Annotated in this window: 47 protein-coding genes, 2 tRNA genes and 1 pseudogene (2 of these 50 running past the window's edge); 29 read left to right on the forward strand and 21 right to left on the reverse strand. The window is 51.3% G+C overall.

Features of this window, described 5'->3' with window-relative positions; genetic code table 11:
• The 8 genes from rsxB to gstA all read left to right on the forward strand — a co-directional run.
• Window positions 1–428, forward strand: partial view of an electron transport complex subunit RsxB gene (gene rsxB, locus P2W74_RS12625; RefSeq protein ID WP_276291849.1) — the 3' portion only. The gene continues 151 nt to the left of window position 1, outside the view; the window shows 428 of its 579 coding nt (coding positions 152–579); its start codon lies off the left edge, out of view; its stop codon occupies window positions 426–428.
• Window positions 421–2,628: an electron transport complex subunit RsxC gene (gene rsxC, locus P2W74_RS12630; RefSeq protein WP_276291850.1), complete on the forward strand. Its 2,208-nt coding sequence runs from the start codon at window positions 421–423 to the stop codon at window positions 2,626–2,628. Before rsxB ends, rsxC begins: the two co-directional genes overlap by 8 nt.
• On the forward strand, window positions 2,629–3,687 hold the full coding sequence (gene rsxD, locus P2W74_RS12635) for an electron transport complex subunit RsxD (RefSeq protein WP_276291851.1): 1,059 nt from the start codon (window positions 2,629–2,631) through the stop codon (window positions 3,685–3,687).
• Window positions 3,688–3,690: 3 nt separating this feature from the next.
• Window positions 3,691–4,311 (forward strand): electron transport complex subunit RsxG, encoded by a 621-nt coding sequence (gene rsxG, locus P2W74_RS12640; RefSeq protein WP_276291852.1) that lies wholly within the window; start codon window positions 3,691–3,693, stop codon window positions 4,309–4,311.
• Between the two features lie 3 nt (window positions 4,312–4,314).
• Window positions 4,315–5,010 (forward strand): electron transport complex subunit RsxE, encoded by a 696-nt coding sequence (rsxE, locus tag P2W74_RS12645; protein WP_276291853.1) that lies wholly within the window; start codon window positions 4,315–4,317, stop codon window positions 5,008–5,010.
• Window positions 5,007–5,642: an endonuclease III gene (nth, locus tag P2W74_RS12650; RefSeq protein ID WP_192612114.1), complete on the forward strand. Its 636-nt coding sequence runs from the start codon at window positions 5,007–5,009 to the stop codon at window positions 5,640–5,642. Before rsxE ends, nth begins: the two co-directional genes overlap by 4 nt.
• A gap of 612 nt (window positions 5,643–6,254) precedes the next feature.
• On the forward strand, window positions 6,255–7,760 hold the full coding sequence (dtpA, locus tag P2W74_RS12655) for a dipeptide/tripeptide permease DtpA (RefSeq protein ID WP_276291854.1): 1,506 nt from the start codon (window positions 6,255–6,257) through the stop codon (window positions 7,758–7,760).
• Window positions 7,761–7,865: 105 nt separating this feature from the next.
• Window positions 7,866–8,471 carry a glutathione transferase GstA gene (gene gstA, locus P2W74_RS12660; protein WP_276291855.1) on the forward strand — a complete coding sequence of 202 codons (606 nt, stop codon included), beginning with the start codon at window positions 7,866–7,868 and terminating at the stop codon, window positions 8,469–8,471.
• Window positions 8,472–8,563: 92 nt separating this feature from the next.
• Here the strand turns inward: gstA and pdxY are convergent, their stop codons facing one another.
• From pdxY to anmK, 5 genes are all read right to left on the reverse strand, one after another.
• Window positions 8,564–9,424 carry a pyridoxal kinase PdxY gene (gene pdxY / locus P2W74_RS12665; protein WP_276291856.1) on the reverse strand — a complete coding sequence of 287 codons (861 nt, stop codon included), beginning with the start codon at window positions 9,422–9,424 and terminating at the stop codon, window positions 8,564–8,566.
• Window positions 9,425–9,483: 59 nt separating this feature from the next.
• Window positions 9,484–10,758 carry a tyrosine--tRNA ligase gene (gene tyrS / locus P2W74_RS12670; protein WP_276291857.1) on the reverse strand — a complete coding sequence of 425 codons (1,275 nt, stop codon included), beginning with the start codon at window positions 10,756–10,758 and terminating at the stop codon, window positions 9,484–9,486.
• Between the two features lie 126 nt (window positions 10,759–10,884).
• A complete protein-coding gene (pdxH, locus tag P2W74_RS12675; RefSeq protein WP_276291858.1) occupies window positions 10,885–11,541 on the reverse strand; it encodes a pyridoxamine 5'-phosphate oxidase in 657 nt (218 codons plus the stop codon).
• A 58-nt stretch (window positions 11,542–11,599) separates the two neighbouring features.
• Window positions 11,600–11,923 carry a C-type lysozyme inhibitor gene (mliC, locus tag P2W74_RS12680; protein ID WP_276291859.1) on the reverse strand — a complete coding sequence of 108 codons (324 nt, stop codon included), beginning with the start codon at window positions 11,921–11,923 and terminating at the stop codon, window positions 11,600–11,602.
• A gap of 92 nt (window positions 11,924–12,015) precedes the next feature.
• Window positions 12,016–13,137 (reverse strand): anhydro-N-acetylmuramic acid kinase, encoded by a 1,122-nt coding sequence (gene anmK / locus P2W74_RS12685; protein ID WP_276291860.1) that lies wholly within the window; start codon window positions 13,135–13,137, stop codon window positions 12,016–12,018.
• Between the two features lie 278 nt (window positions 13,138–13,415).
• On the opposite strand from anmK, the gene slyB reads away from it, so the two are divergent.
• Window positions 13,416–13,883 carry an outer membrane lipoprotein SlyB gene (gene slyB, locus P2W74_RS12690; protein ID WP_162380421.1) on the forward strand — a complete coding sequence of 156 codons (468 nt, stop codon included), beginning with the start codon at window positions 13,416–13,418 and terminating at the stop codon, window positions 13,881–13,883.
• A gap of 88 nt (window positions 13,884–13,971) precedes the next feature.
• Here the strand turns inward: slyB and slyA are convergent, their stop codons facing one another.
• Complete coding sequence (gene slyA / locus P2W74_RS12695) at window positions 13,972–14,412, reverse strand: transcriptional regulator SlyA (protein WP_276291861.1); 441 nt, start codon at window positions 14,410–14,412, stop codon at window positions 13,972–13,974.
• Window positions 14,413–14,606: 194 nt separating this feature from the next.
• Here slyA and P2W74_RS12700 point away from each other — a divergent pair, with 194 nt between their 5' ends.
• The 3 genes and pseudogenes from P2W74_RS12700 (at window position 14,607) to P2W74_RS12710 (ending at window position 17,749) form a co-directional block, all read left to right on the forward strand.
• Window positions 14,607–14,843: a DUF1656 domain-containing protein gene (locus P2W74_RS12700; RefSeq protein ID WP_276291862.1), complete on the forward strand. Its 237-nt coding sequence runs from the start codon at window positions 14,607–14,609 to the stop codon at window positions 14,841–14,843.
• Window positions 14,844–14,845: 2 nt separating this feature from the next.
• Window positions 14,846–15,709 (forward strand): efflux RND transporter periplasmic adaptor subunit, encoded by an 864-nt coding sequence (locus P2W74_RS12705; protein WP_276291863.1) that lies wholly within the window; start codon window positions 14,846–14,848, stop codon window positions 15,707–15,709.
• Window positions 15,709–17,749, forward strand: a pseudogene (locus P2W74_RS12710) (FUSC family protein). Before P2W74_RS12705 ends, P2W74_RS12710 begins: the two are co-directional and overlap by 1 nt.
• Here the strand turns inward: P2W74_RS12710 and sodC are convergent.
• The 3 genes from sodC to P2W74_RS12725 form a co-directional block, all read right to left on the reverse strand.
• A complete protein-coding gene (gene sodC, locus P2W74_RS12715) occupies window positions 17,725–18,246 on the reverse strand; it encodes a superoxide dismutase [Cu-Zn] SodC (protein ID WP_276291864.1) in 522 nt (173 codons plus the stop codon). The pseudogene P2W74_RS12710 and the gene sodC sit on opposite strands and share 25 nt — an antisense overlap.
• 75 nt (window positions 18,247–18,321) lie before the next feature.
• Complete coding sequence (locus P2W74_RS12720) at window positions 18,322–19,218, reverse strand: aldo/keto reductase (protein ID WP_276291865.1); 897 nt, start codon at window positions 19,216–19,218, stop codon at window positions 18,322–18,324.
• A gap of 48 nt (window positions 19,219–19,266) precedes the next feature.
• Window positions 19,267–19,506 carry a DUF1289 domain-containing protein gene (locus tag P2W74_RS12725; RefSeq protein ID WP_276291866.1) on the reverse strand — a complete coding sequence of 80 codons (240 nt, stop codon included), beginning with the start codon at window positions 19,504–19,506 and terminating at the stop codon, window positions 19,267–19,269.
• A 153-nt stretch (window positions 19,507–19,659) separates the two neighbouring features.
• On the opposite strand from P2W74_RS12725, the gene P2W74_RS12730 reads away from it, so the two are divergent.
• From P2W74_RS12730 to gloA, 3 genes are all read left to right on the forward strand, one after another.
• Entirely contained in the window at window positions 19,660–20,259 is a 600-nt protein-coding gene (locus P2W74_RS12730) for a TetR/AcrR family transcriptional regulator (protein WP_276291867.1), read from the forward strand.
• Between the two features lie 57 nt (window positions 20,260–20,316).
• The gene (gene nemA, locus P2W74_RS12735; RefSeq protein WP_276291868.1) at window positions 20,317–21,414 is read left to right on the forward strand and encodes an alkene reductase; all 1,098 of its coding nucleotides are present in this window, start codon (window positions 20,317–20,319) and stop codon (window positions 21,412–21,414) included.
• A gap of 97 nt (window positions 21,415–21,511) precedes the next feature.
• Entirely contained in the window at window positions 21,512–21,919 is a 408-nt protein-coding gene (gloA, locus tag P2W74_RS12740; RefSeq protein WP_276291869.1) for a lactoylglutathione lyase, read from the forward strand.
• 55 nt (window positions 21,920–21,974) lie between these two features.
• On the opposite strand, the gene P2W74_RS12745 is transcribed toward gloA, so the two are convergent.
• From P2W74_RS12745 to P2W74_RS12760, 4 genes are read right to left on the reverse strand one after another with little or no spacing between them, the layout of a single operon-like run.
• On the reverse strand, window positions 21,975–23,078 hold the full coding sequence (locus P2W74_RS12745) for a fimbrial protein (RefSeq protein ID WP_276291870.1): 1,104 nt from the start codon (window positions 23,076–23,078) through the stop codon (window positions 21,975–21,977).
• A gap of 31 nt (window positions 23,079–23,109) precedes the next feature.
• Window positions 23,110–25,638: a fimbria/pilus outer membrane usher protein gene (locus tag P2W74_RS12750; RefSeq protein ID WP_276291871.1), complete on the reverse strand. Its 2,529-nt coding sequence runs from the start codon at window positions 25,636–25,638 to the stop codon at window positions 23,110–23,112.
• Between the two features lie 22 nt (window positions 25,639–25,660).
• On the reverse strand, window positions 25,661–26,383 hold the full coding sequence (locus tag P2W74_RS12755; RefSeq protein ID WP_276291872.1) for a fimbrial biogenesis chaperone: 723 nt from the start codon (window positions 26,381–26,383) through the stop codon (window positions 25,661–25,663).
• Between the two features lie 50 nt (window positions 26,384–26,433).
• Window positions 26,434–26,991 carry a fimbrial protein gene (locus tag P2W74_RS12760; protein ID WP_276291873.1) on the reverse strand — a complete coding sequence of 186 codons (558 nt, stop codon included), beginning with the start codon at window positions 26,989–26,991 and terminating at the stop codon, window positions 26,434–26,436.
• A 738-nt stretch (window positions 26,992–27,729) separates the two neighbouring features.
• Here P2W74_RS12760 and rnt point away from each other — a divergent pair.
• On the forward strand, window positions 27,730–28,377 hold the full coding sequence (gene rnt, locus P2W74_RS12765; RefSeq protein ID WP_276291874.1) for a ribonuclease T: 648 nt from the start codon (window positions 27,730–27,732) through the stop codon (window positions 28,375–28,377).
• Window positions 28,378–28,449: 72 nt separating this feature from the next.
• Here the strand turns inward: rnt and grxD are convergent, their stop codons facing one another.
• On the reverse strand, window positions 28,450–28,797 hold the full coding sequence (grxD, locus tag P2W74_RS12770; protein ID WP_003832760.1) for a monothiol glutaredoxin 4: 348 nt from the start codon (window positions 28,795–28,797) through the stop codon (window positions 28,450–28,452).
• Window positions 28,798–29,135: 338 nt separating this feature from the next.
• On the opposite strand from grxD, the gene P2W74_RS12775 reads away from it, so the two are divergent.
• Window positions 29,136–29,966: a C40 family peptidase gene (locus P2W74_RS12775; protein ID WP_276291875.1), complete on the forward strand. Its 831-nt coding sequence runs from the start codon at window positions 29,136–29,138 to the stop codon at window positions 29,964–29,966.
• Between the two features lie 127 nt (window positions 29,967–30,093).
• Window positions 30,094–30,675: a superoxide dismutase [Fe] gene (gene sodB / locus P2W74_RS12780; protein ID WP_203357957.1), complete on the forward strand. Its 582-nt coding sequence runs from the start codon at window positions 30,094–30,096 to the stop codon at window positions 30,673–30,675.
• A 53-nt stretch (window positions 30,676–30,728) separates the two neighbouring features.
• On the opposite strand, the gene P2W74_RS12785 is transcribed toward sodB, so the two are convergent.
• Both P2W74_RS12785 and cydH read right to left on the reverse strand, forming a co-directional pair.
• On the reverse strand, window positions 30,729–31,895 hold the full coding sequence (locus tag P2W74_RS12785) for an MFS transporter (RefSeq protein WP_276291876.1): 1,167 nt from the start codon (window positions 31,893–31,895) through the stop codon (window positions 30,729–30,731).
• A 166-nt stretch (window positions 31,896–32,061) separates the two neighbouring features.
• Window positions 32,062–32,151, reverse strand: a complete 90-nt coding sequence (gene cydH, locus P2W74_RS12790; RefSeq protein WP_000102276.1) for a cytochrome bd-I oxidase subunit CydH — start codon at window positions 32,149–32,151, stop codon at window positions 32,062–32,064.
• Between the two features lie 296 nt (window positions 32,152–32,447).
• Here cydH and purR point away from each other — a divergent pair, with 296 nt between their 5' ends.
• Window positions 32,448–33,473, forward strand: coding sequence for an HTH-type transcriptional repressor PurR (gene purR / locus P2W74_RS12795; protein ID WP_276291877.1), 1,026 nt, complete (start codon window positions 32,448–32,450; stop codon window positions 33,471–33,473).
• Here purR and punR read toward each other — a convergent pair.
• On the reverse strand, window positions 33,470–34,402 hold the full coding sequence (gene punR / locus P2W74_RS12800) for a DNA-binding transcriptional activator PunR (RefSeq protein ID WP_276291878.1): 933 nt from the start codon (window positions 34,400–34,402) through the stop codon (window positions 33,470–33,472). The two genes, purR and punR, sit on opposite strands and share 4 nt — an antisense overlap.
• Window positions 34,403–34,514: 112 nt before the next feature.
• Between punR and punC the strand changes: the two genes are divergently transcribed.
• The gene (gene punC / locus P2W74_RS12805; protein ID WP_276291879.1) at window positions 34,515–35,720 is read left to right on the forward strand and encodes a purine nucleoside transporter PunC; all 1,206 of its coding nucleotides are present in this window, start codon (window positions 34,515–34,517) and stop codon (window positions 35,718–35,720) included.
• A 293-nt stretch (window positions 35,721–36,013) separates the two neighbouring features.
• A complete protein-coding gene (cfa, locus tag P2W74_RS12810) occupies window positions 36,014–37,162 on the forward strand; it encodes a cyclopropane fatty acyl phospholipid synthase (RefSeq protein WP_276291880.1) in 1,149 nt (382 codons plus the stop codon).
• 41 nt (window positions 37,163–37,203) lie between these two features.
• Here cfa and P2W74_RS12815 read toward each other — a convergent pair whose 3' ends face one another.
• Window positions 37,204–37,845 (reverse strand): riboflavin synthase subunit alpha, encoded by a 642-nt coding sequence (locus P2W74_RS12815; protein ID WP_276291881.1) that lies wholly within the window; start codon window positions 37,843–37,845, stop codon window positions 37,204–37,206.
• A gap of 217 nt (window positions 37,846–38,062) precedes the next feature.
• Here P2W74_RS12815 and mdtK point away from each other — a divergent pair, with 217 nt between their 5' ends.
• The 3 genes from mdtK to P2W74_RS12830 all read left to right on the forward strand — a co-directional run bounded on the left by mdtK (window position 38,063) and on the right by P2W74_RS12830 (window position 42,636).
• Window positions 38,063–39,436, forward strand: a complete 1,374-nt coding sequence (mdtK, locus tag P2W74_RS12820; protein WP_276291882.1) for an MdtK family multidrug efflux MATE transporter — start codon at window positions 38,063–38,065, stop codon at window positions 39,434–39,436.
• A gap of 439 nt (window positions 39,437–39,875) precedes the next feature.
• Window positions 39,876–41,018 carry a porin OmpC gene (ompC, locus tag P2W74_RS12825; RefSeq protein WP_276291883.1) on the forward strand — a complete coding sequence of 381 codons (1,143 nt, stop codon included), beginning with the start codon at window positions 39,876–39,878 and terminating at the stop codon, window positions 41,016–41,018.
• Between the two features lie 274 nt (window positions 41,019–41,292).
• A complete protein-coding gene (locus tag P2W74_RS12830) occupies window positions 41,293–42,636 on the forward strand; it encodes an L-cystine transporter (RefSeq protein WP_276291884.1) in 1,344 nt (447 codons plus the stop codon).
• A 117-nt stretch (window positions 42,637–42,753) separates the two neighbouring features.
• On the opposite strand, the gene P2W74_RS12835 is transcribed toward P2W74_RS12830, so the two are convergent.
• Together P2W74_RS12835 and P2W74_RS12840 are read right to left on the reverse strand one after the other, a co-directional pair.
• The gene (locus tag P2W74_RS12835; protein WP_276291885.1) at window positions 42,754–43,680 is read right to left on the reverse strand and encodes an urea transporter; all 927 of its coding nucleotides are present in this window, start codon (window positions 43,678–43,680) and stop codon (window positions 42,754–42,756) included.
• A gap of 68 nt (window positions 43,681–43,748) precedes the next feature.
• Entirely contained in the window at window positions 43,749–46,997 is a 3,249-nt protein-coding gene (locus P2W74_RS12840) for an autotransporter outer membrane beta-barrel domain-containing protein (RefSeq protein WP_276291886.1), read from the reverse strand.
• An 814-nt stretch (window positions 46,998–47,811) separates the two neighbouring features.
• Between P2W74_RS12840 and P2W74_RS12845 the strand changes: the two genes are divergently transcribed.
• The 3 genes from P2W74_RS12845 to P2W74_RS12855 all read left to right on the forward strand — a co-directional run bounded on the left by P2W74_RS12845 (window position 47,812) and on the right by P2W74_RS12855 (window position 56,915).
• Window positions 47,812–47,888, forward strand: a tRNA-Val gene (locus tag P2W74_RS12845).
• A 4-nt stretch (window positions 47,889–47,892) separates the two neighbouring features.
• Window positions 47,893–47,969 (forward strand) — tRNA-Val (locus P2W74_RS12850).
• A gap of 366 nt (window positions 47,970–48,335) precedes the next feature.
• Window positions 48,336–56,915 carry a GH36-type glycosyl hydrolase domain-containing protein gene (locus P2W74_RS12855; protein ID WP_276291887.1) on the forward strand — a complete coding sequence of 2,860 codons (8,580 nt, stop codon included), beginning with the start codon at window positions 48,336–48,338 and terminating at the stop codon, window positions 56,913–56,915.
• 19 nt (window positions 56,916–56,934) lie between these two features.
• On the opposite strand, the gene P2W74_RS12860 is transcribed toward P2W74_RS12855, so the two are convergent.
• The gene (locus P2W74_RS12860) at window positions 56,935–57,168 is read right to left on the reverse strand and encodes a hypothetical protein (RefSeq protein ID WP_007374831.1); all 234 of its coding nucleotides are present in this window, start codon (window positions 57,166–57,168) and stop codon (window positions 56,935–56,937) included.
• Between the two features lie 147 nt (window positions 57,169–57,315).
• Here P2W74_RS12860 and P2W74_RS23615 point away from each other — a divergent pair, with 147 nt between their 5' ends.
• Together P2W74_RS23615 and P2W74_RS12870 are read left to right on the forward strand one after the other, a co-directional pair.
• Complete coding sequence (locus P2W74_RS23615) at window positions 57,316–57,492, forward strand: YnfU family zinc-binding protein (RefSeq protein ID WP_276291888.1); 177 nt, start codon at window positions 57,316–57,318, stop codon at window positions 57,490–57,492.
• An 80-nt stretch (window positions 57,493–57,572) separates the two neighbouring features.
• A protein-coding gene (locus tag P2W74_RS12870; protein ID WP_276291889.1) for a hypothetical protein crosses the window boundary here: on the forward strand, window positions 57,573–57,671 show its 5' portion. It continues 171 nt past the right edge of the window; only the first 99 of its 270 coding nucleotides appear in the window; its start codon is at window positions 57,573–57,575; its stop codon lies beyond the right edge, outside the window.

Here is a 57,671-nt window from a genome sequence, read left to right on the forward strand (position 1 = left end):
AATGCGGCTATCCTGGCTGCCGCCCTTACGCAGAGGCCATTGGCGTCGAGGGTGAAAAAATAAACCGTTGCGCCCCTGGCGGGGAAGTCGTCATGCTCAAAATTGCGGAATTACTGAATGTGGATCCGCAACCCATTGACGGTGATGAACAGGACCTCACTCCGGTCCGTATGCTGGCGGTCATTGATGAAAACAACTGCATCGGTTGCACAAAATGTATTCAGTCCTGCCCGGTAGACGCAATTGTGGGCGCCACCCGCGCCATGCACACGGTCATGAACGATCTCTGCACCGGCTGCAATCTGTGTGTCGACCCTTGCCCGACCCAGTGCATCGAGTTACGTCCGGTGGCTGAAACACCTGATAGTTGGAAGTGGGATTTGAACACCATTCCCGTTCGTATCATTCCCGTGGAACAACATGCTTAAGTTATTCTCTGCCTTTAGAAAAGATAAGATCTGGGATTTTGACGGCGGCATTCATCCACCGGAAATGAAAACCCAGTCAAACGGTACGCCCCTGCGCCAGGTTCCGCTGGCGCAGCGTTTCGTTATTCCTTTAAAACAGCACATTGGCGCCGAAGGTGAACTGTGCGTCAGCGTAGGCGATCGCGTGTTACGTGGACAACCGTTGACCCGCGGACGCGGGAAAATGCTTCCGGTTCATGCGCCAACCTCCGGCACCGTCGTTGCCATTGCCCCCCATTCCACCGCGCATCCTTCCGCCCTGGCAGAACTCAGCGTCATTATTGATGCTGATGGCGAAGATTGCTGGATTGAACGCGAGGGCTGGGCGGATTACCGTACCCGGAGTCATGAAGAACTGATCACGCGTATTCATCAGTACGGCGTTGCTGGACTCGGCGGCGCGGGATTCCCTACCGGCGTGAAGTTACAGGGCGGCGGCGACAAGATCGAAACGCTGATCATCAATGCGGCGGAATGCGAACCCTATATTACGGCAGATGATCGCCTGATGCAGGACTGCGCCGCCCAGGTGGTGGAAGGTATCCGCATTCTCGCGCACATTCTGCAACCGCAAGAGATTTTGATCGGCATTGAAGACAATAAACCGCAGGCCATTTCCATGTTGCGGGCGGTACTGGCTGGCGCGCACGACATTTCGCTGCGTGTCATCCCGACGAAATATCCTTCCGGCGGCGCAAAACAGCTCACACAAATTTTGACCGGTAAGCAGGTTCCGCATGGAGGCCGTTCCTCCGATATCGGCGTGTTGATGCAAAACGTCGGCACCGCGTATGCCGTCAAACGTGCGGTTATTGATGGTGAACCGATCACCGAGCGCGTCGTGACGTTAACTGGCGAGGCGGTGAGTCGCCCTGGCAACGTCTGGGCGAGACTGGGTACCCCGGTTCGCCACCTCCTCGACGATGCCGGTTTTTGCCCTTCCGCCGATCAGATGGTGATTATGGGGGGACCGCTCATGGGCTTCACCCTGCCGTGGCTGGATGTACCGGTCGTGAAGATCACCAACTGCCTCCTTGCGCCAACGGCGGCTGAAATGGGCGAACCGCAGGAAGAAAAAGGCTGCATCCGTTGTAGCGCCTGTGCCGATGCGTGTCCGGCCGATCTGCTGCCTCAGCAGTTGTACTGGTTTAGCAAAGGCCAGCAGCACGACAAAGCGACGGCGCACAATCTGGCGGACTGCATTGAATGCGGTGCCTGCGCCTGGGTATGCCCAAGCAATATCCCGTTGGTACAGTACTTCCGGCAGGAAAAAGCAGAAATATACGCCATCAGTCAGGAAGAAAAGCGCGCCGCTGAAGCAAAAGCACGCTTCGAAGCCCGACAGGCACGACTTGAGCGTGAGAAAGCCGCGCGTCTTGAGCGACACAAAAGCGCCGCTGTGCAGCCTGCGGCGAAAGATCATGATGCGATTGCCGCCGCGCTGGCTCGCGTCAAAGAAAAACAGGCACAAGCAATGCAACCGGTGGTTATCCAGGCGGGGGCAAAACCAGACAATAGCGCCGTAATTGCGGCGCGCGAAGCACGCAAAGCGCAGGCCCGGGCAAAACAGGCAGAGAACGGCAACATCGAAGAGAGCCGTACCGATGCCGATCCGCGCAAAGCCGCCATCGAAGCAGCGATTGCCCGCGCCAAAGCACGCAAGCAGGAACAACAGGCAGTCAGTGAACCTGCCGAACCCGTGGATCCACGCAAAGCCGCCGTCGAAGCGGCCATTGCCCGTGCCAAAGCACGTAAACTGGAACAGCAGGCAGTCAGTGAACCTGCCGAACCCGTGGACCCGCGCAAAGCCGCTGTCGAAGCGGCCATTGCCCGTGCCAAAGCACGTAAGCTGGAACAGCAGGCAGCCAGTGAACCTGCCGAACCCGTGGACCCACGCAAAGCCGCCGTCGAAGCGGCCATTGCCCGCGCTAAAGCACGTAAGCTGGAACAGCAGGCGCCCAGTGAGCCTGCCGACCCCGTGGACCCGCGCAAAGCCGCCGTCGAAGCGGCCATTGCCCGCGCTAAAGCACGTAAGCTGGAACAACAGGCAGTCAGTGATCCTGCCGAGCCCGTGGACCCACGCAAAGCCGCCATCGCAGCAGCGATTGCCCGCGCTCAGGCAAAAAAAGCCGCACAGCAGCAGGTTGTTAACGAGGAATAAATGGTATTCAGAATCGCAAGCTCCCCTTATACCCATAACCAGCGGCAGACATCGCGAATCATGCTGCTGGTGCTCATCGCCGCGTTGCCGGGGATTGCCGCTCAGCTGTGGTTTTTCGGTTGGGGTACGTCGTTCCAGATAATCCTGGCCTCGGCCAGCGCGCTGATTGCCGAAGCCGTCGTGCTCCAGTTACGTAAACAGCCAGTGGTCACCATTTTAAAAGACAACTCCGCCCTGCTTACGGGTTTACTGTTAGCGGTGAGTATTCCGCCGCTCGCCCCCTGGTGGATGGTCGTGTTGGGTACCGTGTTTGCCGTCATTATCGCCAAGCAGCTTTACGGCGGCCTTGGGCAAAATCCGTTTAACCCGGCGATGATTGGCTATGTGGTCCTGCTGATCTCGTTTCCGGTACAGATGACCAGTTGGTTACCTCCGCACGAAATCGCGGCGTCTGCCCCAGGTTTATCAGATGCTATACAGGTGATTTTCACCGGACATACCGCCACTGGCGGTGATATGAACACACTGCGGATGGGCATTGATGGCATCAGCCAGGCAACGCCGCTGGATACCTTTAAGACATCGCTGCATGCGGGTCGCTCGGTTGAGCAGATCATGCAATACCCCATCTACAGCGGGATGTTGGCAGGTGCGGGCTGGCAATGGGTGAACCTGGCCTGGCTGGCTGGCGGCGTATGGCTGCTGTGGACGAAGGCTATCAAATGGCACATTCCCGTCAGCTTCTTGCTGACGCTTGCCCTGTGCGCTTCGTTAGGCTGGCTTTTTTCACCTCAGTCACTGGCATCGCCGCAGTTACATCTGCTTTCTGGCGCGACCATGCTGGGCGCATTCTTTATATTGACCGATCCTGTGACAGCCTCAACGACGAATCGTGGCCGGTTGATTTTTGGCGCACTGGCAGGCTTGTTAGTTTGGCTTATCCGCAGTTTTGGCGGTTATCCCGATGGTGTGGCCTTTGCCGTTCTGCTGGCGAACATCACCGTTCCCCTGATCGACTATTACACCCGGCCTCGCGTGTACGGTCATCGAAAAGGATAAACCATGCTGAAAACAATTCGTAAACACGGCATCACGCTGGCGCTGTTTGCGGCGGGTTCGACAGGACTGACCGCCGCCATCAATATGATGACAAAAACGACAATTGATGAGCAGGCAGCATTGCAGCAAAAAGTGTTGTTTGATCAGGTCATTCCGGCAGACCGCTACAATAATAATCTGCAGAATAGCTGCTTTGTTGTTAACAGCCCGGCATTAGGAAAAGGCGCACATCGCGTTTATATTGCCCGTATGGACGATACGCCTGTTGCGGCTATCCTTGAGGCAACGGCTCCGGATGGATACTCCGGCGCGATTCAACTGCTGGTGGGTGCCGATTTCAACGGTACGGTCCTCGGCACACGAGTGACAGAGCACCATGAAACGCCGGGCCTGGGCGACAAAATAGAATTGCGTCTCTCCGACTGGGTAACCCACTTTGCGGGCAAGAGCATCGGCGGAGAAAATGACGCGCACTGGGCCGTAAAAAAAGATGGCGGCGACTTTGACCAGTTCACCGGCGCGACAATTACACCGCGAGCAGTTGTTAATGCAGTGAAACGCGCAGGTCTGTATGCGCAAACGCTTCCTGCGCAACTCCCCCAACTCACCGCCTGTGGAGAATAAACCATGAGCGAAATTAAAGACGTCATTGTTCAGGGCCTCTGGAAAAATAACTCCGCCCTCGTGCAGTTACTCGGTATGTGCCCTCTGCTGGCCGTCACCTCAACCGCCACCAACGCGCTCGGTTTAGGTCTTGCCACGACGCTCGTACTGACGCTGACCAACCTGACGATTTCGGCACTACGTCGCTGGACGCCAGCAGAGATCCGCATCCCTATCTACGTGATGATCATCGCTTCCGTGGTCAGCGCAGTACAAATGCTCATCAATGCTTATGCGTTTGGCCTGTACCAGTCGTTGGGGATTTTTATTCCGCTGATTGTCACGAACTGCATTGTGGTAGGACGTGCAGAGGCGTTTGCCGCCAGAAAAGGCCCGGCGCTCTCAGCGCTTGACGGTTTTTCTATCGGGATGGGTGCCACCTGCGCGATGTTCGTGCTCGGATCGCTGCGCGAGATCATCGGCAACGGGACGTTGTTTGACGGTGCGGACGGTCTGCTTGGCAGTTGGGCAAAAGTGTTGCGGGTAGAAATTTTCCATACCGACTCACCTTTCCTGTTGGCAATGTTGCCGCCGGGAGCCTTTATCGGTCTGGGACTCATGCTGGCTGTGAAATACCTTATTGATGAGAAGATGAAAAAGCGTCGTGCCGAAGCCGTTGCAGCAGATGCCCCGGCAGGCGAAACAGGGAATGTCTCATGAACAAAACAAAACGTCTGGAAATCCTGACGCGTCTTCGCGACAACAATCCGCACCCCACCACAGAGCTCAATTTTACGTCGCCGTTCGAACTACTTATCGCCGTTTTGCTCTCAGCACAGGCCACGGACGTGAGCGTGAACAAAGCGACGGCGAAGCTCTACCCCGTCGCCAACACCCCAGCGGCGATGCTGGAGCTCGGCGTAGAGGGCGTTAAGTCCTATATCAAGACGATTGGCCTGTTCAACAGCAAAGCCGAGAATGTCATCAAAACCTGTCGGATACTGCTTGAGCAGCATAATGGCGAAGTTCCTGAAGACCGCGCTGCGCTGGAAGCGTTGCCCGGCGTGGGACGTAAAACCGCCAATGTGGTACTCAATACCGCCTTTGGCTGGCCGACCATTGCCGTCGACACGCATATTTTCCGCGTCTGCAACCGAACCCAGTTTGCGCCGGGCAAGAATGTTGAGCAGGTTGAAGAAAAGCTGCTCAAAGTGGTTCCGGCGGAATTTAAAGTCGATTGCCACCACTGGTTAATTCTTCACGGACGCTATACCTGTATCGCCCGCAAACCCCGTTGCGGTTCCTGCATTATCGAAGATCTCTGTGAATTTAAAGAGAAAGTCGATATTTGAGCTAAACGGAGGATGCCCTTCCTCCGTACATTCATAACGTTTTGTTACACCCTTAACACGCCGCTATTTACCGACAATGATACCAGGCCAGTGCGCCTTTCCAATGGAATATTCTGGCCATTAAACACCCCACCAGGTTAATCGTTTTTTTAATAGCGGAAATTTCTATTCATACGTGACCAGGATCACCTTGATAACTCAATGTGAATTTTTTTGTTGTTTTTCGTTAATGTCGCAATCAGATGACCTGACACCCTCTTTTCACTACAAAACATTACACTGGCTATTTTTCAGATAATGGCCTATTTCACTGCCTGAAAGCTTATATAGCAGAACATATCGCCATCACAGGGATTTTCGCCCCTTTCTGTAGAGTAAAAAACTGCCTTTCTTCAATAGAAAAAATTTAACGCTACATAACATTTCGTGCGACCGATGATTCCACCAGATAAGTTAAATGTAACAGATCATTACAAACCCCTTGTCTGACAGGGCAAGATAGTGAACATTACTTGCCGTTTCCCCTCCCACTATAACAATCGGACGGATGAACTTGACTCATCACGTACCTGAACTCCCCCGTTAATATGGGATGTAAAAAAAGAGGTAAAAGTGTCTACTGCAAACAATAAACCAACTGAAAGCGTAAGTTTGAACGCATTCAAACAGCCTAAAGCGTTCTATCTCATTTTCTCTATCGAGTTGTGGGAACGTTTTGGTTATTACGGCCTGCAAGGAATTATGGCCGTATACCTGGTAAAACAACTGGGTATGTCAGAAGCTGATTCCATCACCCTTTTCTCCTCCTTTAGCGCCCTGGTTTATGGACTGGTCGCCATTGGTGGTTGGTTAGGTGATAAAGTATTGGGCACCAAGCGCGTCATTATGTTGGGTGCTGTCGTATTGGCTATTGGTTATGCTCTGGTAGCCTGGTCTGGTCACGATGCTGGTATCGTTTATATGGGTATGGCGGCCATTGCGGTCGGTAACGGCCTGTTCAAAGCGAACCCGTCTTCTCTGCTTTCTACCTGCTATGCGAAAGATGACCCGCGTCTGGACGGTGCATTCACCATGTACTATATGTCCGTCAACATCGGCTCATTCTTCTCCATGCTGGCAACACCATGGCTGGCTGCGCGCTACGGCTGGAGCACGGCCTTTGCACTGAGCGTTGTCGGGATGCTGATCACGGTCGTTAACTTCGCATTCTGCCAGCGTTGGGTTAAACAGTACGGTTCCAAACCTGACTTTGAGCCAATCAACTTCCGTAATCTGCTGCTGACCATTCTGGGTGTTATCGTGCTGATCGCGATTGCAACCTGGCTGCTGCACAACCAGCAGGTCGCACGTATGGCACTGGGCGTTGTTGCACTGGGTATCGTCTTTATCTTCGGTAAAGAAGCTTTCGCCATGCAAGGCGCTGCTCGTCGTAAAATGATTGTTGCCTTCATTCTGATGCTCGAAGCCATCATCTTCTTCGTTCTGTACAGCCAGATGCCGACGTCGCTGAACTTCTTTGCTATTCGTAACGTTGAACACTCTATTTTGGGTATCGCGTTTGAACCAGAGCAGTATCAGGCACTGAACCCGTTCTGGATCATTATCGGTAGCCCGATTCTTGCCGCTATCTACAACAAGATGGGCGATACCCTGCCGATGCCGACCAAGTTTGCTATCGGTATGGTGCTGTGTTCCGGTGCGTTCCTGGTCCTGCCAGTAGGCGCGAAATTCGCTAACGAAGCAGGTATCGTATCCGTTAACTGGCTGATCATTTGCTACGGCTTGCAGAGCATCGGTGAGCTGATGATTTCGGGTCTGGGTCTGGCAATGGTCGCACAGCTGGTTCCACAGCGTCTGATGGGCTTCATCATGGGCAGCTGGTTCCTGACGACGGCGGGCGCAAACATCATTGGTGGCTATGTTGCTAACATGATGGCGGTGCCGGAAAACGTGACTGACCCGCTGATGTCTCTGGAAGTCTATGGTCGTGTATTCCTGCAGATTGGTATTGCTACTGCGGTTATCGCTGTTCTGATGCTGCTGACAGCACCAAAACTGAATCGCATGACTCTGGACGACGATGTCCGCAAAAAAGCCACCAAGGCCGCAACCGCGTAATTTTCAGGGAAACTGATTTTAAGGCCGCTAACGTTATGTTAGCGGCTTTTTTTTTAGCCGCCGTAGCACTACCATTGGTTAAACCTCAGCAAAAAGGAGTTACCGATGAAATTGTTCTACAAACCGGGTGCCTGCTCTCTTGCTTCCCACATCACCCTTCGCGAGAGCGGTAAAGATTTCACGCTTGATAGCGTCGATCTGATTAAAAAACGGCTGGAAAATGGCGATGATTATTTCGCGGTGAATCCGAAAGGACAGGTTCCTGCACTTCTGTTGGACGACGGTACTCTGCTGACTGAAGGGGTCGCCATCATGCAATACCTTGCCGATACCGTCCCCGACCGCCAGCTACTGGCGCCCACCAGCAGTATTGCTCGCTACAGAACGCTGGAATGGCTCAACTACATTGCGACAGAGCTGCATAAAGGCTTTACTCCGCTGTTCCGCCCGGATACCCCGGAAGAGTACAAACCGACAGTTCGCGCCCTTCTGGAGAAAAAGCTGCACTACGTGAATGATGTACTCAAAGATGACCAGTGGATTTGCGGACAGCGTTTCACCATTGCGGATGCTTATCTGTTCACGGTGCTGCGCTGGGCACGAGCCGTTAAGCTGAATATGGAAGGGTTAACGCATATTGACGCCTATATGGCGCGGGTCGCGGAACGTCCAACCGTCAAGGCGGCGCTTAAAGCAGAAGGGTTGAATTAACTCTTGTTATCGCCGGGTGGCGCTACGCTTACCCGGCCTACAATACGGACTGACCGATGGCCCGATAAGCGATAGCGTCATCGGGCATTAAATCAGAGCTGCGTTGCGCTAAAGTAGTGTTCCGGTTTCGCAATACGATCCTGTGCCGCAACGACCTGTAACTCATACTCCTGCATACTCTTCGTGGCGATCATGATTTCATAGACCGCCGCCGTAACATGCTCAAGCGCTTCCTGTAGGGTTGCGCCCTGCAACAGTTTGACTAACAGCAAGCCGCTGGTCACATCACCGACACCCACTGGCTGGCGAACGCCGAAATCCACTAATGGACGACTGATATGCCACGCTTCATGGCGGGTCACCAGGAGCATTTCAAAGCGATCCGCACTGTAGCCTGCGCGCGCCAGATGTTTCACCAGCACGGTCTTCGGCCCCATCGCAATCAACTCCCGGGCGGCCAGCACGGCTTCTTCGACATTATGTACGGCATGTTCACAGAGAATTTCCAGCTCAACCAGATTCGGCGCAATAATGTCACTGGCTGGAAGCGCATGACGAACATGGAATTCCGCCACGCCAGGGGCGACGATACACCCTTTTTCAGGATGCCCCATGACCGGATCGCAGAAATACTTCGCCTGAGGATTTGCCGCTTTAACCTGGCGAACAATCCCCAGAATATGCTCACCCTGCTCTGCTGAGCCAAGATAGCCGCTGAGAACTGCATCGCACTTCTGCAACTGATCAATCTCAGCGATGCCCTGCACAATTTCAGTTAAATGGCTGGGCGGCATAACGCAACCGGCCCATTTACCGTATTGGGTGTGATTCGAAAATTGAACGGTGTTGAGTGGCCAGACATTCGCGCCAAGACGGCGCATCGGAAATTCTGCTGCACTGTTACCCGCGTGGCCAAAAACGACGTGAGACTGGATGGCGAGGATATTCTTCATTTTTTTACCTGAACATTAAAAATAAGGGAGTGATTTCTCACTCCCTGTTACTTAATGCGTTACTTCCAGCAAATCAGACAGTAGTTCTTTTTGCCACGGCGCAATAAGGTATAGCGACCAAACAAACGATCCGCATCGGTGAAGAAGTATTCAGGATCAGACTGTTTTTCGCCGTTGATGGTGACAGCATTCGAGGCAATCGTTTTACGCGCCTGACCGCGAGACGGTTGCAGTTCAGAATCCACCAACGCCTGCATCAGATCGGCGCCTTTCTCCATCTCGACCATCGGTACGCCATCCTGCGCCAGCTGTTCGAAGTCGGCTTCGCTCAGCGCACTCAGCGTGCCGTTAAACAGACTTTCGGTGATGCGTTTTGCGGCCACCAGACCTTCTTCACCATGAACCAGACGCGTTACCTGCTCGGCCAGAACATACTGAGCGCGTGGCGCCTTACCGCTGTTTTTGTCTTCTTCTTCGAGGGCATTGATCTCTTCAATGTCCATAAAGGTGAAGAACTTCAGGAAGCGATACACGTCAGCATCTGCGGTGTTGATCCAGAACTGGTAGAACTTGTACGGGCTGGTTTTCTTCGGATCCAGCCAGACCGCGCCGCCTTCGGTTTTACCGAATTTGGTGCCGTCAGCTTTGGTGATCAGCGGAACCGTCAGACCAAAGACCTGATTCTGGTGCAGACGACGTGTCAGATCGATACCGGAAGTGATGTTACCCCACTGATCGGAACCGCCAATCTGCAAAGAAACGCCGTGCAGTTTGTTCAGGCAGGCAAAGTCATAACCCTGCAGCAGGTTATAGGAGAACTCGGTAAAGGAGATGCCCTGATCGTCACGGTTCAGACGCTGCTTAACCGCTTCTTTGTTGATCATCTGATTAACGGAGAAGTGTTTGCCGATATCACGCAGGAAAGTCAGCACGTTCATGCCGCCAAACCAGTCGTAGTTGTTCGCAGCAATTGCAGCGTTGTCGCCACAATCGAAATCGAGGAACGGTGCAACCTGTTTGCGGATTTTATCCACCCACTCCTGAACCGTATCTTCGGTGTTCAGTTTACGCTCAGCGGCTTTGAAGCTCGGGTCGCCAATCAGACCGGTCGCGCCACCTACCAGTGCGACAGGTTTGTGGCCTGCCTGCTGGAAGCGTTTCAGGCATAACAATGGAACGAGATGCCCCAAATGCAAGCTGTCAGCGGTAGGATCGAAGCCGCAATAGAGCGCGATCGGGCCTTGCGCCAGTCGCTCTGCTAACGCTTCCTCGTCCGTTACCTGGGCTACCAGCCCCCGCTCTTGCAATTGTTTAATCAAGTTACTGCTTGCCATCAAAATCTCCATGTATAAAACGACTGCACCTTTGCCGGTACACGACTTTTCGCCTGATGCGAAAGAAACATAGAATAAAGCGCCGGAATCAGGAGTACCAGCGCTTAAAACAAGAAATTTGCATCTTTAAGGGGCAAGCCTGTCGATTTTCCACCCGTTGTTTTCGCGTTGGTACAAAAAGCGGTCATGCAGACGGTGTTCGCCCCCCTGCCAGAATTCCATTTGCTCAATGTTGACGCGGAATCCGCCCCAGAAGCTGGGCAGCGGCACTTCACCCTGCTGGAATTTCTGCTTCAGTTCAAGGAACTTGCTTTCGAGGATGCCACGCGCGGAGATACGGCTCGACTGTTTCGAAACCCAGGCGCCAATCTGGCTGTCACGCGGGCGACTGTGAAAATACTTCACCACCTCAAGCGTGGAAAGGCGTTCCGCTTTACCAATCACCATTACCTGACGTTCCAGCATGTGCCACGGGAACAACAGACTGATGCGCGGATTGTTTTCGAGTTGATGCGCCTTACGGCTACCGAGGTTGGTATAAAACACCATCCCCTTTTCGTCGTAATGCTTGAGGAGCACAATACGTTGGTAAGGTTGACCATTTTCATCAACGGTCGCCACCACCATCGCCGTCGGATCTGCAAGTCTGGCTTCGCATGCCTGACCCAGCCAGCGCTCAAAAAGGGGTAATGGTTCGGCGGGAAGATCGTGGCGACGCAGGCCACCTTTGGTGTATTCACGGCGCAAATGCGCGATTTGCTGCAATTCGTCGTTATCAGACATGATGTTCGCTACGGATTGTCAGTGGGTGGCGCTATTGTGCGCCGCCCTGCTGAAAATCTCAACGCTTCGGGTTTTGTAACTGGCAGTTATTTAGCACAATTCTGTCGCGTTTGTAGATCGTGGCACTGTCACCTTTTGACCAGAAGACATAAATGCCATCCGTGTAGCGCGCACCTGATGCAGACACGCCCTGCTTGAGGGTTTGCTGTTGATTATCGTAGATAAAGCTCACTTCTTGTCGTGTTTTGTTCAATTTGACGGTGAGCGGTTTTTCATCACACTGGTATTCCAGCGTATCTGTTTGCATACGCTCAACAAATTGATTGTAAACACTACAACCGGTGAGCAGCATGGGCAGACAAACAAGTAAGAGTTTTTTCATAGACGTATCCTGACGACTTTCCTGGTCCCGGAGGGTAATACACCCTCCCTAACATCCTAAGTGTAACGGCAGACCGTCGAAGAAAAATTCAGTTAACTCTGAGATCGTGGGTTCGCAGGGAAAATAGCGCCCAGCACGCTCGGTTCTGAGGCCCCCGTCACTGAAGGCAGGTTTCCCGGTAACCCAGCGAGCGTTCTCCAGGCAAGCCAGGCAAAGGCAAGCGCTTCCATATCATCACCGCTGATCCCGGCGTCATCCGTACTGGTCACTTCCGTTCCAGGCAACAACCCTGCCAGACGCGCCATCAGCAACGGGTTACGGCTGCCGCCGCCGCAGACCATTAACCGCTCGCAGCCGCCGCTCAGCAACACTTGCTCTGAAATCGTCACCGCCGTCAGTTCCGTCAGCGTCGCCTGCACATCGCGAGGATGAAGGCCCGGAAATAATGAGAGATGCCGTTCTATCCAGCCGTAGTTGAAATACTCACGCCCGGTACTCTTCGGCGCTGGCAGCGAAAAATAAGGGTCGCTCAGCATATTCTGCAGCAATGGGAGGATAACATTGCCCTCGCTCGCCCACTGCGCGTCTTTGTCATAGGGTTTACCACACTGCCGCCAGATCCACGCATCCATGAGCATATTCCCCGGCCCCGTGTCATAGCCGCGCACCGGTTGTTCGGGGATCAGCAGCGACAAATTGGCAATCCCCCCAATGTTCAGCACCATGCGTCGTTCAGTGGGATGCGCCAGCAGCGCCTGATGAAACGCCGGAACCAATGGCGCGCCCTGGCCGCCCAGCGCAATGTCACGACGGCGAAAATCGCCCACCACCGTTATCCCGGTGCGCGCCACGATCTGGTTGTTATCGCCAATTTGCAAGGTATGCGGCGCAATCCCGACAGGCTCATGCCACACCGTCTGCCCATGGCAGCCGATGGCAATAACGTCCTGAGGCTTCAGATTTTGCTGTGAGAGCATCGCGTTGACTGCATCGGCAAAGAGTTGCCCGAGCTGTGTATCCAACTGACCAAATTGGGAAAGCGTGAGTTGCTGCCCCTGGCAAATATCCAGTATGGCCTGTTTCAGATGAACAGGAATCGGCCAGGTCAGACTCGCCTGTTGCGCCACCATATTTTCGTCAATTGCCGCCAGCACAACATCGACACCGTCAAGACTGGTCCCGGACATAACACCAATAAAACGGCCCGATTTCATATGTTTTCCTTTTTGGCATGGATTTCACTTATCACACTCAACCATAAAATATCGGTCAATGCCACGCTTCACTGCCGAAATTTAACCGCGCTTTCAGCGCGATGAATCTGTATTCTGATAAATATCGCGAATGATTCGTTTATACTTGGTTAACCCAATTCTGATTATGATTTTCACAATGTTCCAGCAGAACATGTGACCTTAGGCTCACAAATGCCATATAATTTGACCATGAGGGATGCTTAAGTAGCGTTTCGTGGTGAACAGGAGATTTATAAATGATTAAACGTGTGCTGATCGTTTCAATGATGGGGTTATCTTTGGCAGGCTGTACGAACACCGATAGCCTTTCCGGGGATGTCTATACCGCGTCTGAAGCAAAACAAGTTCAGAATGTCACGTACGGGACTATTGTGAATGCTCGTCCGGTTCAAATTCAGGGTGGCGATGATTCGAATGTCATCGGCGCTATCGGCGGTGCGGTATTGGGTGGTTTCATCGGTAACACCGTCGGCGGCGGTACCGGACGTTCTCTGGCAACCGCGGCGGGTGCAGTAGCCGGTGGCGTTGCAGGTCAGAGCGTACAGGGTGCGATTAACAAAACTCAGGGTGTGGAGCTGGAAATCCGTAAAGATGACGGCAACACCATCATGGTTGTTCAGAAACAAGGCAGCACCACGTTCTCTGCAGGTCAGCGCGTTGTACTGGCCAGCAACGGCAGCCAGGTTACCGTGTCTCCGCGCTAACCGAATCTCTAGTCTGAATATCGCTGATGTCGCCTGAAGTAAGACGAGTATGTGTGGCCTGATCTGGCCACACATATGTCTTGCGGCGTTAACCCTGCGATTGCAACTCGATAATATTGTGCTCAAGTTTGGCAATCAGCTTAATTAAAACGTCAATTTCCTGCGCTGAAATCCCTTCCAGAATCTCGCCACGCGTCTTATTAATCACGGCTTCCATCTCGGTGATAAGAGGCGCTGCTTTTTCCGTTAGCTTTATCCGTTTAGCGCGACGATCGCTTGCGCACGTCTGTCGCGAAATTAACCCTTTCTCTTCGAGCTGATCCAACGTACGAACCAGCGAAGGCTGCTCAATGCCGATCGCTTTTGCCAGTTGTATTTGCGACTGCTCCGGCGGCAGTTGGTGTATGTTGTGCAGCGTTACCCAGTGTGTCTGCGTCAACTCCAGAGGTTTCAGGCGATGGTCAATCAGAGCACGCCAAATGCGCACCAACCGTGCCAGATCAGAACCTAGTGGCGATTCCAATTTCATCTCCTTATAATTAGCTTGCTAAGTTATTATACTGATTTTAGAATAGTGTGCAGCATTTATATTCTCAAAACAAATGTATTGCTAAATTTGCTTACGGGTAGACATTTTTTCAGACATTATGCGAGAAAGAGGTGCGTTGCCCCGGTTTGTGCTAACCCTAAAGCCACGCTTTCTAACGCAAAGGAATATTGCTTGTGACATTCATGTTCAACGCAACAGGATTGCCCGTACAAGATCTGGTGTTCGGCGCATCAATTTATTTTCCTCCACTATTCAAAGCGTTCGCGCTGGCATTTGTCATCTGGTTGATGATTCATCGCCTGTTGCGCGACTGGATTTACTCAGGTGAAATCTGGCATCCCCTGCTGATGGATCTCTCTATCTTTACACTTTGCGTCTGCCTGAGCCTTATCTTACTGACTGTGTGGTGATTATGTCGCTGAAAACTATTAAATATTTTTCAACAATTGGGGTTGCCGTTATCGCCGTGCTGGCCGGCTGGTGGCTGTGGAATTATTACATGCAGTCGCCGTGGACGCGCGATGGCAAAGTCCGGGCAGAACAAGTAAGTGTGACGCCTCAGGTCTCCGGAAGCATTATTCAACTCAACGTTAAAGATAATCAGTTCGTCAATGCAGGCGATCTCCTCTTTACCATCGACAAGACCCCTTTCCATATTGCTGAACTTAACGCACAGGCACAGTTGGCGAAAGCGCAGTCCGACCTGGCAAAAGCCAATAATGAGGCAAATCGCCGTCGGCATTTATCACAAAACTATATCTCCGCCGAGGATATGGACACAGCGAATCTGAACGTTAAAGCTATGCAGGCCAGTGTTGAAGTCGCCAGAGCGACCCTGAAACAAGCGCAGTGGCAGCTAACCCAGACGGAAGTCAAAGCCCCTGTTGCGGGGTGGGTAACCAACCTTTCGACCCGCACGGGAGATTATGCCACCACCGGGCAGCCCCTGTTTGCGCTTGTCGACAGTCACTCATTTTATGTGGTGGGGTATTTTGAGGAGACCAAATTACGCCATATCCATGAAGGCGCTCCGGCACAAATCACGTTATACAGCGGCAACATAAAGTTACAGGGTCACGTATCCAGCATTGGCCGGGCCATCTACGATCAAAGCGTGGAGAGCGATTCCGGGCTGGTGCCTGATATCAAACCCAATGTTCCATGGGTTCGCCTGGCGCAACGCGTCCCTGTGCGTATTGAATTTAACGCATTGCCGCATGACGTCACGCTGGTGTCGGGCACCACATGCAGCGTGGCGATTACTGGTCAGCGCTAATGAAACGCCTTCATCAGGTGTTGCAAAACGCCCCCTGGTTTAAAGCGACATCCGGGCAATGGCGATATGCCTTACGCAACACCATAGCGATGTGTCTTGCGCTGACGTTTGCCTATTATCTGAACCTGGATGAACCCTACTGGGCGATGACGTCTGCGGCCGTTGTGAGTTTTCCTACGGTGGGCGGCGTTATCAGCAAAAGCCTGGGGCGTATCGCCGGGAGTTTGCTTGGCGCAACCGCTGCCCTGATTCTGGCAGGCCATACCCTCAACGAGCCGTGGCTCTTTCTGCTGAGTATGGCCGCCTGGATTGGCTTTTGTACCTGGGCCTGCGCGCACTTCACCAACAACGTGGCCTATGCGTTTCAGTTAGCGGGCTATACGGCTGCAATCATCGCCTTTCCGATGGTCAACATTAGCGAGATCACCCAGTTATGGGACATCGCTCAGGCCCGCGTATGCGAAGTAATTGTCGGAATTTTGTGTGGGGCGATGATGATGATGATCTTGCCCAGTACCTCTGACGGCACCGCATTACTCACCGCGTTAAAAAACATGCACGCGCGATTGCTGGAGCATGCCAGCCAGCTCTGGCGGCCCGAGACAACCGACGCGATTCGTTCCGCCCACGAAGGGGTGATTGGTCAAATTCTGACGATGAATTTGTTACGCATCCAGGCCTTCTGGAGCCATTATCGCTTTCGTCGACAGAATGCCTTGCTCAATTCACTGCTGCACCAACAGCTGCGCCTGACCAGCGTCATCTCGAGTCTTCGCCGGATGTTACTGAACTGGCCCAACCCACCGGCGCATCTCCAGGAGGTGATTGAGCAACTGCTGGTCACTCTCGCCAAACCGCAGACGGACAGCTACACCGTGGCGCGGATCATCGCCCCATTGCGTCCTCTGGACAAGCAAGATTATCGGCACGTTGCATTCTGGCAGCGGTTACGTTATTTCTGCCGAGTCTACTTACAAAATAGCCATCGCTTAAATTTGCTGGAAAATGGCGCGCCGGTTGAGCAAATAAACGTGAAACGCAGCCCTGGACTTGCGCGCCACACCGACAATGCGGAAGCCATCTGGAGTGGCTTACGTACGTTTTGCACATTGATGGTGATTGGCGCATGGAGCATTGGCGCACAGTGGGAGTCAGGCTCTGGCGCGTTAACGCTGGCGGCCATCAGTTGCGTACTTTATTCTGCCGTTGCAACGCCTTTCAAATCGCTCTCTCTGCTGATGCGCACGCTTGTTCTGTTGTCGCTGTTCAGTTTCGTCGTCAAATTTGGGCTGATGGTACAAATCACCGATCTCTGGCAGTTCTTGTTGTTCCTGTTCCCGCTGCTCGCGACGATGCAGTTGCTGAAGTTACAAATGCCAAAGCTGGCGGGGCTTTGGGGACAACTCATTGTGTTTATGGGGTCGTTTATCGCCGTCACCAACCCACCGGTTTATGATCTGGCTGATTTTTTAAACGACAACGTCGCCAAGATAGCCGGAGTTGCCCTCTCATGGCTGGCATTCGCCATACTCCGCCCCGGCTCAGACGCCAGGAAAAGCCGACGTCACATTCGCGCTTTACGCCGGGATTTTGTGGATCAGCTCAGCCGTTACCCCTCTCTTAGCGAGAATGAATTTGAATCCCTGACGTATCATCACGTTAGCCAACTCAGCAACAGCCAGGACGCGTTAGCGCGACGTTGGTTATTACGTTGGGGTGTGGTGTTGCTGAACTGTTCGCACGTTGTGTGGCAATTACGCGCCTGGGAAGCACGTTCAGATCCACTTTCGCGAGTGAGGGATATTTGCATCTCGTTATTGCATGGCGTAATGAGCGAGCGCGGCGTTCAGCAACGCCCACTCGCGACCACTTTGCAGGAATTGCAGCGCATCTGCGACACGCTTGCGCACCATCATCAGCCCGCAGCTCAAGAACTGGCGGCGCTTATCTGGCGACTTCACTGCTCACTTTCGCAGCTTGAACAAGCGCCACCGCAGGGTACGCTGACATCCTGATTATTTGATAACGCCACAGGCGTAACGCGCCCCGCCACCGCCCAGCGGTTTTGGCTGATCGGACATGGTATCGCCGCCAACATGGATCATCAGCGCCTTGTCTTTAACATCATCAAGGGATTTGAGTCGCGGGGCGATGACAGGCGCTGTCGCCGTACCGTCGCTGTTCACCACCAGCAGGGGCAAGTCGCCCATATGGCCTGCGCCATTGGGTCCTTCGTGCTTGCCGGTTTTGTGGGGATCGAGATGTCCTCCCGCGGCCTCAGCGGCGGAGGCTTTGCCCTCTTTCATCGCGGGCTCGCAGCTACCGTTGGCATGGACGTGGAAGCCATGTTCTCCTGCGGGTAATGCTTTAAGATCGGGGGTAAATTGCAGGCCCTTATCGGTTTCTGTGATAGTGACCGTGCCAATCGCTTGCCCGACGCCTTGCGACGTCACCAGATTCATTTCCACTTTTTCACTGTTGGCTTGCGCACCCGCACAAACCAACAGCGTCAACATTGCCAGACTCACACGTTTCATAAGACCTCCGTCAATTTATCTCCCCGTTAAGTGTAAACCAGCGAGATAATATTGAGCGTAAAGTCCGTATGTTCGTTATGGCACGTCGTAACCGAGGGCGGCTTTGCGGATACGGAACCATTGCTGGCGCGACATATTCAACGATTCTGCTTCAATTGCTGAACGCACCCGCTCAATTTTCCCGGAACCGATAATAGGCAATGGCTGCGAAGGCAGTCGCAGAATCCACGCATACACCACCTGTTCGATGGATTGCGCATTGAGCTCTTCTGCAATCGTGGCGAGTTCGTTACGCAGCGGCTGGTATTCGTCATCATTAAACAGGCGCCCACCGCCGAGGCAGGACCAGGCCATTGGACGAATGCGCAGTTGCTGGAGCTGATCGAGGGTGCCATCCAGTAACAAAGGCTGATGGACCGGCGAGATTTCCACCTGGTTGGTTGCGAGGGTAAACGGCAGACGTGACTGCAACAAAGTGAACTGCGCAGGTGTGAAGTTCGACACCCCAAAGTGTCTGACTTTTCCACTTTTGTGCAACTGTTTAAACGCTTCTGCGACATCATCGGCGTCCATCAACGGATCGGGGCGATGGATCAACAGGAGATCAAGATGGTCGGTTGCCAGATTTTTCAGCGACTGCTCTGCGCTGGCAACAATATGGTCGGAATCGGTAATGTAATGACCGAGCGTATTTTCTGCCCGGGCGGTAGTGGCAATACCGCACTTGGTCACAATTTGCATGCGTTCGCGCAGATGCGGCGCCAGCTTCATGGCCTCGCCAAAGGCCGCTTCACACTGGTAGCCACCATAAATATCCGCATGGTCAACCGTGGTAACGCCTAATTCAAGATGCTCTTCAATGAAACTCACCAACTGACGCGCGGACATATTCCAGTCCATTAAACGCCAGTAGCCCATAACGAAGCGGGAAAACTCCGGACCTTGCGGCGCAATCGTGACACGCTGAACCATAACAGCTTCCTCATCAATAGACAGGTTTTGAGTATACGCAATTACGCTTTAAAAGAGTGAAGGTTGTTGCGGTTCTTCCTGCGGGTCGGGTTTGTTTGCACGCAATCTGCGCATCAGGCGTTGACGGCATAAGCGCAACACCTCTTGTTTTTCGGCATCGCTCATATTTTGCCAGTTAAAGCGCTCATCCCGGCTGCGCAGACATCCACGACAAAACCCACGCTCATCCGACTGACAGATACCGCGACACGGGCTCTGGACGGGAAAAAACTCCAACTGCTCAGCCACATCCCCTCCTTAATTGAGATTGCCCTGCACCACATACGTCATGCTGCGGCGCACCGCCTGAAGGATGACGTGTCTATGACAATTGAAGACGCTAACTGAAATTCTGGCAACTCCTGTTGCATTAGACCGACTGGTCTATTACACTCTTTTCCCATGAACAAACAGACTGAACATGACACACGCGAACATCTTCTGGCAACAGGCGAAAAGCTTTGCATGCAGAAAGGCTTCACCGGAATGGGGTTGAGCGAACTGCTGAAAACCGCCGAAGTGCCCAAGGGTTCGTTTTATCATTATTTTCGCTCTAAAGAAGCGTTTGGCGTCGCGATGCTGGAACGCCATTATGCGGCGTACCATCTGCGTCTGGCGACACTCCTGGAATCCGGTGCGGGAAATTATCGCGACCGGATTCTGACGTACTATCAGGAAAACCTGAACCGGTTTTGCCAGCAAGGCAGTATTAGCGGGTGCTTAACCGTTAAACTTTCCGCTGAGGTGTGCGATCTTTCGGAAGATATGCGTACCGCGATGGACAAAGGTGCCCGGCACATTACTGCGCTACTGGCGCAAGCGCTGGAAAAAGGGCGTGATAGTCACTGTTTGTCGTTTGTCGGTGAACCTCTGCAGCAGGCGCAGGTACTTTATGCCCTGTGGTTAGGGGCGAATTTGCAGGCCAAAATTTCTCGTAGCGCCGCGCCGCTGGAAAGCGCGCTGGCACACGTAAAAACCATTGTTGCAACGCCTGCCGTTTAACAGGCGTTTTTATTTACTTTATCACTAGTCGACCGGTCTACTCAGGAGTCATTCATTATGTCGTCCGAAAAATTATTTACCCCACTGAAAGTCGGGGCCATTACCGCCGCAAACCGCGTATTTATGGCCCCTCTTACACGTTTACGCAGCATTGAACCCGGCGATATTCCGACACCGTTAATGGCGGAGTATTATCGTCAACGCGCAAGCTCAGGGTTGATCATCTCCGAAGCCACGCAGATTTCTGCCCAGGCAAAAGGTTACGCTGGCGCACCAGGCCTGCACAGCCCGGAACAGATTGCCGCATGGAAAAAAATCACTGCCGGCGTTCACGCTGAACAAGGTCATATTGCCGTTCAACTTTGGCACACCGGTCGTATCTCTCACAACAGCCTTCAGCCGAACGGCCAGGCGCCCGTTTCGGCGTCAGCGATCGGCGCGGGTACCCGTACTTCTCTGCGCGATGAGAAGGGTCACGCAATCCGCGTAGATACATCAACACCGCGCGCGCTGGAAACCGAAGAAATCCCTGGCATCGTGAACGATTTCCGCCAGGCGATTGCGAATGCGCGTGAAGCCGGATTTGATCTGGTGGAGCTGCATTCAGCCCACGGCTATCTGTTACATCAGTTCCTTTCCCCGACCTCAAACCACCGTACCGATCAATACGGCGGTAGCGTAGAAAACCGTGCGCGTCTGGTGCTGGAAGTGGTGGATGCCGGTATTCAGGAATGGGGGGCAGACCGCATTGGTATTCGCGTGTCGCCGATAGGGTCTTTCCAGAATGTGGATAACGGTCCGAACGAAGAACCCGACGCGCTGTATCTGATTGAACAGCTGGGTAAACGCGGTATTGCCTATCTGCACATGTCCGAGCCGGACTGGGCAGGCGGTCAGCCATATAGCGAAGAATTCCGTCGTAAAGTGCGTGAACGCTTCCACGGTCCGATTATCGGTGCTGGCGCGTACACCCCGGAAAAAGCGGAGGACCTGATCGCCAAAGGTCTGATCGATGCCGTGGCATTTGGTCGCGCGTATATCGCCAACCCTGACCTGGTTGCGCGTCTGCAACATAAAGCCGAACTCAACCCGCAACGCGCAGAAAGCTTCTATGGCGGTGGCGCGGAAGGTTATACCGACTACCCTACCCTGTAATTCCGCATTGCGTAATCCTGCATTGATAGCGGCGTAAAAACGCCGCTATACTAAAACAACATTTTGAATGTATTAGTCATTTTCGAGGGGAAAAAAGATGCGTTTACTTCATACCATGCTGCGCGTTGGCGATCTGCAACGTTCTATCGAGTTTTATACCAATATCCTGGGCATGAAACTGCTGCGCACCAGCGAAAACCCGGAATATAAATACTCATTGGCGTTTGTGGGATACGGTTCTGAAAGCGATGAAGCGGTGATCGAATTAACCTATAACTGGGGCGTTGATAAGTATGAGCTGGGCACGGCCTATGGTCACATCGCCCTGAGCGTGGACAATGCCGCCGAAGCCTGTGAACGTATTCGTCAGAATGGCGGCAACGTGACGCGTGAAGCCGGTCCGGTCAAAGGCGGTACCACGGTGATTGCGTTTGTTGAAGATCCGGACGGTTACAAAATCGAACTGATTGAAGAAAAAGACGCCGGTCGCGGTCTGGGCAACTAATGCCTGCCGGGCGCAGATTCTCTGCGCCCATTTATCGTCCTTTTCCGCTTTGCCATTATTGATAGGACAATTCATAGATAACGGAAGCCGAGACTTTCCCGCCGACAATCGTGTCGTCGGACGTTCTGTAATATCTGGCAGACATCGGAATACTGTACTGCCCTTCGCTCGCATTCCCCACCGTAAAGGATTCGTTCAGATGAACCGTTTGCGGCGTTTGTCCTCCGTCTTTGACTGATAAGATCTGCACCCCGACGTTTTGCGCCAGTCCGTCACCGACATCGTTATACAGCACGCCATTTTCAGCGTCACCACCGTTAGGGTCGGTCAGGGTCATATTGACGGTTGTCGCAGCGTTGCACTTCAGGCCGATCGTGAAATCCACGTTGCTACCGACATCGCCTTTATGCGGCAGATCGTTGGCATTGATACGACTTAAATTTACGGTACTGGGTGTGTCGGCATTAATATCACAACTGTTTGAATTAACAGTGATGATAAAACTCGATACAAATATTGACTGGCACTGATCCCCAGTATCGGATGTCTGAGATGACGATATACATATACCGGCCAGGCTTTGGAGGGGAATAATATAACTGCCAGCAACCAGTGGACCTGTTGTGACAAAATAAATCTTATATTTCGCGCCCAGGGAGCCCTCATGCAACATACCATCGATCGACCACAATGGTTTTGAAGGGGATACGTCAAATGGCTGATAGGGTTCGTTAGGATCGGCTACTGCCATCGCAAAACCAAAACTCGTATATTCATTATTGGCATCCAGAATAGGATACACGGGTAAAACGCCTTCTGGCGAAGAATATGTACCCGTAGAAACAGTCCACATATTATTTGTCCATGTTGATGTTCCGGTTCCAGAGCACACTGTTCCCGTAAAAATAAACACTTCGTTATAGTCGGATGCATAAGGCTGACCAATCAATGTTCCGACTGGATAAGCTGAAGGGTTATCAGTATCTATAGTTATCTTGCCAGGTGTAGCGATCAGATTGGTTTTATCCACACATGCTCGCGTATATCTTGCATATCCCTTCGACGGCATCCCGCACAGCAATAATGCAATAACAGACAGCATTACCATTCGCAGTGAGTAGTTCAATGTTTTGTTTAGAATTAAAATAATCGCTGTCATATATTCCTGTTATCCATTATGTGCCGGGAGTTTATCTGCAACTTTCCACAAACGGCTTCAGCGCCGTTTTCCTTGTCTTTTCAGGTTCTGGCGCAAGGGCATAATTGACACGACACTGCTCATTTTCATCATCGCCCCATTTAATATGCAGACTGCCCTTATCATTCGGCACGCGGGCATAAATCAGACTCCCCTGCGAGACCACCCCGACGCTGACGCCGTTGTCATCAAAAACATCCGCCCCAAACGGCAGTGTTTTACCGGAAAAATTTGCCTGAATTAAAACCGGTCTCCCCTGGCGGGCATCAAACTTCGCCTTCACCACTGCGCCAGAGCGCGGGACTATTTTTTGCGAGGTGCTTTCCAGTTCAGCGTTTTCAGATATCCCTTTCGGATCAATGACCACATCATTTAATTGATAAGGATTGGTTGACGGAAACAGGGCATAGCCAAAACGGTCAATGGTCACGCCGGGATAAGAGGGTATTGCCGCCCCTTCCGCCCCTTTTGCCTCTACCAGAGTGAACGTATCCCCCGTGTAGGGTGAAAATGTAATACCGCCAGAATGCGCGACCAGGGAACCAGACATGCCTACCGAAGCACTGCGGTAATCGCGACCTTTACTGTAGGTTGCGGAAAGTGAAGCGATGCCGCCTTTATATGTCCCACCAACGTTGCCGCTTGTTCCCGCATAGTCGTCATGACTGCCGCTGACCGAGTAGGTATATTGGTTCTGTTCACCGAGGCTGCCCGAAATAATCGCCTGCTCTGAGGCCGAGCCAGATGAGTCCTGGTTATAGCTCATACTGAGTTGCGGCGCATACGTCCCCGTATCGTGGCTTTCCCACAACGGCAGCGAGAAATTCAGAAAATAACTGGTCTGAGAGTTGCCCCACTCGTCCTGGCTGCGGCTGATATTCAGACTATAACTCAACCATTTATAACTATTGGAATAACCGATCTGATATTGCCGCTCAGCAGATCCTTTATTCCAGTAGTTTTCCAGGCTGGCGCTGACGTATAACTGGCCCCATCCGTCCTTCAGTCCCTGACTCAGGTTAAGCGTAAAACGGTTTTTCTGTCGCTGAATCTGATTGCCGTCATCGCCATGATGGAGATCATCACGGGCTTCCATCGCAGTGAGGTAATCCATATAGCCACTACTGGAGAAACGGTACGCGGCCAGCGTGATATTACTGTTCGTTTCATTAATCAGTTTGCTGTAACTTATCTGATAGCTCTGACCTGACATGTTTTCATGATTAGGAAGATGCGCTCTGGATTGGGTGACATCAAAAGCAATTGCGCCAATGGGAAAGCCTAAGGCAGTCCCTACTTTTACCGCCTGATAATCCTTGTTTGCCTGAACGCCCCCATACCCTGTCAGTATGTTTGTAAAGCCCTGCTGCCAGGTTGCTTCCGTAAAGACAGGATCGTCCGACACGCTGTTGCTACGCAGTTTTCCCGCACTGAGGCTGTAGCGCGTACTTCCGGGGCGCAATAATTGCGACACCGAAGAATAAGGAATGGAAAAGTTCTGCTGCGAGCCATCGGCTTCTTCAATGCTCACATCCAGGTTGCCGCCATAGCCGGTCGGATACAGATCGCTGATCACAAACGCACCGGGTGAAACGGTGGTTTCATAAATCGTCTGACCGCTCTGTTTAACCGTCACCTTCGCATTCGTTTTCGCCACACCCCGTATTTCGGGTGCATAACCGCGCTGCGATTGTGGCAACATGCGCTCGTCGCTGGCAACCTGCGCCCCACTGATGGGCAATGTATCAAACAGTTGTCCGCTGGTATTGAGTTGCCCGGCAGCCAGACGCCCCCAAATAGCGGGAATATCCCGCTGCACATAGGTATTCAGGACATTATAATGACCGCCCTGATCCTGCATCCAGTTATAAGATCCATTATGGCGAAGATACCATGCGCCGATATTCAGACCGCTGTTGATCGACGCATAAAATGATTTCGACTCATAGTTGCTGTTCTTAGATTCATAGCCATTCATCGCGTATCCCAGCATCAGGGCGGGTATCCCGCTATCCCACATTGACGGGGGTACCGAACCGCGAGGAAGTTTATCAATATAGACTTGCGGGATGGAGAGATTTAATTGCTGAGCTTCGCTGTCAAATTCCTGCGTTGCCTCCGGAATGATATCCTGTATACGCGTGCAGTTCTTACTGTCGATCAGTATGTCCCATTGCGTGAATTTAATTTTTTCTTTTTTAAAACTGATCAGTTCAAAGACATTGCCTGGGATACACGCGTCAACAGTATTATTCGCCCCTCCCCGAAATTCGACATTCGATATCGTCAATTTTTCGGTGTTTAGTGTGACAATAACTTTATAGATACCCGGCAATACACTGGCACCATTTGAAAATCTTTTCAGGTCAACAACTTGTGCACCTGAGCGATTAACAAAAGCATCATTAAATTCATAATTCCCTGCCACTTCCATCGAGGTGGCGTCTGTTGTTGCTCCGGCGACAGCATATTGCAATGGGAGCACAACATTAACACAGCACAGCACATAAAATAAGCGCATAATAAAATCACCGGTGAGTGAATTATTTTTTGACTTTATATTTGTTTAATCCACCAAAATCATTGATTGATGCATATTCGATTGAATCTACGCTACTCACCTGATTTACACCGTTGAAATGAAAATCACTTGTTCCACCCGGTGAAATCATCTGTCCGGCGGCAACCACTTTTTTCCCACCCGATGTATAAGTCACTTCACTCAGCGTGACATAATAAGGTGTTGGGTTTGTCGCTGTGACACCGTTACCGTTGATGCTCCAGCGCAATAAATCAGGGGCGTCATTGGCACTGCCTTTTAGTGAATCAGGTCGGTAGAAAAGCTTGATGCGTGTTTTGAAGGCAATATTGATCTGGCTTGCGTTAATAGAGTCCTTCGACTTTGCAGGGATAGCCAATACATTCAGATAAAAAACAGACTCTTTATCCTGTGCAAGGGTGTTTTCCGCAAGCAAACTGATCCTTAACGTCTGCCCTTTTCCCGCATTCACCCGATTAATGGGCGGCGTTAAGACAAACACTGATGATATTTTATCTGGCGTCTCGTTCTTGACACCATTATCGATCCAACTCTGCGCCAGAACCGGGAGGCTTCCTGTATTTTTCATTCGTACAGTGACCTCGCTCTCGCCGGCAGGATAAATAACACGCGTCCCTTCTAATACCAGACCTGCAAATGAGAGAGTGCTGAAACCAAACAGTGTCATCAATAATGACAGTTGCCATAAGAATTTAAAACGTTTCATTAAATTAATCCAGAATTGACCGTTTGTTAACAACACTCTGTGTGACTTATTTACTGATACGACAGTTCATAAGTGGCATTAGCGGTCACTTTACCAACTGTTGGAGCAGCATCATTACTGTAATATTGCACGTTATATACAAGTGAACCTTTCCCACTGGCATCGATGGCAAATTTCGACCCGCCGCTCTGATCCGCATTTAAATCAATCGCAGTATTTGATTTAGCAACATCAACCAACTGCAGGCTTACTTTAGTCGGAGTTGCTTCTTCGTTTGCCAGGTTACCATTGGGATCAGGAGTTCCCGTTGCCACGCCGAAAGCAATACCGATACCTGTCGCGCTCGCCGCACAACCCGTAACGGATATAGTGAAAGGCTTAGGTTTTGCTGTTGTGCCTACTCCAGCGATGGTTTCTGTTGACACTTTATCAAGAGTCACCGTGCCGTTCGGTCCTGACGCATCAACGGATACATCGCAGGTTGACGCAATAACTTCTCCGGAGAATTGAATTTTCCCTTTATCTGTTGCTGCATTCGCTGTATTTATGCCAGACAAACTCACTATCGCACAGGCAGACATCACCATGTATAACTTACGCAATTTCATTTATCTCTCCAACGTATAACAAGAGTGTTTATTGAGTATCAATCATCCCTAAAATTTAGCACTCATTCGCCAGTGTTATCTGTAAGGATTCTTCATGTTATTTATAGCCACTATACTTTATATTTCCGGTAATCCGCATTCCTGAGCATCATCAGCAATCGCATACAAAGGAATAACTTTATATGCCAGTACAATAGTCAAAACAACATAATAATATTGTATATTAATAAAAAGCCGTCAGTAATCAATGTTTAGTCCAATTTTGGACAGCTCACAACATGAACACTATAATTAAACATAAATTTAACCCAGTTTGATATTGATCATTACCTCACATATTAGGAAAGTTATATTAAGAGGATATAACTGAACTCGTTAATTAAATAAATAACACGATAGCCCAAGACCTGAAAATAGAACAATGCGGATAAAAAAACATTAATACGGGATATATTTCCCTTGTGAATTTGACTCGTATGATTGTCAACGCCATTTCCCGCGTAAACCAACATTTTAATGCCGCGAGGTAATATGCTTTTTCATTTTATGAGCAGGTGTTCCTGTAATCGGAAGAGGAAGACAGTTCCCACAGGCAGTCTGATGGAACATCAGTATCCTATACAGGGTATCGATCTGCCGGTACGCAATACCTGATGTCCGCTTTTCCCTCTCCCATTCCCGTAAGCAACAAAATTTGCCATAATGCGCGCTGCAATTTTTCTGTATTAAGAGACCCTGATGTCCGATAACGCTCAACTTTCCGGTCTGTGTGACCGTTTTCGTGGTTTTTATCCTGTCGTAATCGATGTCGAAACGGCTGGGTTTAACGCCAAAACCGATGCGCTGCTTGAGATCGCCGCCATCACATTGAAAATGGATGAACACGGCTGGTTGATGCCGGACACGACGCTGCATTTCCATGTCGAACCGTTTGAAGGGGCAAACTTGCAGCCTGAGGCGCTCGCCTTTAACGGCATCGATCCGTCGAATCCGCTGCGCGGTGCCGTCAGCGAGTACGACGCGTTGCACGCGATCTTCAAAATGGTGCGCAAAGGTATCAAAGATAGCGGTTGCAACCGGGCCATCATGGTTGCCCACAACGCCACCTTCGATCACAGCTTTATGATGGCGGCAGCGGAACGTGCATCGTTGAAGCGTAATCCGTTTCATCCCTTCGTGACCTTCGATACTGCGGCACTCAGCGGTCTGGCGCTGGGGCAAACCGTGTTGTCAAAAGCCTGTCTGGCGGCAGGTATGGAGTTTGATGGTACCCAGGCGCACTCCGCCCTCTATGACACCGAACGCACCGCCATCCTGTTTTGCGAAATTGTGAACCGCTGGAAACGCCTTGGCGGGTGGCCACTACCGCTGCCGGAAGACGCTTAATCGTTTTTATCAGGCGTGCGAGCCCATAAAAAAAGCGACCAACGAATGGTCGCTTTTTTTTATTTCCGCTGATTACTCAGCATCAGGTTCTTCGGTTTTGTATTTCGCCGCAGTTTCTTTAATCAGTTGCTGCAACTCACCGCGCTGATACATTTCGATCAAAATATCACAGCCGCCAACCAGTTCACCATCGACCCACAGTTGCGGGAAGGTTGGCCAGTTTGCATATTTCGGTAATTCCGCGCGAATATCCGGGTTCTGCAGGATATCAACATAGGCAAAACGCTCACCACAGGCAGACAGCGCCTGGACCGCCTGGGCGGAGAAACCGCAGCTAGGCAGTTTTGGAGAACCTTTCATGTACAGGAGAATCGGGTTTTCAGCGATCTGGCGCTGGATTTTTTCGATAGTGGTGCTCATTGTCTCGCTTCCTTTAACTTCTTTTACGGCAGTAGTCTGACATTGTAGCGGGTCAGGCTGGCAACGGAAAATAACATTTTCATTACTCTTTACTATTTTATCCCCTGACGCGATAAGTTGCATTCTCTATATTCCTTATCCTTTAAAACGACACGTCATGGACTCATCGTTGACCATTTTTAGTACGAGCTGTTGATTTTTTTTGCAGTCGCTTAAGAAATGAGGTTTTAGATGATAAAAGCGATTAACTTTCTGTGCTTTTATGGATTAGAATCGACAAGTTTTGTAAATCACACGCAGGCATGATACCGGCCTGCCATTAACCAGAGGACTGCTCAGTGGCGCGGATAAACCGAATTTCGATCACGCTCTGTGCTTTGCTTTTTTCCACACTCTCTTTAACATCCCCGGCTAATGCTTCCCGGCAAACCAGGGAGACGCCTGCTGTTTCTCACGTAACGAAAACGGCAGATAAACATAAGAACGCGACGGCCAGTAAAAAAACAACCAAAACCAGTCAGAAAACCGTCAAAAAAACCGTTAACAAAACCAGCGTAAAAACCGCCTCTTCGTCCAAAAAGCACACGACCACGCCAGCGAAAACCACCAAAAACGCACATCGCCGCATCTCCTCCACGACAGCAAAAACTGCAGCCGTCACCTGGAGCGAAAAATGCACGCCGCGCAAAGGCCGCAAGCCCCATTGTGTGAAGGTGAAAGAGACCGCACCAGCTTCGCTTGCCGATGCGCATAAGGTCAGAGTTCAGAAAGCGACCAAAACGGCGATGTCCACGTTGATGAATCAGATTGGCAAACCGTATCACTGGGGCGGCACGTCGCCACGTACCGGTTTTGATTGCAGCGGCCTGGTCTGGTACGCCTATAAAGATCTGGTGAAATTCCGTATTCCGCGTACGGCAAATGAAATGTACCACCTCCGCGACGCCTCACCGATTGAGCGTGATGAACTGAAAAATGGCGATCTGGTCTTCTTCCGGACCCAGGGGCGCGGTACGGCGGATCACGTCGGCGTGTACGTCGGCAACGGCAAATTTATCCAGTCCCCCCGTTCAGGGCAGGAAATTCAGATCACCTCATTAAGCGAAGATTACTGGCAACGCCACTATGTCGGCGCCCGCCGCGTCATGACGCCAAAAACCATTCGTTAATCCCTTACCCTGTTGTTTACGCAACAGGGTAAGTTCTTCTTTTGCATCACCTTTCAATTTGCTACCCTATCCTTACGTACTTTAGGGCTATTGTACGTACTCAATATTAATAATAAGGAGAGAAGCAATGTCGTTCGAATTACCTGCATTACCGTATGCCAAAGACGCGCTGGCACCACACATTTCCGCTGAAACGCTGGAATATCACTACGGCAAACATCATCAAACCTATGTGACGAATCTCAATAACCTGATCAAAGGTACCGCCTTTGAAGGTAAATCACTGGAAGAGATCGTCCGTAGTTCAGAAGGTGGCGTATTCAATAACGCAGCACAGGTCTGGAACCACACGTTCTACTGGAACTGCCTGGCCCCGAACGCGGGCGGCGAACCAACCGGTAAACTGGCTGACGCTATCGCTGCGTCCTTCGGTAGCTTTGCTGAATTCAAAGCGCAATTCACCGATGCTGCGATTAAAAACTTCGGTTCCGGCTGGACCTGGTTGGTGAAAGGGGCTGATGGCAAACTGGCTATCGTTTCTACGTCCAACGCAGGCACCCCGTTAACCACGGATGCCACGCCGCTGATGACCGTTGACGTGTGGGAACATGCGTACTACATCGACTACCGTAATGCCCGTCCTGGCTACCTGGAGCATTTCTGGGCGCTGGTAAACTGGGAATTCGTTGCGAAGAACTTCGCGGCGTAAATAAGACAACGCAGAAGGTATCCCTTCTGCGTTTTTATTTTTAACTCACTCGATCAGTTGGCGACATATGCCGTTTCAGGCTGCCTTCTCGCTGAAACAAAGACCAGCAATAACGCCAGCCCTGCCACGATAGCTCCCATCACCGGAACAAAGCTATACCCCAGACCGCCAGAAATCACTGCCCCGCCTGCCGCCGCGCCTAACGCATTGCCAAGGTTAAAGGCCCCGATATTCACCGACGAGGACAACCCCGGCGCTTCACTGGCAACACGCATCACGCGCATCTGCAAAGGCGGAACGACGGCAAATGTCGCCGCCCCCCACACCACCATACTGAACGCAGCGCCCAGATCATTGCGTGCAAGGAAAGGAATGGCCAGCATGATAACCACCAGCAGCAGTAAGAAACCTTTCAGAGTACCGTTGACGGATCGATCGGCCAGTTTGCCGCCTAAATAGTTGCCGATCGAGAATCCAACGCCGATCAGCACTAACATCGCGGTCACGAAGGCCGGCGTGGCATGAGCGATGTTTTGCAGAACGGGTGAAATATAGGTGTAGAGGGTAAACATGGCCCCTGCGCCCAGTACGGTGGTGAGCAGTGCAGAAAGCACCTGCGGGCGTAACAAGACAGCCAGTTCTTTACGCACGTCCGGCCGTTCCCCTGCACCGCCTTTCGGCAGAGAGAAGAACAAACTGAGCATGGCAATCACACCCAGCCCTGCGGTCGCTAAAAAGGACATCCGCCAGCCAATGGTTTCCCCAAGCCATGTGGCAGCAGGCACGCCGCCAATGTTCGCAATGGTTAACCCCATAAACATTGTCGCCACGGCGCTGGCCTGCTTATGTTTTGGCACCACACTTGCCGCCACGACCGAACCCAACCCGAAAAAGGCACCGTGATTAAGGCTGGTCAAAATGCGCGATAACATTAAGGTGGTGTAATCCGGCGCAATGGCCGACAGGACGTTGCCCAGCGTAAAAATGGCCATCAGAAAAATCAGCGCATTACGACGAGCGCGGTGCGACAGCAACAGGGTCATTAACGGCGCGCCCACCATCACCCCCACCGCATAAGCGCTGATGAGCATCCCGGCGGCGGGAATGGAGACGTTCACGCCATGAGCAATGACGGGCAACAGGCCCATCGGAGAGAATTCCGTGGTCCCAATACCGAATGCGCCAATCGCAAGCGCCAGTAAGGGGTAATTAATTTTCATACATCGACTCCGCTGCACCGTGCCGCGAAGCGACACCCGATAAGAGCCAAAAGCATGACATCAATCACAAAAAGAATAAAGTTAACAGAATGGCAAAAGACTTTTGCCGATTTAGTAACAATGAAGGGGCAACGAAATGAGGGAGAGCACGCTCCCTCACGGTAAATCAGTGCAGTGCTGCGGTCAGACCACCCGCTACGATCAGACCCAGAACAATAAGAGTGGTTATTAACGAAAACTTCAGATCGGTGCTCATCAAATTTGCTCCTTTTTATTTCCACACAAAAAGTGATATTGCGCATTTTTACACACTTGGATGTAAAAATCTCCCAGGATTTATATTGATAACCACTTTTAACTCTTCCCCTTTTCGTCAAGATCAGACAAAATTCCACGCTTACTTGATTAGCGTACCGGCCATTGACCCCCTCCTGACGTTTCGTGTCGTTTTCCCGGCGTGCCGCAACCCTGATGTTGCGATAAGGGTGTGTAAAGGCAAACGTTTACCTACAGTATTTTCAGGAGTTTGGATATGGTCTGGAGTGAAATGTAATGGCAACAATTAAAGATGTAGCGAAGCGAGCAAACGTTTCCACTACAACCGTATCACATGTAATTAACAAAACGCGTTTTGTCGCAGAAGAGACACGTAATGCCGTCTGGGCTGCCATCAAAGAACTGCACTACTCCCCGAGTGCGGTCGCCCGCAGCCTGAAGGTGAACCACACCAAATCTATCGGCCTGCTGGCAACCAGCAGTGAAGCCGCTTATTTTGCTGAGATTATTGAAGCCGTTGAGAAGAACTGCTTCCAGAAAGGCTATACCCTGATCCTTGGCAATGCCTGGAATAATCTCGAAAAACAGCGGGCCTATCTTTCCATGATGGCGCAAAAGCGTGTGGATGGCCTGCTGGTCATGTGTTCGGAATATCCGGAGTCTCTGCTTTCCATGCTTGAAGAGTATCGCCATATTCCGATGGTGGTGATGGATTGGGGCGAAGCGAAAGCCGACTTTACCGATACGGTCATTGATAACGCTTTCGAAGGCGGTTATATGGCCGGTCGTTATCTGGTGGAGCGCGGTCATCGTGAAATCGGCGCCATTCCCGGCCCGATGGAGCGCAACACCGGCGCTGGCCGCCTGGCGGGCTTTATGAAGGCGATGGACGAAGCACTGATAAAAGTCCCGGAAGACTGGATTGTGCAGGGCGATTTTGAACCCGAGTCAGGTTATCGTGCAATGCAGCAGATCCTCTCTCAGTCCCATCGCCCGACCGCGGTATTTTGCGGTGGCGACATCATGGCAATGGGGGCGCTCTGTGCTGCCGATGAAATGGGCTTGCGGGTACCGCAGGATATTTCGGTGATCGGTTATGACAATGTGCGTAACGCGCGCTATTTCACACCCGCACTGACCACCATTCACCAGCCTAAAGACTCACTTGGCGAAACGGCCTTTAATATGCTGTTAGACCGTATCGTGAATAAGCGTGAAGAGTCGCAGTCCATTGAAGTCCATCCGCGCCTGATCGAACGTCGTTCGGTTGCTGATGGTCCGTTCCGCGACTATCGTCGTTAAGCCTCCTCTGCGGGAACCTCTTCAGGTTCTCGCAGCCACTCTTTGTTCAGCGTTTCACTGTCGCCTAAATACTCCAGCAACCAGGCTAAGGCGGGCGACGTATCATTTTGCTGCCAGGTCAGGCAACATGCCGCATCCGGGAACGGATTCTCCAGGGTTAACGCAACCCATTTGCCACTGTCGAGCCACGGTTTTGCAAAATGCGTGGGCACCATACCGACGCATAACCCGGCGGAAAGACAGGTTGCTGACGACTCCCAATCCGGTACGATCACGCGCTTTTGGTTGTCCAGCAGCCAGGTTATGCGTTTAGGCAGTGTCCGTGACGTGTCTTCACGGACCAGCGACGGCCAGTTGCGCAACGTATCATCACTCAAGGGACCGGGCATCGCCGCCAGGGGATGATGACTTGCCACCACGCAGCTCCAGCTCAACATTCCCATATCGCGAAAGGTATAGCGCCCCCCTACGGGGATCGCCTGCGTCGCACCAATAGCCAGTTCCACGCGTCCGTCGGAAAGCGCATCCCAGACGCCGTTGAACACCTCCTGAGAAACGACCAGCTCAACGTCATCAAAGTGGCGGTAGAAATCGACAATCATCTGCCGGGTGCGTTCTGGCCGCACAATATTGTCTACCGCGATAGGCAGTTGCCCTCGCCAACCGTTCGCAATCTGTTGGCACTGCTGGCGGGTGATCTGCATTTTTTTGATAACAGAGCGGCCTTCTTTTAAAAACCAGGCACCGGCAGGCGTCAATTCCACATCCCGATGGCGTCGTTCAAACAAGGGCACCGCCAGCCACTCTTCCAGTTGACGTACGGTGTAGCTCACTGCAGAAGGCACGCGATGCAGCTCCTGGGCGGCGGAACTGAAGCTGCCATTGCGCGCGACAGCATCAACAACTTCAAGGGAATATTCTGACCACATATTCTGCCTACAAAAAATTTGAATTCAGTAGACAAATATTAGCGTTTCACAACGGGAATTTCACTCCCTACACTCTGCGGCAATGTCTTACTGATAAAAAAGAGAATGTAATATGCAACCGGGAAAAGGTTTTTTAGTCTGGCTGGCGGGTCTCAGCGTACTGGGTTTTCTGGCAACAGATATGTACTTACCTGCATTTGCTGCAATTCAGGCCGATTTGCAAACACCGGCCTCTGCCGTCAGCGCCAGTCTGAGCCTGTTCTTAGCCGGATTCGCCATCGCACAACTCGCCTGGGGTCCGCTGTCCGATCGCTACGGTCGTAAGCCCATATTATTGGTCGGCTTGTCGATCTTCGCCCTGGGAAGTCTGGGTATGCTGTGGGTAGAAAGTGCAACGGGCTTGCTGGTTCTGCGCTTTATCCAGGCCATTGGCGTGTGTGCTGCTGCGGTTGTCTGGCAGGCACTGGTGACGGATTACTACCCGTCGCAAAAAGTTAACCGTATTTTTGCCACCATCATGCCATTGGTCGGGTTGTCGCCTGCGCTTGCGCCGCTGTTAGGTAGCTGGATCCTCGCGCATTTTTCCTGGCAGGCCATTTTCGCCACGCTGTTTGTGATTACGCTGATCCTGATGTTGCCCGCCCTGCGTTTAAAACCCACCGCAAAAGCACGTGACGATAGCCAGGATAAACTGACGTTCACCACCCTGCTGCGTTCGAAAGCCTATCGCGGGAACGTGCTGATTTACGCTGCCTGTTCCGCAAGCTTCTTCGCATGGTTAACCGGTTCGCCGTTCATCCTTAACGAAATGGGTTATAGCCCCGCAGTGATTGGTCTCAGTTATGTTCCGCAAACCATCGCCTTCCTGATCGGTGGCTACGGTTGCCGTGCGGCGTTACAAAAATGGCAGGGACAACAACTGTTACCCTGGTTATTGGTCATCTTCGCATTGAGCGTCATCGCCACCTGGGCGACCAGTTTTATTCACCATGTCTCGCTGACCGAAATTCTGATCCCCTTCTGTGTCATGGCTATTGCCAACGGCGCGATCTACCCTATTGTTGTGGCTCAGGCATTGCGTCCATTCCCACAAGCCACCGGGCGTGCCGCAGCATTGCAGAACACGCTGCAGTTGGGTCTCTGTTTCCTGGCCAGTCTGGTTGTCTCCTGGTTAATCAGCACACCGTTGCTGACCACCACCAGCGTCATGTTATCAACGGTCGCTCTCGCAGGATTAGGGTATTGGATGCAGTTGCAGGCGAGTGAGTCAACGCATCACACCTCCCACTCTGAGATGGCGCACAACGATTCGTACTAAAAATAACGTTAATAGCCACTCATTAGCTTGCTAACATTTTTGGGTTGTTTCACCGATTGTTGAAGCCTATACTCATTTTTGGCTGTTATATAAATACGATAAATATTGCGATCTAACGGGAGCCGGAGCGCTCCCGATTAACCAAGGAATGGCCTTTTCGGCAAGGGTTCTCCCTTCCTCTGTTCTACGTCGGATTATAGGCTCGCGGACTTTATCCGTGAGATTTCTCACATAGCCCAAAAAGCGTCTACGCTGTTTTAAGGTTCTGATCACCGACCAGTGATGGAGAAACTATGAGTTCATCGTGTATAGAAGAAGTCAGTGTACCGGATGATGACTGGTACCGTATCACCAACGAATTACTGAGCCGTGCGGGCGTTGCTATCAACGGTCCTGCCCCGGCTGATATTCAAATCAAAAACCCCGATTTTTTCAAACGCGTATTGCAGGAAGGATCGCTGGGTTTAGGTGAAAGCTACATGGATGGCTGGTGGGAGTGCGAACGGCTGGATATTTTCTTCAATAAAGTTCTGCGCGCTGGCCTCGAAAATCAACTTCCTCACCATTTCAAAGATACCCTCCGCATCGCAGGCGCGCGCCTGTTCAATCTGCAAAGTAAAAAACGCGCCTGGATAGTCGGCAAAGAGCATTACGATCTTGGTAATGATCTTTTCAGCCGGATGCTTGACCCGTACATGCAATATTCCTGCGCTTACTGGAAAGAGGCCGATACCCTGGAATCTGCCCAGCAGGCGAAGCTAAAAATGATTTGTGAAAAATTGCAGCTTAAACCGGGTATGCGCGTGCTGGATATTGGCTGTGGCTGGGGCGGATTATCGCAATATATGGCGGCCAATTACGCGGTCAGCGTGGTGGGAGTGACCATTTCTGCGGAACAGCAGAAAATGGCGCAACAGCGCTGCGAAGGGCTGGATGTCACCATTCTGCTGCAGGATTATCGCGACTTACAGGATCAGTTCGATCGAATTGTTTCGGTAGGTATGTTCGAACATGTCGGCCCCAAAAACTACGACACCTACTTTGAGGTGGTTGACCGTAATTTAAAATCTGACGGCTTGTTTCTGCTTCATACCATCGGCTCCAAAAAGACCGACAACAATGTCGACCCGTGGATCAATAAATATATCTTCCCGAACGGTTGCTTACCTTCCGTGCGTCAGATTGCCAACGCCAGTGAACCGCATTTTGTGATGGAGGATTGGCACAATTTTGGCGCCGATTATGATACAACGCTGATGTCGTGGTATTCGCGCTTTATCAATGCCTGGCCTGAAATCGCAGATAACTACAGCGAGCGTTTTAAACGGATGTTCAGTTATTATTTGAATGCCTGCGCTGGCGCCTTTCGCGCCCGCGATATTCAACTCTGGCAGGTCGTTTTTTCGCGCGGTGTTGAACACGGTCTGCGCGTTCCCCGCTAGATGAACAGCCCCCGAATTCTGCGGGGGCTGCTTCCATTTCGCTAAGCGTCATTCGCCAGCTTATTTACGGCACTGTCCCGGGCCGCTAATACGCGCTCAACCGTATCGACAACCGCCTGGGTTTGCGGATCGATTTCGATATTCACGCGAGCGCCCAGCTTTTTCTTGCCCAGCGTGGTGCGTTCCAGCGTTTCTGGAATAAGGTGAACACAAAAGCGCGTCGCGGTGACTTCCCCAACCGTCAGACTGATACCGTCGATGCCGATGAATCCTTTATACAGAATATATTTCATCAACTGCGGGTCCTGCACTTTGAACCAAATCTGACGGTTATTTTCTGAGGTCAGAATTTTTGTGATCTCGGCGGTGGTCATAATATGGCCCGACATTAAATGCCCGCCAATCTCATCACTGAATTTTGCGGCGCGTTCAACGTTAACGCTATCGCCGACGTTCAGCTCACCTAAATTAGTAATGCGTAAGGTCTCTTTCATCAAATCAAAACTGATCTGATTACCCTTGATTTCGGTGACGGTCAGACAGCAACCATTATGCGCCACCGACGCGCCCGTCTCCAGCGCATCCAGCATGTATTCAGGTAATTCCACTACATGAGTGCGAAAATTCGGTTTTTCATCAATCGACACCAGTCTGGCGGTGCCCTGCACAATACCCGTAAACATACCTGCAACTCCTGAAATCAGTTTGAATATCTCTGCCCAGCACAATAGCAGGTGAAAATTCAGGTTGCCAGCAAAGTGCCGCTCCCCCCTGTTTTTTCACTGGAGAATTACGTATTCCTCGCTACAATAGACTGAAAATTCCCCTGCATCTTCTTCTTGCTGCCACTTAAGGCGGCTTTTCTGGTCTCTCAAATAACAACAAAAACAAGGTGTATACGTGCAAAAGTATATCAGTGAAGCGCGTCAGTTATTAGCTCTGGCAATACCGGTGATTCTCGCGCAAATCGCCCAAACCGCGATGGGGTTTGTTGATACCGTGATGGCCGGTGGATACAGCGCCACAGACATGGCGGCTGTCGCCATTGGCACTTCCATTTGGTTACCGGCCATTCTGTTCGGTCATGGACTGCTGCTGGCATTGACTCCCGTCATCGCTCAGTTGAATGGTTCCGGACGTCGTGATCGTATCGCGCATCAGGTGCGCCAGGGATTCTGGCTGGCGGGGGGGGTCTCCGTCCTCATCATGGTCGTGCTGTGGAACGCCGGGTATATCATCCGCTCCATGCATAATATTGATCCGGCGTTGGCCGATAAAGCCGTCGGTTATCTCCGGGCCCTGCTCTGGGGAGCGCCGGGATATCTGTTTTTCCAGGTGGCGCGTAACCAGTGCGAAGGATTGGCCAAAACCAAACCCGGCATGGTCATGGGGTTCCTCGGGCTACTGGTCAACATTCCGGTTAACTACATCTTCATTTATGGCCATTTTGGTATGCCGGAACTGGGCGGCGTAGGCTGTGGTGTTGCCACCGCAGCAGTGTACTGGGTGATGTTCATCGCGATGGTTTCATACATCAGACGCGCGCGTTCGATGCGTGATATTCGTAATGAGCCGGGATTCAGTAAACCCGACACCGCCGTCGTGAAACGATTAGTCCACCTGGGTCTACCGATCGCATTGGCCTTATTCTTCGAAGTTACCCTCTTTGCCGTCGTGGCATTGTTGGTATCGCCGCTGGGTATCGTCGACGTTGCCGGTCACCAGATTGCACTCAATTTCAGTTCGCTGATGTTTGTACTGCCAATGTCGTTGGCGGCGGCGGTGACGATTCGGGTAGGGTATCGTCTGGGTCAGGGATCAACGCTAAATGCGCAGACCGCGGCCAGAACCGGTTTGGGCGTCGGTGTTTGCATGGCCATTATGACGGCCATCTTCACAGTAACACTGCGAGAGCATATCGCCCTGCTCTACAACGATAATCCGGCAGTCGTTGCGCTGGCGGCACAGTTAATGCTGCTGGCGGCGATTTATCAGATTTCCGACTCTATTCAGGTCATTGGCAGCGGTATTTTACGTGGCTATAAAGACACGCGATCCATCTTCTTTATCACCTTTACCGCTTATTGGGTGTTAGGTTTACCCAGTGGGTATATCCTGGCGTTAACCGATTTGGTTGTTGACCGTATGGGACCTGCTGGCTTCTGGATCGGCTTTATTATCGGTCTGACCTCCGCAGCCATCCTTATGATGCTGCGTATGCGGTATCTGCAACGCCAACCTTCTACGGTTATTTTGCAACGCGCAGCGCGATAAGTACGCAATCCCCACCTAAAAGCCAAAAAAAACCGAACACACATTGTGTGTTCGGCATCCAACAGATGAATAAATGTACTACTGCGTAAGCAGAAGATCACGCAAGTGCATATTCATTCCTCTCATTGCAGATTTAATAAATAAATTAAAAACTCATATTTGAGTCACAAAACTAACGATGAAAATAGCCGCACAGGTCTACGGCTCGATAATTATAACGATTTTAATATTTAAAACAAATACACAAATGATATGTGAAACATAATTTCATTCATCACGCGAATGTATATTTCCATTAGTTACGATTGTATTAACTAATAACACATAATAAATAGTTAGGATTTGCTGAACTATTAAGATTCGGCTTAGGATGTTATTGATTCGATGAATCGCAATTAGTTCCATCTTCTAAAAATAAATTCGGTATTTGAGGGATAAAATGAAAAGAAAAGTATTGGCTATCGTCATTCCAGCCCTGATGGCGGCTGGTGCAGCTCACGCAGCTGAAGTTTATAACAAAGACGGTAACAAGTTAGATCTCTATGGCAAAGTCGATGGTCTGCATTATTTCTCTGATGATACAGCTTCTGATGGTGACATGAGCTATATCCGTCTGGGCTTCAAAGGTGAAACTCAGATTACTGATCAACTGACCGGCTACGGTCAGTGGGAATACAACGTGCAAGCCAACACCACGGAAAGCGACCACGGTAATTCATGGACCCGTCTGGCGTTCGCAGGTCTGAAATTCGGTGATTACGGTTCATTCGACTACGGTCGTAACTACGGCGTTCTGTACGACGTAGAAGGCTGGACCGATATGCTGCCAGAATTCGGTGGCGACTCCTACACCAAAGCTGACAACTTCATGACCGGTCGTGCTAATGGCGTAGCGACTTACCGTAACAACAACTTCTTCGGTATGGTTGATGGCCTGAGCTTCGCTCTGCAGTACCAGGGTGCGAATGAAAACCAGGTTACTGACGAAGCATACTTTGACGGTATGACTCAGGAAGGTACGGGCAATGGCAGCGACCGTAATGTGAAAAATTCCAACGGCGACGGGTTCGGTATCTCCTCTACGTATGATCTGGGTATGGGCGTCAGCTTCGGTGCTGCATATACCTCTTCCGATCGTACTAATGAGCAGGTTAACCATTCAACCGCCGGTGGCGATAAAGCAGATGCGTGGACGGCTGGCCTTAAATATGATGCGAACAACATCTATCTGGCAACCATGTATTCTGAAACCCGCAATATGACTCCGTATGGTGGTCATTTTGATAATACCATCGCCAATAAAACGCAGAACTTTGAAGTAACTGCGCAATATCAGTTCGACTTCGGTTTACGCCCGGCAGTTTCTTTCCTGATGTCTAAAGGTAAAGACCTGGTCGGCGTGGACAACGACAAAGATCTGGTGAAATATGCTGATGTCGGTGCGACTTACTACTTCAACAAAAATATGTCCACCTACGTTGATTACAAAATCAACCTGCTGGACGAAGACGACAGCTTCTACTCACGTAACGACATCGCAACTGACGACGTCGTTGGTTTAGGCCTCGTTTACCAGTTCTAATATTTATCCCGTATCAAGTAGCCCACCCTGTAACAAGTGGGCTTTTTTCTTATTTTCTCCTGGCTACGGCCAAATGCCCTTCCCCCTTTCTTTGGCTTAATATTCGCCATATACGAATAAATCGATTTGATTCCACAATTTTTGTGTGCATTCAGAGGGCATATTTCCTTATAATCTCGTCCGGCTCTATGGCTTGTTTAAGACATAGATTTACTTACTGAAAACAAACTCTTTCCGGCATTTCAGGTGCTGAATGAGGCAAGAGGCTTAAAATATGTTCACCACTCTCGCATATGTTGCGCTTTTTTTGATCTGTTCATGGGGTGTATTTAAAATAGATCAGAAGAGTCAATCTCTTTCCCGGTGTGTCTTCATTGCTATTTTTTTGGGTGCCGCCATCGGCATATCTCTCCATTTTATGGCGACCGAGAACAGCAAAACCATTATTGAATGGTATAGCATCATCGGAAATGGTTATGTCAACCTGTTAAAGCTCGTCGCTATTCCACTGATTTTCATATCCATTCTTTCTGCAATTAACAAACTCGAAAACAATGCGGGTATCGGTAAGATGTCTTTGACTATCGTTGCCTGCATGCTGTGTCTGGTGATGATCGCCGGATTCGTGGGACTGTTTACAGCGCACGCCATTGGGCTGGATGCCAGCGCCTTTGGACAGATGCAATCGACGTTGACGGCGGAGGATATCGACAAAACGGCCGCAGTGTCATTACCTCAGTTAATGACATCGTTAATCCCCACCAATATATTTCTCGACCTTACCGGGGCCAGAAGCGTTTCTGTCATCGGTATTGTCATTTTTACCCTTCTTGCTGGCATCGCACTGTTAAAAGTCAAAAAAGACGCGCCCGAAGAAGGTGAAAAATTAAGCGCGGGTATTAATGCCATACAGATCTGGGTAATGAAGATGGTTCGTATCGTCATTGCTCTGACGCCCTATGGGGTGATGGCGTTAATGGCAAAAGTATTTTCGACATATCAGCTTTCACAATTTACCAGCCTACTGGGGTTTATTGCCGCTTGTTATCTGGCTGTGGCAATGATGTTTATCGTTCACGCCATTTTGCTGGTGCTGAGTGGTAAAAATCCCATTCACTACTTTAAAACCGTTTGGCCCGTGCTCACCTTTGCCTTTGTCTCGCGGAGTAGCGCAGCGTCAATTCCTCTGGCGATATCTGCACAGGAAAAATATGGCGTACCGAATACAATTGCCAATATTGCGGCGTCCTTCGGTTCCAGTATGGGGCAGAACGGGTGTGCGGGTATTTATCCTGCCATTATGGTGGCGATGATTGCGCCAACAATGGGTGTCGATCCGTTATCTCTTCATTTTCTGGCAACCCTGCTTCCCGCCATCGCGTTGGGATCGATTGGCGTCGCGGGTGTGGGTGGCGGTGGCACATTTGCATCACTGATCGTTCTTTCAACGCTGAACTTCCCGGTGGCACTGGTCGGTATCTTTATTGCGATCGAACCTGTCGTCGATATGGCCAGGACAGCGCTCAATGTGAATGGCTCAATGATGTCTGGTGTTCTGGCAACCCGATTGCTGGGTGAGAAAAGCCAGGAGCAACAGCACAGTGCAACAATGAATTAACCCGCATTCAGGGTTTTCTCAATCATATCTGTCTCCTCAGCGCGAGCCCCTTTACCCCGTGAGCAAACGCTGAGGGTTCACACCTCAACCCCAAAAGAGGGGATTTAAATGACCTGGCTAACAGATCGTTTTGTACATATTTAGATTTTTTTGCACAAAAAGATAAATCCATGTACTTAAGACAAATGGAAATGTCAACAAAGGCAGTGACCAATAAGAAAATAATGGACTTAAAACCATGCCTGAAATCAACGTAAATGCTACACACCAAACCCCAGTGATTACATTCACCTTAAGATTTCCCTTTCCAAATAACACCACTGCCACAGACGTGAGAATAACATTGTATCCATAAAGCCCATTCACCACCTGATTTAGAGTTACATGCTCATCATATTGTGACAGGAACACGCTTAACACAGATACAAGCATCGTAATAATCAGTATTATTCGGTCACTTAACGCTAAACCAAGCATTACTAATGCACCGCCAGCGAAACTGCTCAGGAGAAATATTTCCATGTAGTTATTAATACAGGCTGTTATATAATCTACGGGGTGCAGAAACAGTTCTGATGTTTCTACAGATGATACAGTTGATGGCACATTCGCCAATAAACAAGCCAACCATGTCATCATAATAAATGGCATAGTCAGAACAGGTAAGCCCCCCAAACACTTAGCCAGCAGAGGTGTAAGAACCACAATGCCGACATTACCTGTAATTAATAAAATAACATTTTGTACCGACACTGGCGTAAATACCGATAGAGCAATACTGTAGAGAATTGCGTTGTATCCCCATATTCCGTTCTTAATTTCGTCTTCAGCGTAGTTCATCGCATAGGCCAACGTCGGTGATAATACAGCCCCGACAAGAGAATATAGAATTAATTCTGGTTTTTGCGCTTCTATACCTGCAATGACAATGGCAGCAAAAAACAATATTCCAGTGGCCGTATTTGCCTGAAGAATGACCTGTGAAAAGCCTTTAAATAAAGAGCCTATAGCAACCTTTAAGGTGAGTGTTCCTGGCATTTTCATGTTGTATTTCTATAAGTATTAGATTTGAACACCAGTGTGCGGAATGCACACTGGTGTAATTGGGGGGATTAGAAACGAACTTTCACGCCGAACATAGCCTGCGCGTCGTTATAGCCATTTTGACCAACCTGAACCCCAACATTACTCCATACATCGAGGTTTTTGTTCAGTTGACCTTCCACGCCCATCTTCACTTCGCCCAGATTGCGGGCACCTGCTTGTTTTACATCAATGCCATCCATATTTACTTGAAATTCACGGCTATTATTAATCCAGTTCATTTCAACAAACGGCTGGAATTGGCGATCTTTACCTTCATCCTGGCTTGCGTGACCTGCACCAAACAGCCTCACACCAAGACGGGTTTGCACATTACCTTTGCCACTGCCGCTCACAACGGTTCCATTGCGTTCAGTATGGTCATCCATCTTAACGTCCATAAATGTGAGCTGGCCCTGTGGCTGCAGATACCAACTCATTTTTCCAGCCTGCCCCTCATTGAGCACAAAAGTATAACCTGCTTCAAGAGAGGCCGTTATCCCCTTAGAATCATAGGATTCTGCTGATAACTCATCACCATTAACATCATTGTTGAACCAGTTATATTGTGCCCAGCTATCCACATATAAGCCGGTTTTGTCTTTTTCATTGGCGTAATAAGTCCCATACAGACCGGCGCTATAGCCACTTAATTTAGAGCGAGATGAGTTCCCTGACAGGGTATTTTTAGTATGCCCGCTCGCATAACCATAACCCGCCATGACACCCAAATGATAGCGGTCATCCCCCTGATGACTCCACTGCGCTATATCACCACCCAGCTGAATGACATAACGATTCTCCTGTGTTTTAAGTTGTCCACTGCCATCACGCCAGTTGTTATGACCGCCAACCTGACGCATCCACATGCTGGTAACTTTACGCTCCCCGGTCAACACATCGGTATATTGCGCTTCACCTAAACGATCATGCAAACGTGTATTGAACAGAGTGTTGGCTGCTGCGATATTGGCAACATAGCTTCCCCCTTCAGGACGATACACATGCACACCACTCGTAGACGGTGGGGTTGGTTTCGTTGTTGGTGGCACAATCTCCGTCGGCGGCACTGGCTCCGGTGGAGTCGGAATAAGTTGGCTGGTGAGATACCAGTTGCCATTTTTACCGACTAAAGAGTAATCATAAGCCCCCGCCACAATGCGCTCACCCTTAAATACTCCCCCGGACGTTCCTTCTACGCGAATAAGCTCGATACCTTCAATGGTAGCGGCCCCCTTCCCACCAAGGTTATCTACACTAACTGTCGTGGTCCCGCTGGTATCTCCTTTAACCACCATTTTGTCAGTTGGTGAATTATCATCGCCAAGAATGCTGGAAAAATTAATATGTCCATTATCCCCATGATAATCGCCGTTGACCGTTAACATCGCTCCCGCCGTCTTACCTAAATTGATGCTGCCAGCATTGTTCAGATGATCCACATCAGAGCTTGCGGTCATATTCCAGATACTATTCTCATCAAGCAGCTCAATACGGCCACCGTTCGAGGATTTCCCTGTCCAGCTTGCGTTCGATAACGAGAGGTCGGCTACACTCTTTTCATCAGCTTTTACATCGCCCTGAAAAATAAGATTGCTGACAGAAACATTCACATTACCTTGACGGCCTTGGTCGTCAGCGGTTGATAGAATAAACGTGCCATTATTACTCACATGACCGCCATCTAACGTAGCCAATATAGTTCCTCCCGTGACACTGAAGCTATTTCCCTGTGTACTAACGAGTTCTCCCCCCTGTTGGTTGAATGTCACTTTACCTGCATGGCTGGCTACAACAGCATCTGCACCAACCCCTAATGTGTTTATCGACGTGTCTTTCGCGCTAATCTCGGTATCGGCATCGCTCGCCCATAATCCGAAAGCATAGTCACCGCCAGTGTTGATCGCACTGCCAGAACCTAAAAGTATCTTCGCGCCTGCATTCGCTACTGCGCCATATGACTTCTCACCAGTGGTCGAGATCAGCGCACGATTTGCTTCAACCTTGGCCATATGCTGGGCATTGATACCGTAGGTTTCTGCCCCTTCGGTTTTAATATCCACATTGTCTAACTTTATAGATGAAGACTCTCCGCGCCCCCACACACCAAACGCACCATCACCCTTGGTTGCGATACCAGAAGTGCCTGTTAGTGTTACTTCAGATACGGGATCGGTCGGTAATGCATTAAGGTTGGCGACATAAATGCCGTTGGCGCCATCAGCATTAGTGACAATCGAGACATTCTCACCAGTAATTGTTCCACCGTTTCCACCGGAAATATGGATCGCATCTGAACTTGCTCCCTTGGTTTCTACGCGGCCCCCCGTTCCAAGGTCAACACTGCCTTGAGCCAATACTGAAACCGCATGAGCTTCTTTGCCAGAGGTTATCACCTCAAGCCCCGTCGTCGCCGTCACTTTGGTATCAACACCATCAACACGAATGCCATAGCCTTTATCGCCAGCGGTGTTTACTTTCGTATTTTCCAACTTCACAGAACCGCCGGAAGCTGCAAATACCCCAAATCCTAGCGAGCCGCTGGTATCAATATTGACATCACTCAGAATTACCGTCCCTTTGCTCTCGGCAGAAACACCGCGAGCACCATGCACAAAGGCTGGGGTATGTGGCCCTTTGGTTGTAATGTTCGCCTTATTGATTTCAATCCGACTACCATCACCAGAACTCAGAACACCTCTGGCATTATTATTTTCCGTCGTAATGTTCGTATTATTCAGAACAGCGGCCCCACCATTCTGGACAGCTAATCCTGTAGCATTTATTCCTTTGGTAGAAATCTCACCCCCATCAATCGAGATCTCTGCTTTATCGACATTAACGCCGATAGCATTCTTGCCTTCTGTTTTTACAGACAGACCGTTATTAACCGTAATGGATGAGTTGTTTAAAACCGATATACCGGCAGCACCTTGCCCTTTGGTCGAAATGGTTGCACCATTTTTGATTTCTACCTGAGCATCATTATTGGCATACATGCCCAGGGCATTATTACCGCCTGTAGCTAATGCTAACTTACCTTCAGCAATAAATTTTCCCATATTCGTAACGGAGATAGCATACCCCCGCTGGCCGGTTGTTGTACCAGTATCAATGTTGAGGGGGGCATTCTCAGTCTGTTCTGTGCCATCTATCTTAACAGGCGCAGCATAGGCATTGGTTAGCAACGCCCCTATCATTGAAGATAAAAGTGTTAATCGTGGGGTAAAAGAAGTTAAACGATTCTTGTTTTTCTTTGAGTAAACAGAAAGTGACATGAATAACCTCGAAAACAGTCCTTTTTTTGATATTGATAATAATTTATTAAGTCTGAAAAAATTAATATGTTTAAAATTTGTTTAATTATTTTATATTGCTATTCCCTCCCTTAGATAAAGACCGATTAAAAAAGAACAAGATTCTATCAAAAAAAAACAACACTATTAATTCGCAAAATTCGAGCAAACAATTCGAAAAAACCAACAACAAATCGTGATAATCACTCTATAAACTAATAGAGTGATTGGTGTTATTTTAATCTTACACCACTTGAAGTTATTTCCTCTCATCGGTTAAATTAATATTGCGACGTAAGGGGAAATGTATAAGTTCTCTTTAACCTCGAAAACCTTACCCTGTACCATCTTTGTTACAGGGTCTTTTTATCCCGCATGTCCCAAACGGAACGCTCCCCCCTGGCTCCCTGTGATTCAGATGCCGGAGAAACGAATCCAACGTCGAATCAATTAACGTTTATGTTCAGCACCTTTTGCATGGCTCTGTAGTGGTCCCAAAAAACTGCCCACGGTTTTTGATTAATCCACCCAAATTATTGTTACATCGTCGCACCAGACCTAATTAGACTCTGTTACAGCAAACTGACGCTCCAGAAGACGCGTTGTTCAGTATGAGTTCAGTTGACTGTAACGAACGTACAGTCTGAGTGAAAAACACGCTGCAATATCAACAAAATATAAGCAACTTGTTTAAATACTCTGCGATCGAGTGAATTCAGAAAGAAAAATACCATTTCCCTCTTGCCTCATCCTGACTCTGCCGCTAATATTCGTCCCCGTTGTCACCTACAACGTTGCGTTCATAGCTCAGTTGGTTAGAGCACCACCTTGACATGGTGGGGGTCGTTGGTTCGAGTCCAATTGAACGCACCATTTTGCGTCCGTAGCTCAGTTGGTTAGAGCACCACCTTGACATGGTGGGGGTCGGTGGTTCGAGTCCACTCGGACGCACCATTTCACAGCTTTGTGACATGGTGCCTCGCTGTTCTCATCTAATTTATCTCAAGATTTTCTCTCAATATTATCAATACTTAGTTTTATCTTACTCGCGGTCAATAAAGTGTTTTTCTGCTTTCAATTCCGTTGCCTTCCACCTGCAGCCACAACGCTTTGGTTCATCTTAGATTAGCCCCATCGATCACCAGACACTTCGCCCCGCTGAAACGTGAGGCAATCCTGGCAAAAAATCGATGTTCTATACTTAAAGAAGTGTCCCAGCAGCTGTTAAATCCCTGATGCCTTACGCCCATCCTGAGAAAATGTTTCTGAACTGATTTCGCAACTGCTCCCGCGCGTTAACGTCGCATCAGAGCAACTTCAATGAAAATGAATATCAGGACGTGGTTCAGCCATTTCCGTTTCTTACCGCCAGTACCTGAGCAACAGGCGCTCCAGAGCAACGAACTGCCAGGCGAAAATAGTCTCAGAGTCGAGCTGTTTTCGACACCGCAGATGGCGCGTTTCGGACAAAAACTGGCGCATTCCCATAAATTGTCTCCTGACCGGTTGCCTTACTATCTTCTCAAACGACTGAGCGACAATGAGGCCGTCATTACGCAAAACTGCTATCTGCTCAATGCCGGAAAAAAAGCGAGCATTATGCCCGCTGGCGAGTGGCTGTTGGACAATTACTACCTCATTGAGGAGCAGATCCGTATCGTTCGCCAGCACCTGCCGAAAAACTTCGGTAAGGGGCTACCGGCGCTGGCGTCGCCGCACCCGTGTCCACGCATTTACGATATCGCGACCGAGGCAATCGCACACGGCGACGGACGCTGGGACACCGCCAGTCTGACCAGTTATATCACCGCTTATCAGCAAGTGGCGCCGCTCACGTTAGGCGAAATATGGGCTTTACCCGGTATGCTGCGACTGGCCCTGATTGAAAATCTACGTCGCGTCAGCATAGAGGTGGTAGAAGCCCAGCAGGAACGCAATCTGGCCGACACCTGGGTTACGCGAATCGTCGAGTGCGCCGAGAATACCCCCGCCGACCTGATCATGGTGATTGCCGATCTGGCGCGCTCCCGCCCTCCGCTGAGCAGTGCATTTGTGGCCGAACTGGTTCGCCGCCTGCAGGGGCGCGGCAATGTGCTGGCGCTGCCGCTGACCTGGATTGAGCAACGTCTTGCTGAGCAGGGCGTCACCGCCGATGCCCTCATTCATCGTTTCAACCAACAGCTCGCCGCCAGTCAGCTTTCAGTAAGCAACAGTATCACCGGTTTGCGTTTACTGAGTGAAACCAACTGGGCCGATTTCGCTGAAGCCATGAGCGTGGTGGAACAGACGTTACGTCAGGACCCTGCCGGTATCTATCCCCTGATGCACTTTGATACCCGCGACCATTACCGCCATGTGATTGAAATTCTGGCCCGGGGCAGCCGCTTCAGCGAACCCGACGTCGCCCGACGCGTGCTCACGCTCTCCAGAGAATCCCCCCCTGACACACCGGGACGCCATATTGGCTATTTTTTGATGGGCGAAGGCCGCCAGCGCCTGGAAATACAGCTGTCAGCCGACACCTCGCGGTTCATCCGCCTGCGGCACAGTTTCAACCAGATCCCCCTGCTCTCCTGGCTTGGCAGCCTGAGCCTGTTGACGACGGCGGCGACGGCCGAAATAGTGCACAAAACGGCGCTTTCGGGGATGGGCTGGCTACTGATACCGCTGGCGATACCGCTGATTGTGGCGATCAGCCAACTGGCAAGCGATCTGTTGAGTGAGGCGACCACCCGTTTTCGCTCACCGCGACCGCTACCGCGAATGGATTTTTCTGCCGGTATCCCGCAGGGTTCCGCAACTATGGTAGTGATCCCCTGTCTGCTGAACGATCGCGAAAGTATCAGCAAACTCATTACCCGTCTTGAGGTTTGCTGGCTTGGTAATCAGAGCGAGCATCTCTGTTTCGCCCTGTTGACCGACTTCATTGATTCAGCGAATGAAAACTCGCCGGAAAACAGCGAACTGCTCGATCAGGCTCTCTCACAGATGCAGGATCTTAACCGGCGCTATCCGGCCAGCCGTCCCCGCTTTTATCTGCTCCATCGGGCACCTGAATGGAACCCGCCCCAGGGCGTATGGATGGGTTATGAACGCAAACGGGGCAAACTGGCGTTGCTCAACAGCTGGTTGCGTCATCCTGACACACAATTCTCCAGCGTGGCGGGGCTGCCTGCTGATCTGTTACCGGAGGCGATCCGGTATGTGATTACGCTGGACAGTGATACGGTTCTGCCCCGTGATACCGCACATAAGCTGGTCGCGACGATGGCGCATCCGCTGAACCGGCCGGAATATGACCCCGCACACCAGCGGGTGGTCAAAGGATATGGAATTTTACAGCCAGGGCTGGCGGAAGAGATGCCGCGTAACGGACAGGGGCGCTATGCCGCCATGTGCAGCAGCGTACCGGGCAACAACCCGTACTCGATGATGTCTTCCGATATCTATCAGGATCTCTTCGGAGAGGGGTCGTTTGTCGGGAAAGGAATTTACGATGTCGATATCTTTGTTCAGGCCACAAAAAATACCTGCCCTGAAAATCTGGTCCTTAGCCATGACTTACTGGAAGGGTGTTATGCCCGTTCGGGTCTGCTGAGCGAGGTCTTACTTTACGAACAATACCCGAATAATTACCTTACCGACGTTGCACGGAGAACCCGCTGGATCCGCGGGGACTGGCAGTTGCTTAACTGGCTCAAACTCCGCGTCAGAAAAGCGGATGGAACTCACGATAAAAACCCGTTATCCGCGCTTTCTTACTGGAAATTATTCGATAATCTGCGGCGCAGCCTGGTGGCGCCGTCGTTGCTGGCGCTTCTCTTTTGCACGCTGGTGTGGGTACCCAATCCATTTTACTGGCTGGGCGTCCTGGCGCTGGTATGGCTACTGCCCACGGCGATGGCCGTCACCCACGATCTCATCAGGAAACCCGCCCGCCGTCCCGTGGGGCAACATCTGCTGCTGGTTGCGACCGGCGCATTGAAGCGGCTTTCCCGCATCGGGTTGAACATTGTCACCTTACCGCATGAAGCCGGGTACTCTTTATACGCCATTGCCGTGACGCTGTGGCGGCTGGGGTTCAGTCAACGCAACCTCAGTCAGTGGGCCAGCTTCAGCCCGGACAGCGATCGGACGAAGACATCCCCCGTGCGCTTTTACCGGGCGATGTGGATGAATGTGGTCAGCGGCGTGGCGTTAACGGTGCTGACCGCGCAGGTTGCGCCGGGGTTCTCAGCGATCGCCTTGCCGGTCAGTATCATGTGGTGCCTGGCGCCACTGCTGCTGAGCTGGATGAGCCGCCCGCCAGTACGTAACGCATTTTCGCCCAATAAAGAGCAGAAACAGCTGTTACGGCAGACGAGCCGTGAAATCTGGGCTTTTTTTGAAACCTTCACGACGGAAAATGAGAACTGGCTTACGCCTGACAATTATCAGGAAATACCGCAGCCGGTGGTCGCCCACCGAACTTCCCCCACTAACATTGGTCTGTCGCTGATGGCCAACCTGACCGCGTGGGATTTGGGCTATTTGCCCATCGGTGAGGTGTTGCAGCGCATCACACTCACCCTCGACGCGATGGATAAAATGGAGCACTTTCGCGGTCATTTGTATAACTGGTATGACACCCGCACCCTTGCGCCCCTCAACCCCCGTTATGTTTCAAGCGTCGACAGCGGCAATATGGCAGGCCATTTACTGACTCTGCGCGAAGGGCTGTCTGCCCTGCGCAATCAGCCGGTCTTAAACAGCGAACAGGTGCTGGCCGGACTGGACGACACGCTGAGTATCCTGGAAAAACACTGGGGACAGAACGCGCCAACCGGGCTGCGACTGCTGCGCAAACATTGTCACAGCGCCACCTCGTTGCCTCCGGCGCTGTTGTTTACCGAACTCAAAAAAATGCGCACTCAAAGCAACCATCTGACGGCGTTGTGCCATCACGAAGACCATCTTGTGCTGCGCTGGACAGAACACTTACAACATCAACTGGTGCTGATCTGCCACGAATGGACGCATTTGCTGGGCTGGTTAACGCCAGAGTATGACGCGCAGGCGCTGCCGTCTCTGAACTGGCTTGCCCAGGCAACATTTACCGGCGAAGGAACACCTCCGGCATCGACAATCGCGCTGGCACGCATGCGACTGAATATTATCACCGAGCTGGAACAGCGGCTGAATGAGCATGCACGCATGGATTTCACCTTCCTGTACAGCAACGTGACCAGCCTGCTCAGCATTGGCTACAACTGCGACAGTAATACGCTGGATAAGAGCCACTATGATCTGTTGCCCTCCGAAATTCGCCTGACCAGTTTTCTCGCCATCGCAACCAACCAGTTGCCGCTCAAAAGCTGGTACGCCCTGGGGCGGCTGTTCACCACCATTGAGAAAGAAACCGCGCTGATGTCCTGGAGCGGCTCAATGTTTGAATATCTGATGCCCAATCTGGTGATGCCCACCTGTCCCGGCAGCCTGCTTGACGACATGAGCCAGTCGGCGGTGATGCGCCAGATTCACTGGGGAAAAGAGCGCGGGGTGCCGTGGGGCGTTTCAGAGTCTGGCTACCACGCGTTTGATGTTCAGCACAATTATCAGTATCAGGCATTTGGCGTACCGGGCCTGGGTCTTCGCCGGGGGCTGGCCGACGATATGGTGGTCGCCCCTTACGCCACGCTACTGGCACTGATGATTTCACCACAGAAGGCCTGTGAGAACCTGGCAAGGCTGGAGAAAACCGGCGCTCGCGGCGAATACGGTTTTTATGAAGCGCTGGACTATACGCCGTCACGCCTGGCAACCGGACAACTGTATGCCGTGGTGCAGTCATGGATGGCGCACCATCAGGGCATGGCCTTTCAGGCTCTGGCTCACGTGTTGCTTAACGCCCCAATGGCCGACAGATTCATGTCGAGTACGGCATTTCAGTCGGCGAGCCTGCTGTTGCAGGAGCGGGTGCCGGATGCGGTCGATCTCTACAGCCCGCGCCGTCATTTTGAGTCTCATGAAGGGAGAGTCAAACCGGTTCGCTACGAACCCCGCATTTTCACCCGGGTAGACAGTCTGGTTCCTGAAGTACAGCTATTGTCCAATAGCCATTACCATCTGATGATGACGCCTGGCGGCGGTGGTTACAGCCGCTGGAACGATATCGCCCTCACCCGCTGGCACAGCGATACCACCCGCGATAACTGGGGGGCATTCTGCTATATCAGCGATACGCAAACGGGTGAAGTCTGGAGCAATACCTGGCAACCCACGGCAGATAACAACTGTCACGATGAAGTGATATTTACCGATGCGGGCGCGGAATTCAGACGCACGCTCGGCGCGATCAGCGTCAAAACGCAGATTGTGGTCTCGCCGGAAGATGATATTGAACTGCGGCGGGTAACGCTGCTGCATCATGGCCGTCACCCACGTCTCCTGGAACTGACGACCTACGCAGAAGTGGTACTGGCGCCTGCGGCCAGCGATCTGGCGCATCCGGCATTCAGCAATTTATTTATCCAGACTGAGCTTATCCCCGCCCAGAATGCCATCCTCTGTCACCGACGTCCTCGCTCTCCGGATGAACCAGGTCCCTGGCTGTTTCACATGATGGTGGTGCATGGCGACACGCGGAAGACCGTCTCGTTTGAAACCGACAGAGCGAAATTTCTCGGTCGCGGCAGAAGCCCGGCAGAAGCTCTGACGGTCAGACAACACGGGCCGCTCAGCAACACGGCGGGATCCGTGCTGGATCCGGTACTGGCGATACGCCACGCCGTCATCCTGCAACCCGGACAGCCGGTGATTATTGATATCCTTTATGGTCTCAGTGAAAGCCGTCAGCAAAGCCTGGCGCTACTGGAAAAATATCGCGATCACCCCATCGCCGATCGCGTCTTCGAACTGGCCTGGTCACACAGTCTGGTGGTATTACGGCAGATTAACGCCAATGAAGATGATGCCGCGCTGTTTAATCGCCTCGCCAGCGCGATCCTATACCCCTGCCAGGAGCTGCGTGCCGACAGCCAGATAATCAGCCGTAACCGGCGCGGACAGTCGGGTCTGTGGGGCTGGGCGATTTCTGGCGATCTGCCCATTGTGCTTCTCAGCATCACCAGCGAGGAGAGCATGCCCTCCGTTACCACGCTGATTCAGGCGCACCGCTACTGGCGGCTAAAAGGGCTGGCGGTGGATTTAGTGATTCTGAATGACAGTCCGGGAGGTTATCAGCAGGCACTGCAAAACCAGATTATGGATCTGATTTATGCCGGTTCTGAAGCCAGTCAACTGGATAAATCCGGCGGGATTTTTGTCCGTAATGGCGAGCATCTTTCCGCCGAAGACAAGCTGCTTTTGCTGAGTGTGGCGCACCTGTATCTGGATGACCGCGCAGGCGGGCTGAATGAGCAGCTTGATCAGCGCATTCATCTCCCTAAAACATCCGTGCGGCCTTTTATTCCGCACGTTGGGCCGGGGATAAACCAGCATCTCCCCTGGACACCGGATACCGATCAGCTGCTCCATTTCAACGGTCTTGGCGGTTTTTCTCAGGATGGTCGTGAATATCAGATTGTGCTCAGGGAAAACGAACCGACGCCCGCCCCATGGTCAAACGTGCTGGCAAATGCCGGTTTTGGCAGCGTATTGTCGGAAGCGGGACAGGCCTATAGCTGGTATATGAATGCCCATGAATACCGGTTAACGCCGTGGGAAAATGACCCGGTCAGCGACCGCAGCGGCGAAGCCTTCTTTTTGCGTGATGAAGAGAGCGGCGTGTGCTGGTCGCCGACCACGCTGCCGGTACGCGGCGAGGGGGATTATCTTACCCGCCACGGTTTCGGCTACAGTGTGTTCTCTCATCGTGAGCGCGGCATCGACAGCGAACTGACGGTGCTGGTTGCCGAACAGGCTGCGGTTAAACTGGCGATCCTGACGCTCAGTAACAACTCCGGGCGCACGCGCAGACTGTCAGTTACGGGCTACGTGGAATGGACTCTGGGTGAATCCCGGGCACGATCCGCGCTGCATGTTGTCACCCATGCGGCAAGCGTTGCCGGTGGATGCGGCGTGATGGCCAATAATTTTTATGGTGCCAGCGGTGCCGGACGCACCGCATTTTTTGCAGTTACCGGCGTGCATTGCTCGCTGACGGGCGATCGCCGCGAGTTTCTCGGTCGTCAGGGTTCACTGCAAAAACCGGCGGCATTAAGCCTGCGCAGGCTGTCTGATAAAACAGGCGCCGGTCTTGATCCCTGCGGTGCAGTGCAGTCTGCGACCACACTTATCGATGGCGATCAACGGACGTTTATTTTTGTGCTCGGCGTTGGCGAAGATCAGGCTCAAGCCCAGGCAACGCTCACCCGCTATCTCAACGAAGAGGCCGTGCGCGAAGAGCTGAACAAGGTTCATCGCTACTGGCACCACATGCTCGATAAAATGGTGATCAACACGCCGGACAGTACCGTTAATTTACTGGTGAACGGCTGGCTTCTATACCAGACGATGGCCTGTCGCCTGATGGCGCGCAGCGGCTACTATCAGTCCGGGGGCGCGTTTGGTTTTCGCGATCAGTTGCAGGATACGCTGGCGTTGAGTCACACCGCGCCGCAACGGTTGCGCGAGCAGATTGTCCTCTGTGCGTCACGGCAGTTCACTGAAGGCGATGTTCAACACTGGTGGCACCCGCCTCAGGGCAGTGGCGTGCGCACTCGTTGTTCGGATGACTATCTCTGGCTGCCGCTGGCCGTCTGTCACTACGTGGCAACAACCGGAGACGCAGAGGTACTGGAACAAACCATACCTTATCTGGAAGGTCGCCTGCTCCAGCCGGGCGAAGAGTCCGTTTACGACACGCCGGTGACCAGCGCCATCGAAGAAACGCTCTGGTTACACTGCGTGAAAGCGATTCGGCATGGGTTACAGTTTGGGCAACATGGCCTGCCGCTCATCGGGGCAGGCGACTGGAATGACGGGATGAACCGGGTCGGTATTGAAGGTAAAGGTGAAAGCGTCTGGCTGGGGTTCTTCCTGTATGACATTTTACTGCGCTTTGCCGATCTTGCCGAACAGCGTCAGGACGCCAGTATTGCTTTGCTGTGTCGTACGCAGGCAGTGCAATTACAGAAAAACCTCGATGTCTCTGGCTGGGACGGCGAATGGTACCGGCGCGGATATTTTGATGGCGGCGAACCTCTGGGTTCCGGGCTTTCGCAGGATTGTCAGATTGATGCCATCGCACAAAGCTGGTCCGTACTCTCCGGTGCCGGAAGTCCCGAACGCAGCGCCCGAGCCATGCAGTCGCTGGATGACCGTCTGGTAGACCGCGATGCTGGCCTGATCAAACTGCTGGCGCCACCGTTCGATGGTCGCGGACCGAATCCGGGTTACATTCAGGGATATCTGCCCGGCGTGCGGGAAAACGGTGGACAGTATACGCATGGCGCGATCTGGGCGATCATGGCGTTTGCCCGGATGGGTAAAACCGCGCGCGCCTGGCAGTTGTGGTCGATGATCAATCCGATAAACCATGCGCGAAATGCCAGCGAAGTAGAAATATATAAAGCGGAGCCCTACGTCATGAGTGCGGATGTCTACAGCGTCGCGCCGCATACCGGACGTGCCGGGTGGAGTTGGTATACAGGATCTTCTGGCTGGGCATACCGGCTGCTGGCTGAGGAACTACTGGGAATTAAACGTTACAAAGACACCTTCACTGTTCACGCTCAGTTGCCTGATGCGTGGCCGTCACTCAGCCTGACGTATCAGCATGGTCAGAGCTGGTATCACATCACCATTTCGCGCGGCAGCGAGGAATATCGGGTCACACTGGATAGCAACACACTGCCAGATGATAAAATCCCGCTGCGGGATGACGGGCAAAACCATACGGTTGATATCCTGCAAAAGTGATGCCGTCGTAAAATGCGCATTAACGTCTGCCGTTAATGCGTTGATTATCTCTGAGAACATCAATCGCGGTCTGCATCGCCACTTTATCATCCCTTCTTTTTTGCTTTCCCTGCATGACCTGAAGGTACTCAAGCAGCGTCCGGGTGTTAATTGGCCGGCCCTGTTTACCAACAGCCAGCACGGCTTCGCCAAGGATAATTTTCACTGGCGGCAATTGTGCCGGGTACCAGTCAAGAGTGTCTTCTGATTTCATTATAAATTTCTCATGGAAGGGCATTATATCACAATATCCTGTCTTACTCTCTGGCGCGTTCCCCAGACACAGAACCAAACACATATAAGCTCAATATTATTAAATATAGGCGTATACTTAATTATTAAACTTCTGGAGTGTTAATTTATGTCTTATACAAGTGGCTTGCGAAAATTTAAAGAAAGACCTGTGCATGTAACCTGCCCTGCCTGTAACCACAGGGCAGACCAAAAAGCAGGTAAACTGCGAAAAGATGCGGTGCTGGAATGTCCTTCATGCGGGCTGTTATTTCTACCATCAGAATGCTGGTGCATTGGCGGCTAGCCAGCAATTCCCTCTTCGAAAGAAAACGAAACAGGAAAATGACCACATATCAATGTGATACTGTGATCAAGGTGAATCTCATGAAAAACAAAAAAGTTGTTTTTATTGAAGGGCATATCATTGCAAACCGCCTTTTTGGAGATGCAAGCCCCCCTTTTTGTATCCACAGGGTTATGTTC

It is taken from the genome of Citrobacter enshiensis (assembly GCF_029338175.1).
In the GTDB taxonomy this organism is placed as follows: domain Bacteria; phylum Pseudomonadota; class Gammaproteobacteria; order Enterobacterales; family Enterobacteriaceae; genus Citrobacter_D; species Citrobacter_D enshiensis.

Excerpts from the sequence above, each read along its gene's own strand:
- rsxC (WP_276291850.1), top strand. The coding sequence starts at position 421 with ATGCTTAAGTTATTCTCTGCCTTTAGAAAAGATAAGATCTGGGATTTT.
- rsxD (WP_276291851.1), top strand. The coding sequence starts at position 2,629 with ATGGTATTCAGAATCGCAAGCTCCCCTTATACCCATAACCAGCGGCAG.
- rsxG (WP_276291852.1), top strand. The coding sequence starts at position 3,691 with ATGCTGAAAACAATTCGTAAACACGGCATCACGCTGGCGCTGTTTGCG.
- rsxE (WP_276291853.1), top strand. The coding sequence starts at position 4,315 with ATGAGCGAAATTAAAGACGTCATTGTTCAGGGCCTCTGGAAAAATAAC.
- nth (WP_192612114.1), top strand. The coding sequence starts at position 5,007 with ATGAACAAAACAAAACGTCTGGAAATCCTGACGCGTCTTCGCGACAAC.
- gstA (WP_276291855.1), top strand. The coding sequence starts at position 7,866 with ATGAAATTGTTCTACAAACCGGGTGCCTGCTCTCTTGCTTCCCACATC.
- pdxY (WP_276291856.1), bottom strand. The coding sequence starts at position 9,424 with ATGAAGAATATCCTCGCCATCCAGTCTCACGTCGTTTTTGGCCACGCG.
- tyrS (WP_276291857.1), bottom strand. The coding sequence starts at position 10,758 with ATGGCAAGCAGTAACTTGATTAAACAATTGCAAGAGCGGGGGCTGGTA.
- pdxH (WP_276291858.1), bottom strand. The coding sequence starts at position 11,541 with ATGTCTGATAACGACGAATTGCAGCAAATCGCGCATTTGCGCCGTGAA.
- mliC (WP_276291859.1), bottom strand. The coding sequence starts at position 11,923 with ATGAAAAAACTCTTACTTGTTTGTCTGCCCATGCTGCTCACCGGTTGT.
- anmK (WP_276291860.1), bottom strand. The coding sequence starts at position 13,137 with ATGAAATCGGGCCGTTTTATTGGTGTTATGTCCGGGACCAGTCTTGAC.
- slyB (WP_162380421.1), top strand. The coding sequence starts at position 13,416 with ATGATTAAACGTGTGCTGATCGTTTCAATGATGGGGTTATCTTTGGCA.
- slyA (WP_276291861.1), bottom strand. The coding sequence starts at position 14,412 with ATGAAATTGGAATCGCCACTAGGTTCTGATCTGGCACGGTTGGTGCGC.
- P2W74_RS12705 (WP_276291863.1), top strand. The coding sequence starts at position 14,846 with ATGTCGCTGAAAACTATTAAATATTTTTCAACAATTGGGGTTGCCGTT.
- sodC (WP_276291864.1), bottom strand. The coding sequence starts at position 18,246 with ATGAAACGTGTGAGTCTGGCAATGTTGACGCTGTTGGTTTGTGCGGGT.
- P2W74_RS12720 (WP_276291865.1), bottom strand. The coding sequence starts at position 19,218 with ATGGTTCAGCGTGTCACGATTGCGCCGCAAGGTCCGGAGTTTTCCCGC.
- P2W74_RS12730 (WP_276291867.1), top strand. The coding sequence starts at position 19,660 with ATGAACAAACAGACTGAACATGACACACGCGAACATCTTCTGGCAACA.
- nemA (WP_276291868.1), top strand. The coding sequence starts at position 20,317 with ATGTCGTCCGAAAAATTATTTACCCCACTGAAAGTCGGGGCCATTACC.
- gloA (WP_276291869.1), top strand. The coding sequence starts at position 21,512 with ATGCGTTTACTTCATACCATGCTGCGCGTTGGCGATCTGCAACGTTCT.
- P2W74_RS12745 (WP_276291870.1), bottom strand. The coding sequence starts at position 23,078 with ATGACAGCGATTATTTTAATTCTAAACAAAACATTGAACTACTCACTG.
- P2W74_RS12750 (WP_276291871.1), bottom strand. The coding sequence starts at position 25,638 with ATGCGCTTATTTTATGTGCTGTGCTGTGTTAATGTTGTGCTCCCATTG.
- P2W74_RS12755 (WP_276291872.1), bottom strand. The coding sequence starts at position 26,383 with ATGAAACGTTTTAAATTCTTATGGCAACTGTCATTATTGATGACACTG.
- P2W74_RS12760 (WP_276291873.1), bottom strand. The coding sequence starts at position 26,991 with ATGAAATTGCGTAAGTTATACATGGTGATGTCTGCCTGTGCGATAGTG.
- rnt (WP_276291874.1), top strand. The coding sequence starts at position 27,730 with ATGTCCGATAACGCTCAACTTTCCGGTCTGTGTGACCGTTTTCGTGGT.
- grxD (WP_003832760.1), bottom strand. The coding sequence starts at position 28,797 with ATGAGCACCACTATCGAAAAAATCCAGCGCCAGATCGCTGAAAACCCG.
- sodB (WP_203357957.1), top strand. The coding sequence starts at position 30,094 with ATGTCGTTCGAATTACCTGCATTACCGTATGCCAAAGACGCGCTGGCA.
- P2W74_RS12785 (WP_276291876.1), bottom strand. The coding sequence starts at position 31,895 with ATGAAAATTAATTACCCCTTACTGGCGCTTGCGATTGGCGCATTCGGT.
- cydH (WP_000102276.1), bottom strand. The coding sequence starts at position 32,151 with ATGAGCACCGATCTGAAGTTTTCGTTAATAACCACTCTTATTGTTCTG.
- purR (WP_276291877.1), top strand. The coding sequence starts at position 32,448 with ATGGCAACAATTAAAGATGTAGCGAAGCGAGCAAACGTTTCCACTACA.
- punR (WP_276291878.1), bottom strand. The coding sequence starts at position 34,402 with ATGTGGTCAGAATATTCCCTTGAAGTTGTTGATGCTGTCGCGCGCAAT.
- punC (WP_276291879.1), top strand. The coding sequence starts at position 34,515 with ATGCAACCGGGAAAAGGTTTTTTAGTCTGGCTGGCGGGTCTCAGCGTA.
- cfa (WP_276291880.1), top strand. The coding sequence starts at position 36,014 with ATGAGTTCATCGTGTATAGAAGAAGTCAGTGTACCGGATGATGACTGG.
- P2W74_RS12815 (WP_276291881.1), bottom strand. The coding sequence starts at position 37,845 with ATGTTTACGGGTATTGTGCAGGGCACCGCCAGACTGGTGTCGATTGAT.
- ompC (WP_276291883.1), top strand. The coding sequence starts at position 39,876 with ATGAAAAGAAAAGTATTGGCTATCGTCATTCCAGCCCTGATGGCGGCT.
- P2W74_RS12830 (WP_276291884.1), top strand. The coding sequence starts at position 41,293 with ATGTTCACCACTCTCGCATATGTTGCGCTTTTTTTGATCTGTTCATGG.
- P2W74_RS12835 (WP_276291885.1), bottom strand. The coding sequence starts at position 43,680 with ATGAAAATGCCAGGAACACTCACCTTAAAGGTTGCTATAGGCTCTTTA.
- P2W74_RS12840 (WP_276291886.1), bottom strand. The coding sequence starts at position 46,997 with ATGTCACTTTCTGTTTACTCAAAGAAAAACAAGAATCGTTTAACTTCT.
- P2W74_RS12855 (WP_276291887.1), top strand. The coding sequence starts at position 48,336 with ATGAAAATGAATATCAGGACGTGGTTCAGCCATTTCCGTTTCTTACCG.
- P2W74_RS12860 (WP_007374831.1), bottom strand. The coding sequence starts at position 57,168 with ATGAAATCAGAAGACACTCTTGACTGGTACCCGGCACAATTGCCGCCA.
- P2W74_RS23615 (WP_276291888.1), top strand. The coding sequence starts at position 57,316 with ATGTCTTATACAAGTGGCTTGCGAAAATTTAAAGAAAGACCTGTGCAT.